The sequence below is a fragment of the Methylobacterium sp. Leaf89 genome, from assembly GCF_001422215.1.
In the GTDB taxonomy this organism is placed as follows: domain Bacteria; phylum Pseudomonadota; class Alphaproteobacteria; order Rhizobiales; family Beijerinckiaceae; genus Methylobacterium.
In genome coordinates, this window is record NZ_LMML01000009.1 from 238,566 (window position 1) to 290,905 (window position 52,340).

Genomic DNA, 52,340 nt, shown 5'->3' on the forward strand with positions numbered 1-52,340 from the left:
TGGGCGCACGACGCGCGTGCACGGGCCGTTCTGCTCGGATGCGGAGGTCGAGAGCGTGGTCGCCCACCTCAAGCGCCAGGGCCGACCCTCCTACCTCGAGGCCGTCACGGCCGACGACGGCAGCGGCGACGAGAAGCCCGCCAAGGGCGCGAAGGCGGACAAGGCCGACCGCGCCGAGAAGGCCCAGGCGGCCGAGATCGAGGACAGCGACGCCCCGATCTTCGACGCCGGCGCCTATGCGGGCAGCGGCGGCATCGATCCCGGCGCCGAGCTCTACGACCAGGCGGTGCAGGTGGTGATGCGCGACCGCAAGGCCTCGACGAGCTACATCCAGCGCCGCCTGCAGATCGGCTACAACCGCGCCGCCTCCATCATGGAGCGGATGGAGATCGAGGGCATCGTCGGCCCGGCCAACCATGCCGGCAAGCGCGAGATCCTGATGGAGGGCGGCCACGCCGCCTCCGGCATGATGGATTACGACGACTGAGCCGGATGGCGCGGGTGGGGCGGTGGCCGTCCCACCCGTCGCATATTCGCCACAGGGCGGGCTTCTAAGCGGGCACCACCCGCACTCGATCCGCACGCCTACGCATCGCCTCAAGGGAGCGTCCCGATGATCGGCCGCCGTCACCGCCTCGCCGCCGGTCCGCTGCTCGTCCTGGCGGCGGGCCTCGCCCTGCCGCAGCCGGCCTCCGCCCAGGTCTCCTCGTTCCTCGACGGCCTGTTCGGCCGCAAGGAGCAGCCGGCCCCGGCCCCCGAGCCGGAGCCCGAGCCCGCCCCGGCGGCCCCCGCCGCCGCGCCGAAGAAGCCCGTGGCCCAGGCGCCGAAGCCGGCCAAGCCGGCGGACAAGGTGGCGGCCGACAAGGCGGCTGCGGCCAAGGCCGCCAGGGCGGAGCCCAAGACCATCGATCCGAAGGCCGTCGATCCGAAGGCTGGCGCCAAGGTCGCGGCCGTGGGCGCGCCCGCCGCAGCCGCCGTCGCGGCGGAGGCGGACGACGCCACGGTGATCGCCCAGGCCAACGCCTACTTCAACGGCATGACCACGCTCACCGGCAGCTTCGTCCAGATCGGCCCGGACGGGCGCCGCATCGGCGGCAAGCTGACGCTGGCCAAGCCCGGCCGCCTGCGCTTCGACTACGACCAGCCCTCCCCTCTCGAGATCGTGGCCGACGGGACCTCGGTGGCGGTCAAGGACCGCAAGCTCGGCACCCAGGACCTCTACTTCATCTCGCAGACGCCCCTGAAATTCCTGCTGCGCGACAAGATCGACCTCGCCCGCGATCTCTCCGTCACCGACGTGGCCAACGATCCGGGCGGCCTGCGCATCGCCCTGGAGGACCGCTCGACGCTGGGCGGCACCTCGAAGATCCAGCTCTTCTTCGACGCCGAGGTGAAGACCCTCAGCCAGTGGCGGATCACCGATCCGCAGGGCTACCAGACCACGGTGCAGCTCACGAACCTGCAGAAGGGGCGCCCCGTGGAGGGGAACCTGTTCTTCATCAATTACGGGCGCGCCGAGGACAAGGCGGCCGAGCGCCAGATCCGGGCGCAGTAGCGGGGGGATCACCCGGCCGCGCTTGTCGGGCCGGGGCCGATGCGGCTAAGCGTCGGGCTCGCATCGTACGAGCCGAGCCCATGCACGACATCCGCGCCATCCGCGACAATCCGGACGCCTTCGACGAGGCCCTGCGCCGCCGCGGGCTGGCGCCGCTCGCCGCCGAGCTGATCGCCCTGGACGACGCGCGCAAGTCCGCGATCTCGGCCGCGCAAGGCAACCAGGAGCGCCGCAACGCCCTGGCCAAGGAGATCGGCGGCGCCAAGAAGGCCAAGGACGAGGCCCGGGCGCAAGCGCTCATGGCCGAGGTCGCCCGCCTGAAGGACGAGGCCCCGGCCCTGGAAGCCGCGCAGGCGGAGGCGGCGGCGACCCTCGACGCGCGCCTCGCCGCGATCCCGAACCGCCCGAACCCGGAGGTGCCCGAGGGCGCCGACGAGCACGGCAACGTGGAGTACCGCCGCTTCGAGGCCCAGCGCCCACAGCTCGCCACGGGCAAGCAGCATTTCGAGATCGGCGAGGCCTCGGGCCTGATGGATTTCGAGGCCGCGTCCCGGATGTCCGGCGCTCGCTTCGTGGTGCTCAAGGGCCAGCTCGCCCGCCTGGAGCGGGCGCTCGGGCAGTTCATGCTCGATCTGCATACCGGCGAGCACGGCTACACCGAGGTGGCGCCGCCCATCCTGGTCCGCGACGAGGCGATGTTCGGCACGGCGCAGCTGCCGAAGTTCCGGGACGACCAGTTCCAGGCGGGCGAGCACTGGCTCATCCCCACGGCGGAAGTCCCCCTCACCAACCTCGTGCGCGAGAGCATCCTGCGCGAGGAAGAGCTTCCCCTGCGCTTCACCGCCCTCACCCCGTGCTTCCGGGCCGAGGCCGGCTCGGCGGGGCGGGACACCCGCGGCATGCTGCGCCAGCACCAGTTCAACAAGGTCGAGCTCGTCTCGATCACCCATCCGGAGCAGTCGGCCGCGGAGCACGAGCGCATGCTGGGCTCGGCCGAGGCGGTCTTGAAGAAGCTCGACCTGCCCTACCGGATCATGACGCTGTGTACCGGCGACATGGGCTTCGCCTCCCAGAAGACCTACGACATCGAGGTCTGGATGCCGGGCCAGGAGACGTTCCGCGAGATCTCGTCCTGCTCGGTCTGCGGCGACTTCCAGGCGCGGCGGATGAACGCGCGCGTCCGCGCCCGGGATGGCAAGGCGGTGAATTTCGTCCACACCCTCAACGGGTCCGGCGTGGCCGTGGGCCGCGCGCTCATCGCCGTCATGGAGAACTACCAGAACCCGGATGGCAGCGTCACGGTGCCGTCGGTGCTGAAGGCCTATATGGGCGGGATCGACCGGATCGAGGGGTTCAAGAGCTGATGCGCATTCTCGTCACCAACGACGACGGCATCCACGCGCCGGGGCTCGAGACCCTGGAGGGGATCGCCCGGGCCCTCTCGGACGACGTCTGGGTGGTGGCGCCGGAGACCGACCAGTCCGGCGTCTCGCATTCCCTCTCGCTGAACGACCCCCTGCGTCTGCGCCAGGTCGCCGAGAAGCGCTTCGCCGTGAAGGGCACGCCGTCCGATTGCGTGATCATGGGCGTGCGCCACATCCTCAAGGACCACGGGCCCGACCTGGTGCTCTCGGGCGTCAACCGCGGCCAGAACGTCGCCGAGGACGTGACCTATTCGGGCACCATCGCGGCGGCCATGGAGGGGACGATCCTCAACGTGAAATCGATCGCGCTGAGCCAGGCCTACGGGGCCGGCGGGCGCGGCGCCATCAAGTGGCACTGCGCCGCCGAGCACGGCCCCGGGGTCGTCCGCAAGATCCTCGACATCGGCATCGAGCCCGGCATCGTCGTCAACGTGAATTTCCCCGATTGCGAGCCCGGGGAGGTCCTGGGCACGGCAGTGACGGCGCAGGGCTTCCGCAACCAGGCCCTGCTCCAGATCGATGCGCGCCAGGACGGGCGCGGCAATCCCTATTTCTGGCTCGCCTTCGCCAAGGCGACGTTCCAGCCCGGCCACGGCACCGACCTCAAGGCCATCGCGGAGAAGCGCATCTCGGTCACGCCGCTGCGCCTCGACCTCACCGACGAGCCGAGCCTGACGCGCTTCGCGCAGGGTTTTTCGGAGGTTTAGCAATCGTTTTGCTCAGCCCGATGCGGCCCTCCTCCCCCTTATGGGGAGGCGTGGGAGGTGGGGGTGGCTGGGTGACCCGCGACCGACTGAGGCCAGCGGAGCGACCCCCACCCCTGCCCCCTCCCCGCAGGGGGGAGGGGAACGCGTTCCATTCGAATCCGAGCCGCAACTCTGAGCAGCCGCGCCCGGGACAAGCCGTCCCCCCTGCGGCACACACCCAGAGACAATGGGCCTTCTTCGAGAATCAGCCATGATGCACGAGGGCTCGATCGAGGATGCCGCCTTCGTCATGGCCCTGCGGGGCCGCGGCGTGCGCGACACCGACACCCTGCGGGCGATGGAGCGGGTGCCGCGCGAGCGCTTCGCCCCGGCCCGGCACCGCGACCTCGCCCGGCGCGACCTCGCCCTGCCCCTGGCCTGCGGGCAGACCATGACGGCGCCGACCACGGTGGCGGCGATGCTGAAGGCCCTGGGCCTGCGCCCGGGCGCCCGCATCCTCGAGATCGGCACCGGCTCGGGCTACGTCACCGCCCTGCTGCTGCGGCTGGGCGCCGCCCATGTCCGCAGCCTCGAGCGCTACGCCACCCTGGCGGACGAGGCCCGCGACAACCTCGTGCCGGAGGACCGGCCGCTCGCCACGATCACCATCGGGGACGGGCTGCACCCGGCGACCCTGCGGGGGGCGGAGCCCTTCGACCGCATCCTCCTCAACGGGACGGTTCCGGCGATTCCTGGGCACTTCGGCGACCTGCTCGGCCCCGGCGGCCGCCTCGTCGCCCCGGTCGGCCGGCCCGAGGCGGCGGGCCTCGTCACCTGGACGCGGGGACCGGACGGCGCCCTGGACGTGCGCCCCGGCGCGGCCGTCCGGCTGGCGCCGCTCACCCCCGGGCGCGCCGGCATCCTGTAGCGCGAAAGGTTCCGGCGGAGCCCCGTCCGTGCCGCGAACGTGGTGAATCGGAACGGTTGCTTAACCTGAATCGGGTTTGAATGACGTCATCAAGTTGCGTCAGGCAAACAGGTGCGTCGATGCGGGTTCGCGGGACTGGTCGAGGGTTGAGGACGCTGTCGCGTTTCGCGCTCATCGGCGTGATTGGAGGCGGTGCGGCCGCCTGTTCTTCGGATGCGTCCCGGTTGGGCGATCCCTTCGGCAATCCATTTGCCTCGAACCTGTCGAGCGAGCCCGCCGCGACGGGCAGCCTGCCCGACGGCGAGATCGCCCCGGCGCCGGTGGTGCGCACCAGCCGCATCCAGTCCCAGGCCCTCGGGGCCCCGGGCGCGGCTTCCTCGCCGGCGGCCATGTCGCCCCGCCCGATGGCGGCGGCCCCCGCCCCGGCCCGGCCCCAGACCACGCGTCTCGCCTCCACCGAGCCGGTCTCGGGCGGCATGACGGGTTCGGCGGTCTCGGGCATGAATCCCGATGCGGCCCGCATGAGCACCCGCGCGGTGCCCGCCGCGCCGGCCCCGAAGGTGATCGACCGGGCCGCCGAGAAGCGTGCCGCCGACGCCCGCCGCGAGGCGGAGGCCCGCGAGGCCGCCGAGGCCAAGGTCGAGGCCAAGCGCCAGGCCGAGGCCGCCAAGCTCGCCGAAGCCCGCAAGGTCGTGGAGGCTGCGAAGGCCTCCGAGACCCGCAAGGCCTCGGAGAAGGCGGCGGCCGCCGCCAAGCTCGCCGAGACCAAGGCGGCCGAGGCCCGCAAGGCCCATCCCCGTCCCGGTCAGGCCGTCGCCAAGGCCGAGGACAAGGCGGTCCGCAAGATCGAGATCAAGGAAGCCAAGGCCGAGGTGAAGGCCGAGGCGAAGGCGGACGCGGCCAAGGACGCGGCCAAGAAGGCCGAGGCGGCCCGCAAGACGGCCGAGGCCGAGGCGGCCAAGCTGGCCAAGGCCGACGCCGCCAAGGAGGCCGCCCGCAAGGTCGCCGAGGCGAAGGCCGCGGAGGCCGCCGCCAAGGAGGCCGCCAAGGCGCCCGTAAAGGTCGCTGCGGTCGAGGCGCCCAAGGCAGAGCCGGCCAGCACCGGGTCGGTCGCCGCCTCCGAGCAGTCCTTCCGCTGGCCCGCCAAGGGCCGGGTGATCTCGGGCTACGGCACCTCCGGCAACGAGGGCATCAACATCTCGGTGCCCGAGGGCACCGCGGTGAAGGCCGCCGAGGACGGCACCGTGGCCTATGCGGGCTCCGACGTGAAGGGCTACGGCAAGCTCGTCCTGGTGCGCCACTCCAACGGTTACGTCTCGGCCTACGCCCATAACGGCGAGCTCGACGTGCGCCCCGGCGAGAAGGTGAAGCGCGGCCAGACCATCGCGAAGTCCGGCGCCTCCGGCAACGTGACCTCGCCCCAGCTCCACTTCGAGATCCGCAAGGGCGCGACCCCGGTCGACCCGATGCCCCACCTCGCCAGCAACTGATCGTCGGGCGCTCGCGCCGAAACGCGGAACGGCGGTCCCTCGGGGCCGCCGTTCTCGTTTGGGGGTCCGGTCGGCGACGGCCTCAGCGGCCGGTGCGCACCCGGGTCCAGCTCCGGGTGACGAAGCGCTGGGTGCGGTCGTCCCAGGCGGTGTTGCTGGCGAGGCGCTGCATCGTCGCCTCGTCCGGGTAGATGCCGGGATTGGCCAGGATCTCGGGCTTGACGAACTTCCGGGCCGCCGCGTTGCCGCTGGCGTAGGAGACGAAGTTGGTGTTGGCCGCCGCCACCTCGGGCCGCATCAGGTAGTCGAGGAAGCGGTGGGCCTCGGCGGGATGGGGGGCGTCCTTCGGGATCGCGAGGGCGTCGAACCACATCAGCGCGCCCTCGCGGGGGATGACATAGCCGATCTCGACCCCGTTCTTGGCCTCCTCGGCCCGCTTGCGCGCCTGCATGATGTCGCCGGAATAGCCGACCGCCAGGCAGAGGTCGCCGTTGGCCAGCCCGTTGATGTATTCCGAGGAGTGGAACTTGCGCACCGAGCCGCGGACCTTGAACAGGGCGTCGGTGACCTGGGTGATGTCGTCCCAGCGCTTGGAATCCGGCTTGAAGCCATAGAACGGCAGCAGGCTCGGGATCAGGTCCTCGGGGGAATCGAGCAGCATCACCCCGCAATCCTTGAGCTTGGCCATCAGGCCCGGATTGAGGACGAGGCCCCAGCTGTTGAGGGGCTGGTTCGCCCCCAGGCGCTCGCGCACCTGGGTGAGGTTCACGCCGATGCCGGTGGTGCCCCACATGTAGTCCACGGCGTAGGTGTTGCCGGGGTCGTAGGTGGCGAGCCGCGCGGCGATCTCGGGCCAGGCATGGACGAGGTTGGGGATCCGGGCCTTGTCGAGGGGCTGGAACACGCCCGCCCGGATCAGCCGCTGCAGGAACGGCCCGGAAGGGGCCACCACGTCGTAGCCCGAGCGCCCGGCCAGCAGCTTGGTCTCGAGGATCTCGTTGTTGTCGTAGGTGTCGTACACGACCTTGATCCCGGTCTCCCGGGTGAAGGCGTCGAGCACCTTCGGGTCGATGTAGTCCGACCAGTTGTAGATGTTGACCACGCGCTCGCCCTGCGACGCGGGCGTCTGCGCCCGGGCCCCCGGCAGGCCGGGCGCCAGGGCGGCGAGCGCCCCGGCGACCAGCCCCCCGGACAGGAGCGCGCGGCGGGTGCCGGCTCGGCTCATGCCTGTCCTTTCGCGGCCACGACCACGATCTCGACAAGGTATTCGGGGGCGGCGAGCTTGGCCTCCACCGTGGCGCGGGCCGGCGGGTTGTCCTTCGCCACCCAGGCGTCCCAGGCGGCGTTCATCTCCGCGAAGGTGGCGATGTCGGCCAGGTAGATGGTGGCGGTGAGGATGCGGCTCTTGTCGGTGCCGGCGGCCGCCAGCAGGCGGTCGATCTCGCCCAGGATCTCCTGGGTCTGCGCGGTGACGCCGGCGCCCACCACCGTGCCGGCCACCTGGCCCGCGAGGAAGACCATGTCGCCGTAGGTGACGGCCTGGCTCATGCGGGGACCGGATTCGAAGCGCTGGATCGTCATGGCGGGGATACGTGCCTCTCGCGTGTCGGCCGCGGGATGCCGCGGGGCACCCCTGGAATGCCCCCTTGGCATCCCGGCTCGGGGCAAGCGTTGTGCCGCGTCGGGGACCCGAACGTAAAGGCCCCCCGCGCCCGGCGCGCGCGGCGAACCGGCCGCGCCGGATCGGCGTTTCCGTCCACGTGACAAAGTCCCGTCGTGCGGCGCAACTCATCCCGCGGGTGCGGCGTTCTCACCCCATGCGCCAAGGCCAAGGCTCGAAAGCCGGCCCCTGCCGCCAGTGACGTCCGACCCAGAGGGTTCGGCCAAGTTCGAGGATCAGCTCATGGGTATCATCTGGACCATCATCATCGGCTTTCTGGCCGGTGTCATCGCCAAGTTCATCATGCCGGGCAGCAACGAGCCCGGCGGCTTCATCCTGACCACGATCCTCGGCATCGTCGGCGCCTTCGTCGCCACCTTCCTCGGCCAGGCGCTGGGCTGGTACGGTCCGAACCAGGGCGCGGGCCTGATCGGCGCCGTCGTCGGCGCCATCGTCGTGCTGGCGATCTACGGCTTCATCCAGGGCCGCCGCTCGACCACCACGCTGTAAGGCCAGCGACGTCCGAAGCCCGAAACGAGACGGGGCGCCTCACCGAGGCGCCCCTTTTTCGTGTCCGGTCGCGATCCGCCCGATGCCGTGGGCACCGGGCGCGGGGCCTGTCAGGCCTCGGTGGCGGCCTTGACGGCGCAGTGGCCGGTGGCGCCGCGGATGGCGAGGCCGGCGCCGACCACGAGGGCCGCGAGGCTGAGCCACTTGTTCGGGCGCGGCTGCGCGGCGGCGGCGGCGATGCCGAGGCCGAGCACCACCGAGACGGCGCGCTCCGTGGTGGTGAGGTTCGGGGTGCCGCTGAAGATGTCGTGGATCATCGCATTGGCCATGCTGGCGTCTCCTGTGCTGCGTCGCGGGGCGAACGCGGCGGGGGAACGGGCGTTCCACCGCCGGCGTGCGGGGCGGCACGAGGTCGTCGCCGGGCCCGGTCCCAGCCACGCCCGAGCTAGCGGGCGTTGGGCAGCCGCACGGTCACGCCGGGCCTCGCCGCCGGGGCGTCCGGGCCGGCCGGCGGCGCCCCGCCCCAGCGGGTCGCCTCGATGCGCACCGAGCCCCAGCCGGTGGCGACCGTGATCGACAGCGGCAGCAGCAGCGCCCCGTCGAGGATCGGGGCGAAGCGCACCCGCATGTCGTCGTTGGCGGCCATACGGCGGACGCTGCTCCCGCCGGAGCGGTGCCCGGAGATCGGCACCCAGCGCACCCGGCAGTCGAGGGCGGGGCCGCGATAGGCGCCCTCCGTCACCGTGGCCAGGCTGCCCCGCGACAGCACGAGGTCGGCCCGGCTCGCCCCGTCGAAGACCGGGATGCGCCGGTCGCACAAGCCGGGGTCCAGGGGAGCGGTCCCGAGGGGAATCGTCAGCATGGTCAGGGGGTCGACCACGCCGACCCTGTCCTCCGGCGCCACCGGGACCCGGTCGTCGCGCGGGGTCGGGGGCGGCGCGACGCTGGCGCTGCGCACGCGCCCGCCGGCGAGGTCGAGTTCCACCGCGATCGGCTTGCCGCCGTAGCGGCTGTCGATCCGGAAGGTGGCGGTGACCGCGCCGGCGCGATTCGTCGACCCCGCGACGGTGGCCTTGCCGGCCCCGTCGAAGAAGAATCCGGCGAGGCCGCGCAGGCCCGCCTCGAGCTCGAGGGCGTAGCGCGCGTCCGCCCGCTCGACCGCGAGGCTCGCCTCGCCCGCCGGCAGGTTCAGGAAGCTCAGGCCGTAGGCGGCCGTGAAGCGGCGCGTGGGCGCCTCCCCCGCGGCCTGCGCGCCGGCCCCGCCGGCCACCAGCAGGGCGACCGCCACGGCAAGGGAGGGCGGGGTCAGGGTCCGGATCTGTCTGTGCCTGCGCGCGGACACGGCCATCGCCTCATCGCGCCTCGGACGGCGCCCAGCCGGTCATATCGGCGTCGGGCGCCCGTGGTATGCGCGCTTCGGCACCTCGCGCGCGGGCACACCCCGTGCGGCCCACCCCGCCCCTCGCGTGCCGCCAGGACACGACCCCGTTGGACCGACCCGCCCGATACGCCCTGTACTTCACGCCCGCCCCCGGCTCGGCCCTGGCCGCCTTCGGCGAGGCGATCCTCGGTCCCGGCCCGGCGCCCGGCCCGGAGGCGCTCCGGGCGATCCTGGCCGCCCACACCGCCGAGCCGCGCACCTACGGCTTCCACGCCACCCTGAAGGCGCCGATGCGCCTCGCCCCCGGCGCCACCGAGGCCGATCTCCTCGCGGCGGCCGAGGCCCTGGCCGCGCACCGGAGCCCCCTGCCCGTCGGCCCCCTGCGGGTCGCCGCCCTCGGGGCCTTCGCCGCCCTGGTGCCGGTTGCCCCCCCGGCCGCCCTCGGCCTCCTCGCCGCCGAGTGCGTCGCGGCCCTCGATCCCCTGCGCGCGCCCCTCACGCCCGCCGAGCGGGCCCGCCGCCGCCCCGAGCGCCTCGATCCCCGCGGCCGGGCGCTGCTGGAGCGCTGGGGCTACCCGCACGTCTTCGAGGCCTTCCGCTTCCACATGACGCTCACCGGCCCCCTCGGGCCGGAGGACGGGGCGACCGCCCTGCCCCTGCTGGCCGCCGCCGCCGCGGGCCTGCCCGACCTGACGGTCGATGCGGTGAGCGTGGTCGTCCAGGACGGCGCGGGCCCGTTCCGCCTCCTGCGCCGCCTCCCCTTCCCCGCCTGACAGGATCGCCCGATGGTCTCCGATCGCCTCGGCCTCGAACCGGCCGTCCACCCGACCGCCGAGCTCTCGGCGTGCCGCCTCGGGCGCTACACCGAGGTCGGCGCGCGCACGCGCCTCAGCGAGACGCATCTCGACGATTACACGTACATCGTCGAGGACGGGCAGGCGAACCACACCACCATCGGCAAGTTCTGCTCCATCGCCTCCCACGTGCGGATCAACCCCGGCAACCACCCGATGGAGCGGGCCTCGCAATCCCACTTCACCTACCGGGCCGGCGCCTACTGGCCGGGGGAGGAGCGGGACGAGCCCGCCTTCTTCGCCCGGCGCCGGGCCCGGCCCGTCCGCATCGGCCACGACGTCTGGATCGGCCACGGCGCCGTCATCCTGGCCGGGCGCACCATCGGCACCGGGGCGGTGGTGGGCGCCGGCACGATCGTGACGCGGGATGTCGCGCCCTACACCGTCGTGGTCGGCAATCCGGGCCGGGTCGTGCGCCGCCGCTTCCCCGAGGCGATCGCCGAGCGCCTGCTGGCCCTGGCCTGGTGGTATTGGGACCACGCCCGCCTGCGCCGCGCCCTGCCGGACTTCCGCGCCCTGTCGATCGACGCGTTCCTGGAGCGCTACGAAGCAGAGGCCTGAGACTTCCGGCTCTCGATTAGCCGAACAACTGTCATGATCCTGTCGTGCCCCGCGGGTTTACCGGCGTTCATCGTGAAGCGCCGGATACCCGCATGCTGATCCTCGAAGATCTGACGCGCCGTTACGGCGACCGCCGCGCCGTGGAGCGCGTCTCCCTCGCCATCCCCCGCGGCCGCTTCGTCGGCGTGATCGGGCGCTCGGGCGCCGGCAAGTCGACCCTGCTGCGGATGATCAACCGCCTCGCCGAGCCGACGGGCGGCCGCATCCTGTTCGACGGCCTCGACGTCACGGCCCTGCGCGGGCGGGACCTGCGGCGCTGGCGGGCGCGCTGCGCCATGATCTTCCAGCAGTTCCACCTCGTCGGCCGCCTCGACGTGCTCAGCAACGTCCTGATGGGCCGGCTCTCGGAGGTGCCCCGGCACCGCGCGCTGCTCAAGCTCTGGTCCGAGCGCGAGCGCGCCCTGGCCCTGGCCGCCCTCGACGGCTTCGGCATGGGCGACTTCGCCGGGCACCGGGCCGACCAGCTCTCCGGCGGCCAGCAGCAGCGCGTCGCCATCGCGCGGGCGATGATGCAGGCCCCCGACCTGATCCTGGCCGACGAGCCCGTGGCCTCCCTCGACCCGCGCAACACCCGCATCGTCATGGACGCCCTGGCCGAGGCCAACCGGCGCCACGGCATCACGGTCCTGTGCAACCTGCATTCCCTGGATCTGGCCCGCACCTATTGCGACCGCCTCGTCGGCCTCGCCGACGGCCGCCTCGTGTTCGACGGCGCCCCCGCCGACCTCACCGAGGACGTCGCCCGCCAGCTCTACGGGCTGGAGGCGGGCGAGGTCATGGACGCGCCCGCGCGCCGCGCGCCCTACCCCGCCGCCCTCGTCGCCTGAGTCCTGAAACCCTCCATCCGGGAGTTTCCCATGCTGACCCGCCGATCCCTCGCCGGAGCCCTCGCGCTCGCCCTCCTCGCCGCGCCCGCCGCCGCCCAGGACTGGAGTGCGGCCTATCCGGAGCTGACCCTGGCGGTGATCCCGGCCGAGAACGCGTCGGGCACCACCGATCGCTACGCGCCGATGACCGCCTACCTGTCGAAGGCCCTCGGGGTGCCGGTCAAGCTGCGCATCGCCAACGACTACGCCGCCGTGATCGAGAGCCAGCGCGCCGGCAACGCCCAGCTCGCCTTCTACGGCCCCGCCTCCTTCGCCCGCGCGGTGATGACCGGCGTCAAGGTCGAGCCCATCGTCAACCAGCGCCACAACACCGGCGCCTCGGGCTACTATTCGGTGGTCTACGTGCGCGCCGACAGCCCCTACAAGACGATCGAGGACCTCAAGGGCAAGAACCTGGCCCTGGTCGACCCGAACTCCACCTCCGGCAACCAGGCGCCGCGCTTCTTCCTGAACAAGGCCGGCTACCCGGTCGACACGGTCTTCGGCAAGACCGTCTATGCCGGCAGCCACGAGAACGCGGTCCTCGCCCTGGTGCAGGGCACCGTGGACGCGGCGGCCAACCTCTACAACACCGACACCGACACCATGGTCACCCGCATGGCCGCCAAGGGCATGCTGAAGAAGCCCGACGGCACGCCGATGAGCCAGGCCGATTTCCGCGTGGTGTTCAAGTCCGACTTCCTGCCCGAGGGCCCCTTCGCCATGCTGTCGAGCCTGCCCGACGCCCTCAAGGCGAAGATCCGCGAGGCCCTGGTGGCGATGCCCACGGCCGACAAGGCGGCCTTCGACCGGCTCTCGGACGGCAAGGACCAGGGCCTCACCCCCGTGACCCTGAAGGACTACCAGCCGATCATCGAGATGCTGAAGTTCAACGACGACCAGCGCCGCAAATCTTGACCGGACCCGTCACGAGCCGTGGGCGCGGGGGCGCGCCGGGGACGACCGATGCCTGAGCGGATCGCGCCCCTGCCCCCGGACCGGGCCGCCGCCCTGGCGGGGGCCTACGACGCCGCCGTCGCCGCGACCCGGCGCCGGACCTGGGCGGGCCTCGCCGGGCTCGTCGTCCTCACCGGGCTCGCTGCCTGGGCCGCGGAGGTGCGCCCCTGGGTGCTGGCGACCCATCTCGGCCGCTTCACCGACTACATCGTCCAGATCCTGCCACCCCTGACCTGGGCGAACCTGCCGGGGGACCTGGCCGAATGGTACTGGGGCGGGCCGAAATGGCTCGGGCTCCTGGGGGAGACCCTGCTGATGGCCTATCTCGGCACCCTCCTGGGGGCGATCGGCGGCGTCCTCCTGTGCTTCTCCGCCGCCGCCAACGTGACGGGCAGCCGGACGGTCTGCATCCTGGTGCGGCGCGGGCTCGAATTCTGCCGCACCGTGCCCGAGATCGTGTTCGCGCTGCTCTTCGTCATCGCCTTCGGCCTCGGGCCGATGGTGGGCGTGCTGGCCCTGGCGATCCACAGCACGGGGGCGCTCGGCAAGCTGTTCTCGGAGGTCGTCGAGAACATCGACATGCGGCCGGTGGAAAGCCTCACCGCCGCCGGGGCCGGGCGGATCGAGACCCTGCGCTTCGCCGTGCTGCCGCAGGTGCTGTCGAACTTCGTCTCCTACGGGCTGCTGCGCTTCGAGATCAACGTGCGGGGTGCCGGCGTCATGGGCTTCGTCGGCGCCGGCGGCATCGGGCAGGAGCTCCTCGTGGCGATCCGCAACTTCTACTACGCCGACGTCAGCGCCATCCTGGTCCTGATCATCCTCACCGTGATGGCGATCGACCTCGGCACCGAGCGCCTGCGCCACGGGCTGCTCGGGGGCCTGCGATGACCGGCCCCGACCCGACCCCGGCCGAGATCGCCGCCCTGCGCCGGCGCTTTCCCGACAGCTTCCGACCGGCCTGGCGGGGGCGCCTCCTGGCGGTCCTGGCGCTGGCCGGCCTCGCCGCCCTGGCGGCCTACGCCCTGGTGCGCCTCGATGTCTCCGGCGCGCGCCTGCTGGCCGGCCTCGGCCGCCTCGGCGAGTTCAGCCTGCTGATGTGGCCGCCCGAGACCGGCGGCCGGGCCTTCGCCTTCCTCCAGGCGCTGGCCGAGACCCTCGGCATCGCCTTCATCGGCACGCTGACGGCCGCGCTCGTGGCCTTTCCGGTGGCGTTCCTGGCCGCCCGCACCGTGGTGCCGAACCCCTTCGTGCACTTCACCGTCCGGCGCGGCCTCGACGTGATGCGCTCCGTCGACGTGCTGATCTGGGCCCTGATCTGGATCAACGTCGTCGGGCTCGGCCCCTTCGCCGGGGCGCTCGCCATCGCGTGCGCGGATGTCGGGGCGCTGGGCAAGCTGTTCTCCGAGGCGGTGGAGACCGCCGACGCCAAGGCCGGCGAGGGCGTCTCCGCCTCCGGCGGCACCGCGCTGCACCGCATCCGCTTCGGGCTGATCCCGGCGGTGCTGCCGGTGCTCGGCAGCCAGGTGCTGTACTTCTTCGAATCGAACACCCGCTCGGCCACCATCATCGGCATCGTCGGCGCGGGCGGCATCGGCCAGTATCTCAGCGAGCTGATCCGCGTCCTCGAACTGCGCCAGGTCGCCTTCCTGATCCTGATGATCCTGGTGACCGTGGCCCTCATCGACGCCGTCTCGGGACGCCTGCGCCGGGCCCTGATCGGCGGGGCCGCGCGCTAGGCGGTCGGTCCCGCGGCGAGATGGGGCGGATCGGGTCTGACGCGGCCCGGATCGTCCGCCCCGGGCCGGCCGGTCGCCGCATGGGGGATCGAGCCGCCGGGCGAACGTCCGAGGCATCGGCGCATCTCGCCGAGGGCGGGCGCCGTCGGGGACGTCCTGCCGGAAAGCTCCCGGGTCGGGACGTCATCGCAGGGGCGGGCTGTCCCGCGCATCCCAGGCCTTCCTGGGTCCGTGGTGGTGCGTCTCGTCTTCGCGGCACGCAGTGGAAATCCCGCCCGGCCGCGTTCGCCGGGATCGGGCCTGCGCGATGACTTGAGGTGGATCAAGGCGGATCGTTCGAAACCGGCCGAGGCTGAGGGCGGCTCAATCGGGAGACGAACGATGTCCCAGGCCGTTCCTTCGCCGCTCTCTGCCATCCGCGACATCCTCGTCGGGACCGCCATCGAATCCGACCGCCCGGAGGCCTCCGCCGCCATCGGCTACGGGCTGACCCTCGCGAGAGCCGCGGGCGCCCACCTGACGGTCCAGTCGGCCTCGTGGCGGCTGACCGGCGACGATGCCTGGCTCGGCGCGTTCGACCTCGACGGCGTGGCCGCCATCGACCGGCGCCTCGATGCGCTGGCTCGCTCCGTCGCGGACCGCGTGGCCGGGGATGCGGCGCAGGCGGGCGTGATCTGCACGGTCGAGACGCCGAGCCTGCCCTTCCCGGAGATCGTGGGCCGGCTCGCGAGGCAGGCGCGCCTGCACGACCTGACGGTCCTCGACGCGGGCTCCCGGACCTACGACATCGATCGCGAGATCGTCGAGAAGGCCCTGTTCATCAGCGGACGCCCCGTCATCGCCGTGCCGCCGGGCATCGAGGCCTTCTCCGCGCAGCGGATCGTCGTGGCCTGGGACGGCAGCGCGCAGGCGGCGCGGGCGGCCAACGACGCGCTGCCGTTCCTGCGCGCGGCTGAGGTGGTGGAGATCGTCTGCGTCGCCGACCCGGAGGACCTCCATGCCGCCGTGCCGGGCGCCGAGTTCGCCCCCCATCTGGCGCGCCACGGCGTGGCCGTCACGGTCGTCGACCTGCCGGTGGCGGACGGCATCGCGGAGACGCTGTGCGACCGGGCGCGGATGCTCCGGGCCGACCTGATCGTGGCCGGCGCCTACCGGCATTCCCCCATCCGGGAGTTCTTCTTCGGCGGCGTCACCCGGGCGCTCCTTCGGGGCAGCCCGGCGGCGCTGTTCCTGGCCCATTGAGATTCCTGGCCCATTGAGGAGGGCTTCCATGACGATTCCAAGACGACACGTCGGCGGTCGGACCCCGGGACGGGGAGCGCGGGCGGGCGATCCGCCCCGGCCCGGCCCGCGCCGCGCGGGGGAACCGGCATCCCCGGTCCGGCCCGCGCCGCCCGCCGCACCGGCGGTCGCCGGGGATGCCTGCCGAGATCCGTGCCGAACTCCTTGCCCGGATGATTGGATGCGCCCGATGGACGAGGACGACCGGCGCGCGCGGGACGCCGCCTGGGGCTTCGTCGAGTGAGTTCGGGACGTCGTCGGCCCGCCCGCATCCCATCCTCTGCCCGGGGGCAATCGGTCCCCGGGCCGGGACATCCTGGCTCGTCCCGCGCGCGCCCGCCTTGATCCGGCCCGGCCGTCACGATCCGGGTCCTGCCGGGGGGCGGATCGGCCGCCACGGCGTCCACCGGCAGGCCGGCGACGAGCGCCCGGTCTCGGGTTTCGGGCGCCTGGCGCGCCTACTTCGTCGTGGGGAGGGTCGGCGGGCCGAGATGCTGGAGGTAGTCGATCTTGCCGAGGCCCACCCCGGCGCTGCGGAGGATGCCGTAGGCGGTGGTGACGTGGAAGAAGAAGTTCGGAAGCGCGAAGCCGGTGAGATACGCCTGCCCGCTGAAGCGGTATCCCATGCCGTTCGGGAATTTCAGCTCCACCTCGCGCTCGGCGCTCAAGGCGGCCGGATCGACGCCCTCGACGAAGGCGATCGTCCTGGCACAGCGCGCCTGGAGTTCGGCGAAGGTCGTCTCGACGTCGGGCATCGCGGGCGCCTCGATCCCGGCGAGCCGGGCCACCGCGTTCTTCGCGCTGTCGGAGGCCATCTGATACTGGGCCGGCAGGGGCTTCATGTCCGGCGCCAGCCGCCGGTCGATCAACGCGGCCTCCGGCTGTTCCGATGCCGCCTTGTCGAGCCACGCGCTCATGCTGCGCAGGGCGTTGACGAAGATCGGGACGCTGACGTCGCGGATGGGGATGCTCATCCGGGGGACGTAGGGCACCTGTCGCCCCGGATGCGGTGAGACCGCGCACATGGCGCGCGGGACCGTCACTTCCGCAGCGGCACGCCCTTCGTGGTGAAGCGCGGCGCGCCCGGATGGCGCGCAGGCTGCGGCTGGCCCCGCCCCTTGCCCGCCCCGGAGCCCGTTCCCGGCGGCTGCGAGACCGGAACCAGCTGGTCCGGCCGCGGCCCGATGAGATCCGCCCGGCCCATCGCCCGCAGCGCCTCGCGCAGCAGGGGCCAGTTCTCGGGGTCGTGATAGCGCAGGAACGCCTTGTGCAGCCGGCGCTGCCGCAGCCCCTTGATCGCGTCGACCGGTTCGCTGCCGCCGCGCCGCACGCCCTGCAGGGGGTTGATCTCGGTGTGGTACATGGTCGTCGCCGTCGCCATGGGCGAGGGCAGGAAGGTCTGGACCTGATCGGCGCGGTAGTCGTTCTTCTTGAGCCAGAGGGCGAGGTTGAGCATGTCCGCGTCGGTCGTGCCCGGATGGGCCGCGATGAAGTACGGGATCAGGTAGTACTTCTTCCCGGCCTTCTGGGCGGCGGCGTCGAACATCTCCTTGAAGCGGTCGTAGGTGCCGATGCCCGGCTTCATCATCAGGTCGAGGGGGCCGCGCTCGGTGTGCTCGGGAGCGATCTTGAGACGGCCGCCGACGTGGTGGGTCACGAGCTCCTCGACGTATTCGGGGCTCCTAACCGCGAGGTCGTAGCGCACGCCGGAGGCGACCATCACCTTCTTGACGCCCTCCACCTCGCGGACCTTGCGGTAGAGCCGGATCAGGTCGTCGTGCGAGGTGTTCAGGTTCGGGCAGATGTCGGGGAAGACGCAGGACGGCAGCCGGCAGGCCGCCTCGATCTTCGGGTCCTTGCAGGCCATCCGGTACATGTTCGCCGTCGGCCCGCCGACATCCGAGATCACGCCCGTGAAGCCCGGCGTCTTGTCGCGAATGTGCTCGATCTCGCGCAGGATCGAACCCTCCGAGCGGTTCTGGATGACGCGGCCCTCGTGCTCGGTGATGGAGCAGAAGGTGCAGCCGCCGAAGCAGCCGCGCATGATCGTCACCGAGAACTTGATCATGTCCCAGGCGGGGATCTTGGCGTCGCCGTAGGACGGATGGGGCGCGCGGGCGTAGGGCAGGTCGTAGACCGCATCCATCTCGTCGCTGGAGAGCGGGATCGGCGGCGGGTTCAGCCACAGGTCGCGGTCGCCGTGGCGCTGGACGAGGGGGCGCGCGTTGCCGGGATTGGCCTCCCGGTGCAGCACCCGCGAGGCGCGGGCATAGGCCTCCTTGTCGTCCTTGACCTCGTCGTAGGCGGGGAGCCGGATCACGGTCTCGCCGGGGCGGCGGCTGGCGGCCTCGTCGGCCGAATCGAGGTCGTCGGCGGGCAACTCGGTGTAGGGCTCGGGCACCCGGCGGAACAGGGCGACGCCCCGGACGGAGTGGAGATCCTGCGGGGCCTCGCCGGCCGCGAGGCGGTTGGCCACCTCGACCACGGCGCGCTCGGCATTGCCGTAGAGGAGCAGGTCGGCCTTGGCATCCGCCAGGATCGAGCGGCGCACCTTGTCGGACCAGTAATCGTAATGGGCGATGCGGCGCAGCGAGGCCTCGATGCCGCCGAGGATGATCGGCACGTCCTTGTAGGCCTCGCGGCAGCGCTGCGTGTAGACGATGGTGCAGCGGTCCGGCCGGGCGCCGCCTTCGCCTCCGGCCGTATAGGCGTCGTCGCTGCGCAGGCGCCGGTCCGCCGTGTAGCGGTTCACCATCGAATCGAGGTTGCCGCCGGTGACGCCGAAGAACAGCGTCGGCCGGCCCAGGGCCTTGAACGGCTCCGCCGATTGCCAGTCCGGCTGCGCGATGATGCCGACCCGGAAGCCCTGCGCCTCGAGCAGCCGGCCGATGATGGCCATGCCGAAGCTCGGGTGGTCCACGTAGGCGTCCCCCGTCACCAGGACGATGTCGCAGGCGTCCCACCCGAGCCGGTCCATCTCGGCGCGGCTCATGGGCAGGAACGGCGCCGCCGTCCGGTTCAGCGGCGGCGTGCAGGCGAGGGGAGCCACGGAGCGACTCACGGGAGCTTGGAGGTCCATGGGGCCCGTGCATAGCCCGCCCGGGCCGCGATCTCAACGAAGCCCGCGGCGGCCGGGTGCCGCGACCACATCGGACCGGCCGCGAAGCCGTGCCCGTCCGCCTCGTCCGTCTCCTGGCCTTTCCTGTACTGCCAGCACGTCGCCCGCCCCGGCCGAATCGGAGCCCGCCTCACTCCACCACCAGCTCCACCCGGTCGGCGGCGAAGAGGCTGCGGGTGGCCTGGATGCGGGTGCCCGCGCCGTCCACGTTCACGCTGGACAGGGCGATCAGGGTGCGGCCGGGGGCGATGTCCAGGCGCTCCGCCTCCTCGGGGCTGGCCGGGCGGGCACCGATCCGGGTGGAGAGCCGGGTGTAGTCGGCCACCCCGAAGCCCGCATAGGCGCGGGTGAGCGAGCCGCTGGCGGCGTAGGCGGCGTCGAAGCCGGTAAAGCGCGGCAGGGGCAGGCAGGTCCGGGCCGTCGAGATCGGGGCGCCGTCGGCACGGTGCACGGTGAGGAGTTCGAGGATCGGCGCGCCCGGGGCGATCCCCAGGGCCTCGGCCCAGTCCGCATCCGCCGGGTTGGTGGCGGCCGCGATCAGGTCGCCCCAGGCCTCGCGCCCGGTGCGCGAGACGATCTCGGAGAAGCGGGTGCGCGGGCCGATCGGGTAGGCGATCGGGCCCTGCTCCACGAAGCTGCCCCGCCCCTGCGTGGTCCGCACCAGCCCGCCCTCGGCGAGCACGCCGAGCGCCCGGCGCACCGTGTGCCGGTTCACGCCGAAGCGCGCGGCGAGCGCCGATTCGGCCGGCAGCTGCGCCCCGGCCGCCAGGGTCCCGCCGCGGATCTCGTCCGCCAGGGCGTCCGCGATCTGCCGCCAGGCGGCGAGGCCGCCCCCGCGCTGGAGCGCCGTCACGCGGCTGTCGCCCGCCTCGGTCATGGGTGGCTCGCGTGCGTCGTCTGCATGGTGTCCTCGAAAGGCATGGTGTCCTCGAAATGCACGGCGTCCTCGAAAGCCCTTGCGCCCGATCATCCACTTGTCTACACATATAGACAGGTTTGGAGACCGACCGATGCCGAGCGCCAGCCAAACACCACCCGGGCCCGGGATGCCAGACCTTGCCCCGCGCCAACGGGCGATGGCGCGGGCCGGCCAGGCCTCCGCGGACGAGTTGCTGGCCGCCCTGGCGCGGGCCGGCGCCGCCCCCGAGGCGGAGGACCTGCGGGCGCCCGAGACGGGCCTCGTCATGGTCCGCGGGCGGATCGGCGGCGACGGCCGGCCCTTCAACGCCGGCGAGACCACGGTGACCCGGGCGGCGGTGCGCCTGCCCGGGGGCGAGACCGGCTTCGCCTACCATCTCGGCCGCGACCGGGCCCGCGCCCGCCTCGCCGCCATCCTGGATGCCCACTGGCAGCGCCCGGAGGCGCGGCCCGCTCTCGAGGCGGCGCTGGCGGAGATCGCCGGCCGCCGGGCGGAGGCGGCGCAACGGGCCGCCCGGAAGGCGGCGGCCACCCGGGTCACCTTCTTCACCCTGGCGCGGGGCGAGGATTGATGGCCCACAGGCTCGCCCCCGGCTTCGCCGATCCCGTCCACGAAGGCCAGGTCGTCTTCCGCGCCGCGATGGAGGCCCTGAGCCGGCCCGGGCGGATCCGCCCCCTGGTCACCGCCCTGGCGCCTCCCGGCCCCCTCACTCCCGAGCTCGCGGCCCTGGCCCTGGCCCTCACCGACGCCGACACGCCGGTCTGGCTCGATGCGCCGCTCCGGGCGGACCCGGCGGTCGCCGGCTTCCTGCGCTTCCACACCGGGGCGCCCCTGGTCGCGGCCCCCGGAGATGCCGCCTTCGCGCTGATCGCCGATCCGGCCCATTGCCCGCCCTTCACGGATTTCGCCCAAGGCACCCCCGCCTACCCGGATGCCTCCGCCACGCTGATCCTGGCCGTCGACACCCTCTCCGACGAGGCAGGGCCGGGTTTCACGGGGCCGGGTTTCGCGGGGCAGGTTTTCGCGGGACCCGGCATCCGCGGCACGGCGCGGCTCGACGCCGGCCCCCTGCCCGCCGACTGGGCCGCGCGCTGGGCCGCGAACCATGCGGGCTTCCCGCTCGGGATCGACTGTCTGTTCGTGGCGCCGGGCCGCCTCGCCGGGCTGCCGCGCTCGGCCCGGCCCGTCGGCGCCGAAGCTTTGCCGGGTTCGGAGGCTCTGCCATGTACGTAGCGGTCAAGGGCGGCGAGGCCGCCATCGACAACGCCCACCGCCTCCTGGCCGAGGTCCGGCGCGGCGACCCGGCCGTGCCCGAGCTCACCGTGGCGCAGATCCGCGAGCAGATGCGCCTCCTCGTCGACCGGGTGATGACCGAGGGCTCCCTCTACGATCCCGATCTGGCCGCCCTCGCCCTGAAGCAGGCCCGGGGCGACGTGGTCGAAGCGGTGTTCCTGGTGCGGGCCTACCGCACCACCCTGCCGCGCTTCGGCGCCACCGAGCCGGTCGACACCGGCGCGATGACCCTGGCGCGGCGCATCTCCGCCACCTTCAAGGACCTGCCCGGCGGGCAGGTGCTCGGCCCGACCTTCGACTACACCCACCGCCTCGTGGATTTCGGCCTGGCCGACGGGGATTCGCGAGACCGCTCCCCCGATCCCGCCGCCGAGGCGGAGCCGGAGGCCGATGCCGCCGCCTGCCCGCGGGTCACCGACCTCCTGGGGCAGGCCGGCCTGCTCGAACCTTCGCCCCCGGACGCGGGCGCCCCCGTGGGCGACCTCACCCGCGAGCCGGTGGACTACCCCGTCGACCGGGCGGTGCGGCTCCAGGCGCTGGCCCGGGGCGACGAGGGCTTCCTCCTCGCCCTCGGCTACTCGACGCAGCGCGGCTACGGCCGCACCCACCCCTTCGTCGGCGAGATCCGGGTCGGGGCGGTGGACCTCGAATTCACCCCGGAGGAACTCGGCTTTCCGGTCGGCCTCGGCACGGTGGACCTGACCGAGTGCCAGATGATCAACCAGTTCCACGGCCACGGGGCGGTGCCGCCGCAATTCACCCGGGGCTACGGCCTCGTCTTCGGCCAGGGCGAGCGCAAGTCCATGGCCATGGCCCTGGTGGACCGCTCGCTCCGGGCCGCCGAACTCGGCGAGGCCGTGGCGGTGCCGGCCCAGGACCAGGAATTCGTGCTGGCCCATTGCGACAGCCTGCAGGCCACGGGCTTCGTCGAGCACATGAAGCTGCCGCACTACGTGGATTTCCAGGCCGAGCTCGAACTGGTGCGGCGCCTGCGCGCCGAGCACGCCGCCCGGGCGGCGGCGCCTCCGCCCGAATCCGACGAATCGCCGCTGCGGGAGGCCGCCGAATGAACCCGTCCAATCCCGCCGCGGCGCCCGCCGCCGTCACCGTCTCGGCCGGCCCCGGCTACAGCTTCGCCTATCTCGACGCGGGCACGAAGCGGATGATCCGCCGGGCCATCCTCAAGGCCATCGCGATCCCGGGCTACCAGGTGCCCTTCGCCGCCCGCGAGATGCCGATGCCCTACGGCTGGGGCACCGGCGGCGTGCAGGTCACCGCCGCGATCCTCGGCGCCGCCGACGTCCTCAAGGTGATCGACCAGGGCGCCGACGACACCACCAACGCGGTCTCGATCCGGCGCTTCTTCACCGCCACCGCGGGAATCGCCACGACGACGCGCACGGCCGAGGCCAGCGTGATCCAGACCCGCCACCGCATCCCGGAGGCGCCGCTCGTCGAGGGGCAGGTCCTCGTCTACCAGGTGCCGATCCCCGAGCCCCTGCGCTTCCTCGAACCGCGCGAGACCGAGACGCGCCAGCTCCACGCGCTGGCCGAGTACGGCCTCATGCACGTGAAGCTCTACGAGGACATCGCCCGCCACGGCCACATCGCCACCACCTACGCCTATCCGGTGGAGGTGGCCGGCCGCTACGTGATGGACCCCTCCCCGACCCCGAAATTCGACAACCCCAAGATGGACGACTGCCCCGCCCTCCAGCTCTTCGGCGCTGGGCGCGAGAAGCGCATCTACGCGATCCCGCCCTACACGCGGGTGCGCAGCCTCGACTTCGAGGACCACCCCTTCCGGGTCCAGAGCTTCGACCGCCCCTGCGCCCTCTGCGGCGCCGAGGGCGTCTATCTCGACGAGGTCGTCCTCGACGATGCCGGCGGGCGGATGTTCGTCTGCTCGGACACCGACCATTGCGAGAGCCGGCTTGGCGAGAGCCGGCTTGGCGAGAGCTGCCTTGGCGAGACCCGCCGCGCCGACGGCCAGACCGGGGAGGCCGCGTGATGGACCCGCTCCTGAGCGTCGAGGGCCTGACCAAGCGCTACGGCCGGCGCCTCGCCTGCGACGGCATCGGCTTCACCCTCTACCCCGGCGAGGTCCTGGCGGTGGTCGGCGAATCCGGCTCCGGCAAGTCGACCCTGCTCTCGCTCGTCGCCGGCGAGGTCGCGGCCGATGCCGGATCGGTCGCCTACCGCATGCGCGACGGCGCGACGCGCGACCTCGATACGCTGAGCGCGGTCGAGCGCCGCGCGCTCATGCGCACGGATTGGGGGTTCGTGCGCCAGGACGCGACGCAGGGCCTGCGCATGGCGGTCTCGGCCGGGGGCAATGTCGGCGAGCGCCTGATGGGCATCGGCGACCGCCATTACGGCCGCATCCGCGCCACCGCCCTCGACTGGCTCGCCCGGGTCGAGATCGCCCCCGACCGGGTCGACGACCCGCCGACGCGCTTCTCCGGCGGCATGCGCCAGCGCCTGCAGATCGCCCGCAACCTCGTCACCGCCCCCCGCCTCGTCCTCATGGACGAGCCGACCTCGGGCCTCGACGTCTCGGTCCAGGCCCGTCTCCTCGACCTGATCCGGGGCCTGGTGGCCGAGCTCGGCCTCGCCGTCATCATCGTCACCCACGACCTGGCCGTGGCGCGCCTGCTCTCGCACCGCGTCCTCGTCATGCGGGCGGGCCGGGTGATCGAGACCGGCCTGACCGACCAGGTCCTCGACGATCCGCAGGCCGCCTACACCCAGCTCCTCGTCTCCTCGGTACTCGCCGCATGACGCCCCCCCTCCTCGCCTTCGAAGACGTGGCCAAGAGCTTCACCCTGCACCTGCGCGGCGGCGCCGTGCTGCCCGTCATCGCCGGCGCCACCCTGGCGGTCCATCCGGGCGAGTGCGTCGTGCTCGGCGGTGCCTCCGGCGCGGGCAAGTCCTCCCTGCTGAAGATGGCCTACGGCAACTATCGCTGCGCCGCCGGGGCGATCCGGGTCCGCGACGGGGCCCGCATCGTCGACCTCGCCACGGCCGCGCCGCGCGAGATCCTGGGGCTGCGCCGCACCACGCTGTCCTACGTCTCGCAGTTCCTGCGGGTGATTCCCCGGGTCGGCGCCCGCGCCGTGGTGGAGGCCGCCGGCCTCGAGGGCGGCCTCGCCCCCGCGGCGGCCCGGACCCGGGCGGGCGACCTCCTGGCCTGCCTCAACCTGCCCGAGCGCCTCTGGGCCCTCCCGCCCGCCACCTTCTCGGGGGGCGAGCAGCAGCGGGTGAACATCGCCCGCGGCCTCATCGCCGACCGGCCCATCCTGCTCCTGGACGAGCCCACCGCCTCCCTCGACGCGCGGAACCGCGCCGTGGTGGTGGACCTCATCACCGAGAAGCGGGCCGCCGGCACCGCCATCCTCGGCATCTTCCACGATGCGGACGTGCGCCAGGCGGTGGCGACGCGCATCGTTGACGTCTCGGCCTTCCACGGGGCGCTGGCGGCATGATTCGGGATCGGGAACAGGCAAGCATGACGGACCGGGTCCAGATCCTCGAGAACGCCCGCCTGGTCCTGCCCGACCGGGTCGAGGACGGCTGGCTCGCCGTGGCCGACGGGCGCATCGCCGAGATCGGCACCGGTCGCGCCCCCGAGCGCGGCCTCGACTGCGCCGGCGACACCCTCATTCCGGGCCTCGTCGAGCTCCACACCGACCACCTGGAGAGCCACTACGCCCCGCGCCCCGGTGTGCGCTGGCATCCCCTCGGGGCGGTGCTGGCCTACGATGCGCAGATCGCGGCGTCGGGCATCACCACGGTGTTCGACTCGCTGCGCGCCGGCACCGACCCGGACGGCAGCGGCCTCGGCACCGAGCTGGACCTGCTCGCCGCCGCCCTGGCGGAGGCCGGGGAGGCCGGCCTGTTCCGGGCCGAGCACCGCACGCACCTGCGCTGCGAGATCCCCTCCCCCGACGTGGTCGAGACCGTGCGCGCCTTCGCGGGGCGCTACCCCATCGGCCTGCTGTCGCTGATGGACCACACGCCGGGCCAGCGCCAGTTCCGTGACGTCGACAAGTACTACGTGTATGCCGGGCGCGGCGGCCGCTCCCTCGAGGAGATAAAACGCAGCACCGCCCGCAAGATGCGCGACGGCCGCGCCCTCAACGCCGTGAACCGGCCCGCCCTGGTGGCCCTCGCCCACGCGCACGGCATCCCCCTCGCCAGCCACGACGACACCACCCTGGCCGATGTCGCGCTGTCGCGGGAGGAATCGGTGGTCCTCGCCGAGTTCCCCACCACCCTGGAGGCGGCGGAGGCTTCGCACGCGGCCGGCATCACCGTGATGATGGGGGCGCCCAACCTGATCCGGGGCGGCTCGCATTCCGGCAACGTCGCGGCCCATACCCTGGCGGAGGCCGGCACCCTCAGCATCCTGTCCTCGGACTACGTGCCGGCGAGCCTGCTGATGGCGGCCTTCGGGCTGCCCGAGCGCGTCCCCGGGATCACCCTGCCGGACGCCATCGCCACCGTGACGGCGAACCCCGCCCGCGCCACCGGCCTGACCGATCGCGGCCGGCTGGCGCCGGGCCTGCGCGCCGACCTCGTCCGCGTCCGCCTCGCCCGGGGCGTGCCGGTGGTGCGCCAGGTGTGGCGCGCCGGCGAGCGGGTGGTGTGATGGCGGGCGGCTTCACCCTCGTGGTCGGCCCGAGCGGTGCCGGCAAGGACACCCTGCTGCGGCTGGCGCGGGACGCGCTGGGCGGTGATCCCCGTTTCGTCTTCCCGCGCCGCCTCATCACCCGCGCACCCTCGGCCCACGAGGACAACGTCGCCCTCACGGAGGAGGCCTTCACCGAAGGCGCCGCCGCCGGCGCCTTCGCCCTGCACTGGCGGGCGCACGGTCTCGGCTACGCGATTCCCGGCAACGCCGTGGAGCTGGCGCGGGCCGGACGGCTGGTGGTCTGCAACGTTTCCCGCCGGATCGTCGAGGAGGCGCGGCGGACCCTGCCACAGGTCGGCGTCGTCGCCATCACGGCGGCCCCCGAGGTGCTGGCCCGGCGCCTCGCCGCCCGCGCCCGGCCCGAGGACGGCGACCTGCGCACCCGCCTCGACCGCGTCGTCCCGATCGCGGCCGAGTGCACGATCTGGAACGATCGCGATCCGGACAGCGCCGCCGCCGTGCTGGTCGCGCACTTGCGGGAGCGGGCGCCCTGAGCCGCGGCCGATCGCGGGTCAAGGCGCTGTCCAAACGAGAAGAGCGCGGCCCCGGCGGGACCGCGCTCTTCTCGTTCTGACCGTGCGGCCGGGCGCTCGCGCACCCGGCCGGATCGGATGGCCTACGCCTCCTGGCGAGGTCCGCGGGCGCGGTCCTGCTCGGCGTTGCGCTCGGCCTTGAGCTTCTCGGTGAGGTCCTCGCCGGTCTCCTGGTCGACGACCTTCATGGACAGGCGGATCTTGCCGCGGTCGTCCTGGCCGAGGAACTTCACCTTGACCTTCTGGCCCTCCTTGACGACGTCCGTCACCTTGGCGACCCGCTGGGCGGCGAGCTCCGAGATGTGGACGAGGCCGTCCTTGGCGCCGAAGAAGTTCACGAAAGCGCCGAACTCCATCGTCTTCACGACGGTGCCGTCATAGATCATGCCCGGCTCGGCCTCCGCCACGATGGACCGGATCCAGTTGTAGGCGGCCTTGATGGCCTTGCCGTCGCTGGAGGCGATCTTCACCGTGCCGGTGTCGTCGATGTTGATCTTGGCGCCGGTCTTCTCGACGATCTCGCGGATCACCTTGCCGCCGGTGCCGATCACTTCCCGGATCTTGTCGGTGGGGATCTGCATGGTCTCGATGCGCGGCGCGTACTCGCCGAGCTCGGGACGGGCATCGGTCAGGGCCTTCGCCATCTCGCCGAGGATGTGGACGCGGCCTTCCTGCGCCTGATGCAGGGCGACCTTCATGATCTCCTCGGTGATGCCCGCGATCTTGATGTCCATCTGCAGCGAGGTGATGCCGGCTTCCGTGCCCGCCACCTTGAAGTCCATGTCGCCGAGGTGATCCTCGTCGCCGAGGATGTCGGACAGCACGGCGTAGCGCTCACCCTCGAGGATGAGGCCCATGGCGATGCCCGCCACCGGACGGCGCAGGGGCACGCCCGCATCCATCAGCGACAGCGAGGCGCCGCAGACGGAGGCCATCGAGGAGGAGCCGTTGGACTCGGTGATCTCGGACACGACGCGGATCGTGTACGGGAACTCGTGGGCCGGCGGCAGCACGGGGTGCACGGCGCGCCAGGCGAGCTTGCCGTGGCCGATCTCGCGACGGCCCGGGGAGCCCATGCGGCCGGTCTCGCCCACCGAGTAGGGGGGGAAGTTGTAGTGCAGCAGGAAGGTCTCCTTGTAGGTGCCTTCCAGCGCGTCGATGAACTGCTCGTCCTCGCCGGTGCCGAGGGTGGCGACCACGAGGGCCTGGGTCTCGCCGCGGGTGAACAGCGAGGAACCGTGGGCGCGGGGCAGCACGCCGACCTGGGACTCGATCGGGCGCACGGTGCGCACGTCGCGTCCGTCGATTCGGGACCCCGTGTCGAGGATGTTCCAGCGCACGACCTTCGACTGCGCTTCCTTGAACGCGGCCTTGACCTTCTCCGCCGGGAAACGGGCCTCGCCCTCGGCGGGGCAGAGCGCGGCCACCACCTTCGCCTTCACGGCGTCGACGGCGGCGTAGCGCTCCTGCTTGACGGTGTTCTTGTAGGCGGCGCGCAGGTCGGCCTCGCACACGTCGAGGACGGCCTGCTCCACGTCGCCGTTCTCCGGCGCCTGGAAGTTGCGGGGCTCCTTGGCGGCCTTCTCGGCGAGGCGGATGATCGCCTCGATGACCGGCTGGAAGTGCTTGTGGCCGAACATCACGGCGCCGAGCATGACCTCCTCGCCGAGTTCCTTGGCCTCGGACTCGACCATCAGGACGGCGTCCTGGGTGCCGGCGACGACGAGGTCGAGGGTCGAAGCCTCGAGGTCGGCCACGTGCGGGTTCAGGGTGTACTGGCCGTTGACGTAGCCGACGCGGGCGGCGCCGATCGGGCCCATGAAGGGCACGCCCGACAGGGTCAGGGCGGCGGAGGCCGCGACCATCGCGAGGATGTCGGGGTCGTTCTCGAGGTCGTGGGTCAGGACGGTGACGACCACCTGGGTGTCGTTGCGCCAGCCCTCGACGAAGAGGGGGCGGATCGGGCGGTCGATCAGGCGGGAGACCAGGGTCTCCTTCTCGGACGGACGGCCTTCGCGCTTGAAGTACCCGCCGGGGATTCGGCCGGCGGCGTAGGCGCGCTCCTGGTAGTTCACCGTGAGGGGCAGGAAATCGATGCCGGCCTTGGGCTCCTTGCCGGACACGACGGTGGCGAGCACCGAGGTCTCGCCGTAGGTCGCCATGACGGAACCGTCGGCCTGGCGGGCGACCTTGCCCGTCTCGAGGACGAGCTTGCGGTCGCCCCACATCAGCTCTTCGCGTTGGATATCGAACATATGTCTAGCCTTCCTGCGGTCGGGCGAACCCGGCGCCGTCAGGGGCAAGATGGCGGGGGGCGCCGCGCGCCGCGCCCCCCGCGATCCTGTCCCCGACGCATCCGCCTTCAAGTCGCCCGGGTCTTCGGGTGGCCGGACCCATTCCGGCAGCCCGAACTGTCAAAACGCGGTCCCGGGCCGGGCCCGGAACCGCGTGAACGCCGTGTTTAGCGGCGGATGCCGAGACGCTCGATGAGGCTGCGGTAGCGGGCCTCGTCCTTGCGCTTGACGTAGTCGAGCAGCGAGCGGCGCTGCGAGACCATCTTCAGGAGTCCGCGGCGGGAATGGTTGTCCTTGCCATGGGTCTTGAAGTGGCCGGTGAGGTTGGTGATCCGCTCGGTGAGGATCGCCACCTGGACCTCCGGAGAACCGGTGTCCTTGCCGCCGGTCGCGTATTCCTTGATGAGCGCGGTCTTGCGCTCTGCCGTGATCGACATCGCAGTGCCTTTCGGTCCGGGTTTTCGGAAACGGGCGGCCTCGTCAGGAGGGCCGCGCCACGCTCGCGGAAGGCCGGTGCCGGGATGTCGTCCAGCACGGTCAGGCCCACAAGCAGCTTGTGCCCCGGCCCCGTTCATACGGGTCGGAGCGGCGCGGACCATACACGAAACCGGCCCTGACGCCAGCCCTCCGTCCGTCGCAGGGAGAAATCGACGTCTCAGGCCGCCACGGAGACCGAGGCGCCCACGGCGCGGATGTCCGCCGCCAGGGCCTCGATCCGGGCCGGGTCCGAATCCCAGGCGAACATGAAACGGGCACCGCCGCCGATGAAGGTGTAGAAGCGCCAGCCCCGGGCGCGCAGGGCCTCGAGGTGCTCGGGCGCGGCGCGCAGGAACACGGCGTTGGCCTCCACCGGGAACATCAGGTCGAAGGCCGCCACATCGGCCACGGCGGCGGCGAGGCTCTGCGCGCAGGCATTGGCGTGGGTCGCGTGACGCAGCCAGGCCCCGTCCTCCAGCACCCCGACCCAGGGAGCGGAGAGGAAGCGCATCTTCGAGGCGAGCTGCCCCGCCTGCTTGCAGCGGTAGCCGAAATCCTCCGCCAGGGCGGCGTCGAAGAACAGGATCGCCTCGCCCGCCGCCATGCCGTTCTTGGTGCCGCCGAAGCAAAGGAGGTCGACGCCGGCCTTCCAGGTCATGTCGGCGGGGCTGCAGCCGAGGCTGGCACAGGCATTGGCGAAGCGCGCCCCGTCCATGTGGAGGTGCAGGCCGAGATCCCGGCAGGTGGCGGCGATCGCCCGGATCTCGGCGAGGCTGTAGAGCTGCCCCGTCTCGGTGGGCTGGGTGATCGTGACCACGCGGGGCTTGGGGAAATGGATGTCCGAGCGCCCCGTGGCGACGCCCCGGATCAGGGCCGGGTCGAGCTTGCCGTCGGGGCTCGCCACCACGAGCAGCTTCGAGCCGTTGGAGAAGAACTCGGGCGCGCCGCACTCGTCCGTTTCGACATGGGCCGAGGCCGAGCAGATGACGCTGTGGTAGGATTGGCAGAGAGAGGCCAGGGCCAGGGCGTTGGCGGCGGTGCCGTTAAAGGCGAAGAAGACGTCGGCGGCGTCCGTCTCGAACAGGGTCCTGAAGGCGTCGGCCGCCCGCTTCGTCCACGGGTCCTCGCCGTAGGCCGGTACCGAGCCGCGATTGGCCGCGTCCATGGCGGCCCAGGCCTCGGGGCAGATGCCGGCGTAGTTGTCGCTCGCGAATTGCTGGGGCTCGGGGGGCATGGGTCGCTCTCGTCTGGCCAAGGTCCGCATCGGGAGTGCAGCGACCGGCCGAACAGAGATATGGCGAAGCCCGTTTGGTTGCCGGTCCGGCCACATCCCCGCCGATTGCCGGAGGGTGCCACCTTGCCCGGGAGAGCAGGTTGGCGTCAGGGATCGCCCCGACTCTTGATGCGGCCCATGATTTACCAGAGGGGGCCGGCTCTGACAACACGGACAGGTTGCCGCCTGGTGCGGGAACTAGATCGTGGCGTGAAATCCGGGGCGAGTGCTCGGCACCCCCTGCCTGGCCCGGGACTTGCGCCGACTGGCCCGCGATCCACCGTCATGCGAAGGTCCTGGCGATGACGGGCAACAGCCTCACCGCGCGCAAATCCGTCGCCGACATCCTGGCGGCCGACGCCGAGGGCAAGGAATCCTCGCGCCTGCCGCGCTCGCTCTCGGCGTTCGACCTCGTCGCCCTCGGCGTGGGTGCTACCATCGGGGCGGGCATCTTCGTCCTCACCGGCACGGCGGCGGCGAACTATGCCGGCCCCGGCCTGACCCTGTCCTTCGTGCTCGGCGGCATCGCCTGCGGATTCGTCGCGCTCTGCTATGCCGAGCTCGCCGCGATGGTGCCGGCCCCGGGCAGCACCTACACCTATGCCTACGCAACCCTCGGCGAGGCCTGCGCCTGGATCATCGGTTGGGATCTCGTTCTCGAATACGCGATGAGCGCTGCGACCGTGGCGGTGGGCTGGTCGGGCTACGCTCGCTCCCTCCTCGCCGATGCCGGCCTGCACCTGCCTGCGTTTCTGTCGGCGGCTCCCTTCACCCCCCTGCCCGGCGGGGGCGCCGCATGGTTCGACCTGCCGGCGGCGGCCGTCATCGGCCTGCTGACCCTGCTCCTCGTGCGTGGCAACCGCGAATCGACCCGGGTGAACGCCGTGATGGTGGCGATCAAGGTCGCGATCATCCTGTCCTTCGTCGGCATCGGTGCCGCCCATGTGGATGTGGGCCTGTGGTCTCCCCTGGTGCCGGAGAACACCGGCCCCTTCGGCACGTTCGGCTGGAGCGGCGTGCTGCGCGGGGCCGGCGTGGTGTTCTTCGCCTTCATCGGCTTCGAGACGATCTCGACGGCGGCGGGCGAGACGCGCCGCCCCCAGCGCGACGCGCCGATCGGGCTCCTGGGGTCGCTGGCGATCAGCACAGTGCTCTACGTGGCGGTGGCCGCGGTGCTCACCGGCCTCGTCCCCTACCGGGCCCTCGACGTGCCCGACCCCATCGCCAAGGCGGTGGAGGCGATCGGCTTCGGGGCCTTCGCGGTGGCGATCAAGATCGGGGCGATCCTCGGCCTGACCACGGCGGCGCTCGCCGCCCTCTACGGGCAGGCCCGGATCTTCTACGCCATGGCGCGCGACGGTCTGTTGCCGCCGGCCTTCTCACGGGTGCATCCGCGCTTTCGCACGCCGGCCGCCAGCCAAGTCACCATCGGCGCGGTGACGGCCCTGGTGGCGGGGCTGGTTCCGATGGATCTCCTCGGCGAACTGGTGAGCATCGGCACCCTTTTCGCCTTTCTGGTGATCTGCACCGCCGTCCTGGTGCTGCGCCGGACGGATCCGGGGCGCCCCCGCCCCTTCCGGGTGCCGGGCATGCCGGTGGTGCCGATCCTCGGCATCCTGTCTTGCCTCGCACTGATGCTCGGCCTGCCCGGAGACACCTGGTTGCGGCTCGCCGTGTGGCTCGTCGTGGGGCTGGCGATCTACCTCGGCTACGGTCGACGGGCGGCGCGGCTGCGCGCGCCGGGCCTCGGGGCGGGCGCGGCGCGCTGAACCTCAGGAGTAGTGGCGCGGGCTCGGACGGCCGGAATAGCGCCGGCGCAGATAGGAGACGAGCTTCGGGAGCAGGAAGGCGACGAGGAGCTTGCGCATGGGAAAACCTCCGGTTGGGGTGGGCGGCCTGGAAGCCGCCGCGTCGGAAACCCAATGCGGGGTCGGGCCCGGGCGTTCCGGAGACGGCTGAATCAATCTCTGCGATCGTCGGTCGCCGGGAGGGTCCTGCACCGCCTCAGCGCGTGATCACCGCGTGCACGCAGTAGCCGCGGAAGCGCTGCTGCACCCGCGCCTCGGCGTCCAGAGCGAAGGCCACGGCCGCGACCGCCCGCGGCAGATCTGCGCGCGGCGTCACCGCGAAAGCCGCGAGCCATCGGTTGAGGAGGCTGCGGGCGGGCCGCGGCAGGCCCGCCTGATCGCCGAAATCCACCACGTGGAGCTGGCCGCCTGGCGCGAGGTGTCCGGCGGCCTGGGCCAGCACCCGCTCCCACGGCGGGATCATCGACAGGGCGTAGGAGATCACGATCCGGTCGAAGCGGGCCCGCCCGAAGAGGGCCTCCGGGTCGAAGGCCGTGGCGTCCCCGCGCGCGAGGCGAATGCGGGGCTGGAGCCCGGCACGTGCGACGCTGCGGGCGGCCGTGGCGAGCATTGCCGCCGAGACGTCGAGGCCGTGGCAGGCGGCCTCCGGGTAGCTTCGGGCGATGCGCACGAGGTTGCGTCCGGTGCCGCAGCCGATCTCCAGCACCGAACCGCCCGCCGGCACGGCGAGGTCCGCGATCGCCCGGTCACGCCCGAGGAGATAGAACTTGCGGCTGGCGTCGTACAAATGGCGCTGGCGCCGGTACATCCGGTCCATCGCCCGCGCGGCGTCGCTCACGCCGCCCGCCGACGGTAGAGATGGAAGCCGCCGTAGATGGCCGAGCGGTCGCGGGCCTGTCCCGCGCGGCTCTCGGCCTCGGCATAGTCCCAGGCGTCCAGGATCCCGTCCGGCACCCGGCCCGGCAGGCAGCGCTCGTCGGCGGCCGTGCGGAAGATGACCCGTGCGCCCGGCCGGGCGGTGCGGGTGATCTCGGTCCACAGGGCGGTCAGGTCGGCGTCGCTCATCCAGTCCTGCGCATCGAGGAGCACGTAGGCATCCGCACTCCGGTCGGGGCTGGCGGCCAGGAACGCCGTCATCGACTGCTGGCGGTAGCTCACGCGTCCGGCCCGGGCCCGCAGGGTCTCGAAATGGCGCGGCTGCAGGTAGGGCGGCAGGGCGGCGTCGGGACCGGGGGCGTAGCCCCGGCCGAAGGCCTGCCAGGCGAAGTAGTTGTCGGCGAGCTCGAAGTCGCAGGCGAGGCGCTCCAGGCGGTGGCGCAGGACGTCGACCATGCCGCCCGGGTGGTCCTGGGCGAGGGCGCGGTACTGGGCCGGGGGAATCCCGAGGCCGTAGAGGGAGGCCGGGCGCCGGATCAGCCAGCGCACGAGGCGCTTCTCGAACAGGGGGGCCACGTGCGCCGCGAACAGGCTGCGCTGTTCGGCGCGGTCGCGGGCCTTGAGGACGGCGGAGAGGTCGCAGCCGTAGAGCCGGGCCAGCCGATGCCCGGTCCCGATGAAGCGCCCGAGCAGGCCGTGGCCGAAGACGTTCTCCGAGAAGGCGGCGATGCGCCGGCGCCCGTCGAGGCGATGGGCCTCCCAGTAGGCGCGCGCGGTGGCGTCGAGGTGGGGCGCGATCCATGCATCGTAGGCGGCGATGTTGTCGGCCCTGTCGGCCCGCCCGAAGAAGCGCAGGTAGGCTGCCGAATCCGGCAGCCGCGTCAGGGCCGCGAGCTTGAGGCGCCCCAGGGCGATGTGCGCGCCGTTAAGATCGACCGCGCTGATCCGCGCCGGATCGGCGGTGAGGTAGGACAGGACGTTGCAGCTGCCCGACGCGATGGCGACGACGTGGTCCTCCGGCCCCAGCGCCAGGGCCTCCAGATCGACCGCCGGATCCTCCCAGATCTGGGGATAGACCAGCCCGCTGAAGGCCAGGGTGAACAGCCGTTCGGACAGGCCGGCGCGGGACAGGGCGCGGCTGCGATGCACGGCCTGGGTCAGGCCGAGGCTGGTTTCGCGGCGGACCGCCCGTGCTGCGGGATTCATGCGGGCTCTCGGGCTGTCCATCGGGGATGATGGACGCCGCCCCTACGCCTCGCGCATGACCGGCCGGTGACAGCCCTCAGAGTTCCAGGGTCAGCGTCACCGGCGCATGGTCGGAGGGGCGGTCCCAGCCCCGGACATGGCGGGCAACCGTCATGTCGCGCACCGTGCCGGCGAGGTCGGGAGAGACCCAGGCATGGTCGAGGCGCCGGCCCTTGTCGGCCGCCGACCAGTCGGGGGAGCGGTAGCTCCACCACGTGTAGATCTTCGTCGGCTCCGGCACGAGCAGGCGGGCGGCATCGACCCAACCGGCCTCGCCCCTCAGGGTCTCGAGCCGCTCGGTCTCGATGGGGGTGTGGCTCACCACGTCGAGGAGCTGCTTGTGCGACCAGACGTCGTGCTCCAGGGGCGCCACGTTGAGGTCGCCGACCAGGATCGCGGGGCCCGTGACCCGACGGCCGCCCCAGGCGCGCAGTTCGTCGAGGAAGTCGAGCTTGTGCGCGAATTTCGGGTTGAGGCCGCGGTCGGGCACGTCGCCGCCGGCCGGCACGTAGAAATCGTGCAGGACGATCCCGGCCGCCGTCCCGGCTTCGGGGCCGAGGACCGCCGAGATGTGACGCGCGTCCTGGCGCTCGCAGAACGCCATCACGTCGCGCGTGAGGAGGGGAAAGCGCGACAGGATCGCGACGCCGTTGTAGCCCTTCTGGCCGGCGAACACGACGTGCTCGTAGCCGGAGCCCCGCAGGGCCTTCAGCGGAAACGCGTCGTCCGGGCACTTCGTCTCCTGCAGGCAGAGCACGTCCGGCTGGGCCTCGGCGAGGAAGCGCAGGACCGAATCGATGCGCAAGCGCACCGAGTTGATGTTCCAGGTGGTGACGGTGAGGCGCACGGCGTTCGGCTCGCGTGAGACTGGAAAATGTTTAAAGGATCGTGCGCGCGTCGGCGCGGCGGGCCGGCATAGACCGGATCGCCGCCGCCGTCGCCGGGGAAATGCCGCGCCTGGGGCTCCTGATCCGCGAGGGATCGCGCCCGGGGCGAGATCGAGGGATCGTCACGTGTCGCGCATCCGTTCCGCGCTCTTCAACGCCTACTGGGCCGGCTGGACCGCCCTGTTCATCGTGCCGCTGGCGGTGCTCGCCCTGCTGGGCGCGCCGGCGCGGCCCATCCGCGCCTTCACCCGCCTGTGGTCGCGGGGCATCCTGTTCGGCCTCGCCCGCATCGTCGGGCTCACCTATGTCGAGGAGGGCCGCGACCGCATCCCGGCCGAGCCCTGTCTCATCGTGGCCAACCACCAGTCGGCCTGGGAGACCCTGGCCTTCCTCGTGCTGGTGCCCAACGTCGCCATCGTGGCCAAGCGCGAGCTGGTGGCGATCCCCATCGTCGGCTGGTTCCTGCGCCGCTCGCCGATGATCATCATCGACCGGGCCAACGGCACCCAGGCCCTGCGGGTGATGATCGACGAGAGCCGCGCGGCGATCGCGCAGGGACGCTCGGTGCTGATGTTTCCGGAAGGCACCCGCGGCGGCATCGCCGAGCCGGTCCAGTTCAAGCGCGGGGTCGAGCTGCTCTACGCCAAGCTCGGCCTGCCGGTGCTGCCGGTGGCGGTGAATTCCGGCCTGTACTGGCCCCACGGGGGCGCCCGCCACAGCCCCGGCGCCGTGACGGTGAGCTACCTTCCGCCCCTGCCCCCGGGCCTGAGCGGCGCCGAGTTCATGCGCGGGACGCAAGGGGCGATCGATGCCGAGCTGAACCGCTGGCGTGATCCTGCCGCCCCCGTCGCCTCGCCCCTGCCGGTCGAGGCCCCGTAGGACCGAAAGCCTTACGGGTCGAGCCCCTCGGCCTTGCGCTTGGCGGCCCGGCGGCGCTCGACGCGGGCCACCGAGAAGATCGAGGCCTCGTAGAGCAGCAGCATCGGAATGGCGAGGGAGAGCTGCGAGATCACGTCCGGCGGCGTCAGCACGGCGGCGGCCACGAAGACCAGGACGATGGCATAGCGGCGCTTCTCGCGCAGGAACGCCGTGTCGATCACGCCGATCTGACCGAGCAGGGTCAGGATCACCGGCAGCTGGAAGGCGATGCCGAAGGCGAAGATCAGCGTCATGATGAGCGAGAGGTACTCGTCCACCTTCGGCAGGAGCGCGATCGTCGCCTCGCCGGGCTGCCCGATCTGCTGCAGCGAGACCGAGAACTGGATCAGCAGCGGCATCGCCAGGAAGAACACCACCAGGGCGCCGAGGATGAAGAAGATCGGCGTGGCGACGAGGTACGGCAGGAAGGCTTGACGCTCGTTACGATAGAGGCCCGGGGCCACGAAGGCGTAAATCTGCGTGGCGATGACCGGGAAGGCCAGGAAGCCGGCCCCGAACACGCTGAGCTTGATGTTGGTGAACACCTGCTCAAGGAAGTGCGTCGCGATCAGCTTCGCGTTCTCGACACCCACCACGGAGACGTAGGGGTAGACAAGGATGTTGTAGATGTGCCGCGAGAAGAAGAAGCACCCGAAGAACATCACCACGAAGGCGGCCAGCGACTTGATCAGCCGCGACCGCAATTCGATGAGATGGTCGAGGAGCGGGGCCCGCGAGGCTTCGATCTCGGCTTCGTCGGTCTCGTTGATCATCGGCCGGAATCAAGCTGGGGTTTGGCCGGCGTCTCGAAGCGAGGCGACGCGCTGGGAGTCGGGTCGGGGAAGGCGGCCGGGGGTTCGGCGGTCCAGGCGTGGGGCGTGGCCGGAGCGGGCGTTTCCGAGGCGGAGCGCGGCGGCAGATCGGGCAGCGCTTCCACGGGGCCGGGCGCGTGTCGGACGGGCTCGGCCGGCAAGGCCTCGGGTGGCATCGGCGCAGGCGGGGCCGGCATCGTCGTCTCGCGCTCGGCCAGCTGGTCGGCGACGTTGGCAAGGCCCTGGGTCGGCGAAGGGGTCGTCTTGGTCTCGGTTCGGCCGTCGACAGCGCCCTTCAGCTCGTCGCGGATGGTCTGCACCGGGTTGAAGGTCGGCCCCATCGTGCTCGCCGAGCGCTTGACCCCATCCACCTCGCGGCGGATCTCGTCGAACTCCGCCTCGCGGATCGCCTCGTTGAATTGCGACTGGAACTCGCCGGCCATGCGGCGCATCTTGCCGGTGATCTGGCCGACCGTGCGCAGGGCCTTCGGCAGATCCTTCGGGCCGATGACGATGAGGGCGACGCCGCCGATCAGCATCACCTCGCCCCAACTCATGTCAAACATGGTGTCGACTGTCCCGCGACCCTGCGCCGCCCATCCACGGCGTGCTGCCCATGGCAGGTCGCGGCGCCGTGCGCCAGACCCGCGATCGGCCGCAGCGCCCCATTCTCGCGTGGCGGATCAGACGACCTTGCGGTCGGCCGACACCGTGTTGGCGGTGGCGGGCTCCCCCTGGTGGGGCAGCGTCCGCACCGGCTCGCCCGCGCTCGGCGGCGGCACGGCCGTGGTGGTCGGCGTCTCGTCCTCGGCCATGCCCTTCTTGAAGGCCTTGATGCCCTTGGCGACGTCGCCCATCAGGTCCGAGATCTTCCCGCGGCCGAACAGCAGCATCACGATGCCGGCGACGATGATCCAGTGCCAGATACTCATGCTGCCCATGGCAACCTCCCGCGCCACAGCCCGAACACTGCGCGGCGCCGTCTCGTGTGTCGATTGATGGCGAACCTAAGGATCGGGCACCCCGAGCACAAGAAGTGCGGGTGACGCGCGCTCCGTTCCGATCGCCGCATCGCGGGCATGCAAGTTTCCGGCCCACCGCCGGGTCATAGACCAGCCGCGCGCCGTTGTCGCCTCGTCCGGCCATCGGCGCGCGGGACGTCAGGTGGCCGAGCGTCCAGGCGACCCGGACCTCAGGCGGCCATCGACAGGGCTGCCGCGAAGCGAGCCCGGGCCTCGTGCACGTCGAAGGCGTCGGGGCCGGCGGGCAGGCGGGCCAGGGCGGCCTCGGCCCGGCGCAGGGCCGCGCCGGCCAGGGCGGGGGCACCCTCGGCGACGCCCTGCATCTCGTCCGGATCGCCGTTGCAGTGCAGGCCGACATCGATTCCGGCGGCGAAGCAGGCCTCGGTCCGGGTCCGGAACGTGCCCTGGAGGGCGTGCATCGAGAGGTCGTCGGTCATCAGCAGGCCGTCGAAGCCGATGGCGCCGCGGATGATGTCGCGAATCACGATAGCCGATTGCGTCGCCGGATGGGCGGGATCGAGGGCCGTGAGCACCACATGGGCGCTCATGGCCATCGGCAGGTCGGCGAGGGCTCGGAAGGGCACGAAATCCTGGGCGCTGAGGGTGGCGAGGTCCGCCTCCACCACCGGCAGGCCCTTGTGGCTGTCGCAGCCGGCGCGGCCGTGGCCGGGGATGTGCTTCATCACCGGCAGCACGCCGCCCTTCATCAGGCCCTCGGCCACGGCCCGGCCGATCTCGGCCACGCGGTCGGGGGTGGTGTCGTAGGCGCGGTCGCCGATCACATCGTGGGCGCCGGCCACCGGCACATCGAGGACCGGGGCGCAGTCGACGTTGATGCCGACGCTGGCGAGATCATGGGCCATCAGCCGGGCGCCCAGATGCGCGATCGTCGCGGCCGATCCGTTGAGCCCGGCGAAGCGACGCCCCGCCGGATAGGCCGGCCAGTGCGGCGGTCCCATGCGCTGCACCCGGCCGCCTTCCTGGTCGATGAGGATCGGGGCGTCGGCGCGGCCGACCGTGTCCCGCAGGGCGTCGGTCAGCGCCCGGACCTCGTCAGGCGTGCCGATGTTGCGCTTGAACAGAATGAAACCCCAGGGCGCCACGTCCCGGAAGAAGGCGGCCTCCTCCACCGAGATGGTCTTGCCGGCGCAACCAAGGATCAGGGCACGGGAGGTCATGATCGGGGACGCATCCTCGGTGGATCGGCGCGGTGGATTGGGCCGGCGGGGTGGGACGACGCTCGGAGGGGTTCGGCGACGAATCGACACCACGCCAATCGGGGCAGGATGCGGCCGGACAACGTCGAACGGAATGGGGGGGCTCACGGGAGGGGGCGAGCGTGGTACGGTGGCCACAGGACGAGCGGCGCCTTGAAGGCACCGCGCCCGCTGGCCGGTCGACCGACCGGGCGCGCGCCGGCGCCCGGTTCGTCCAGCGTCCGGGAGCGGACCTCAGTTCTTGGCCACGAAGCACTGGCCGCCGGCACCCTGGAGCTGGGTGCACAGGCTGGTCGCCTCGGTCTTGCCGAGGGGCCCGACCCGGACGCGGTAGATCGTCTTGCCGTTGACCTCGGCCTGACGGATCACGGCCGGCTGGCCGGAGAGCTGGCTGTATTTGCCCTGCATCTGGCGGAAGGCGGCCTGGGCCTCGCTCTCGCTGGTGCGGACGCCGAGCTGGACGGCGTAGCCGCCCCCGCCCGCGGAGGCTGCGGCGGATGCCGCCGCGACGGGCGGCGGGGCGGAGATGGCGGAGGTCGCCTCCGGGGCCACGGCGGCTACGCGCTGGGGCGCTTTGACGCGCGGGGCCGGTGCCGGCTCCGGCGGAGTCGCGGTGGGCGCTTCGGCCACCGGGGTCGTCGCCACCGGCGGCGGCAGCCGGGTCGCGCGCTGGCGCAGGGACGGGCTGGCGGCGCCGTCGCCGGTGGCGCCCGGCAGGGTCATGGTCGGGATCACCGACGGTGTCGTCGCTTCGGCGGAGGCCTCGCGCTGCGGCGGCGGCGGGGGCGTATCGGGCTTCACCGAGACCGTGCGGACCCGACGGGGTTCGCCAAGGGACTCGCCGAGGCCGCCCTGCTGGGCCGGCTGGGGCGCCGCTGCCGGAGCGGCGCTGCCGGGGGTCGCTCCCCCTTCGCCGGTCCCGAGAGCCGCCCGGGCGGCCTGGGCCACGTCGAGGGGCTGCTCCTCGCGGTTGACGATACGGATCTGGCCGTCCTTGGCGGTGCGCTCGTAGATCTGCTTGTTCTGGTCCGGAATCTCGACCCCATCGGACTTCTGCGGCGCGATCTTCAGGGGCGCGGTGTCGGCCAGGATGGTGGGGACGCCGCCGCTGCCGCCGGACTGGCCGTGCAGGCCGCGCCAGGCCAGGGCGCCGGTGACGCAGAGGGCGAGAACGCTGAGGCCGGCACCTACCGACACGAGGCGGCTGCGCTTGCGCGGACGCTCCAGGGAGCGGACCCGGTCGTCTGCGTCGTTGGGGGCGAATTCGGCCGCGTTGGGATCCGGATAGGCGCCCTGCGAATCGGCATAGGCGCCGTGATCGACGGAGGCGAGATACTGGTCGAAGGCGTCGGTCGGCGAGACCGGCTGCTGAGCGGCCTGGTGCACGGGGGCCGGGGCGTGAACGGGCGTGTGAGCCTCGACCTGGGCGGGGCGGCCCTGGACCGGGCCGTCGCCGAAGCTCGGCTCGATGCGGCCGCGCGCGGCCGCATCGGCGCGGGAATCGCGGGCCTGGAGCAGGGCGCGGAAGGGATCGTCCTGCCCGACGATGCGGGCGAGTTCGGCCAGGGGGTCGGCCTTGGCCGCAGCCGGGGCCTGAGCCTGGACGGGCGCGACACCCTGGACGGGCGCCTGGGCCGGCGCCGGAGGCTGCTGCAGATCTCGCGCAAAGGCGTCGAAATCGACCGTCGCCCGCGAAGCGTTCGTCGTCATGGCAGCATCCCTCTTCACGCCGAGATCACCTCACCGCATTTCGTCCGGCGCGGTGACGCCCAACACCGCGAGGCCGGAGGCGACAACGCCCCGCAACGCCTCAACGAGGGCCAATCGAGCCCGAGTGGAGTTTCGGTCGTCAGGATTAATAAACCGTAATTGCGGCAAGTCTTTGCCTTTGTTCCATAAACCGTGCAGCGACGAGGCCAGTTCGTAGAGGTAGAACGCCACGCGATGCGGTTCATGGGCGCCGGCCGCCGCCTCGAGGACGCGCGGGTACTGCGCGATCAACCGCATGATCTCCCCTTCGCCCGGATCGGTGAGACAGGCGAGGTCGGCCTCGCCCAGCAGCCCGGCCCGCGAAAAATCCTCACCCGGCATCGCCTGCGCGGCCTGGCGGAACACCGAGACGCAGCGCGCATGGGCGTACTGCACGTAGAAGACCGGGTTCTCCTTCGACTGCTCCACCACCTTGGCGAGGTCGAAGTCGAGGGTGGCGTCGTTCTTCCGGTAGAGCATCATGAAGCGCACCGGATCGCGCCCGACCTCGTCGACGACCTCGCGCAGGGTGACGAACTCGCCAGCGCGCTTCGACATCTTCACGGGCTCGCCCGCGCGCAGCAGCCGCACGAGCTGGCACAGCTTCACGTCGAGGGTGGCGCGGCCGTCGCTGACCGCCTTCACGGCGGCCTGCATGCGCTTGACGTAGCCGCCATGGTCGGCACCGAGCACGTCGATGAGATCGGTGGCGCCCCGGGCGATCTTGGTCCGGTGATAGGCGATGTCGGAGGCGAAGTAGGTGAAAGAGCCGTCCGACTTCAGCAGCGGCCGGTCGACGTCGTCACCGAACTCCACGGTGCGGAACAGGGTCTGCTCGCGATCCTCCCAGTCCTCGGGCAGCTGCCCCTTGGGCGGCGGCAGGCGACCCTCGTAGACGAGGCCCTTCTGGCGAAGCTCCGCCAGCAGGACGGGCACCTCCTCCTTGAGGGTGGCTTCGGAGAAGAACACGTCGTGATGGATGCCGAGGCGGGCGAGGTCCTCCCGGATCAGGTCCATCATCGCCGCGATGGCGAAGGCCCGCACCGTCGGCAGCCAGTCCGCCTCCGGCTGGTCGAGGAGAGCACGGCCATGGATCTCGGCCAGCCGGGCGCCCACCGGTACGAGGTAGTCCCCCGGATAGAGCCCCTCCGGCACCGGGCCGACGGCCTCGCCCAGGGCCTCGCGGTAGCGCAGGAAGGCCGAGCGGGCGAGCACCTCGACCTGCGCGCCGGCATCGTTGATGTAGTATTCGCGCGTCACGTCGCGCCCGGCCGCCACCAGGAGGTTGGCCAGGGCATCGCCGAACACCGCCCCGCGCCCGTGGCCCACATGCATCGGGCCGGTGGGATTGGCCGAGACGTACTCGATGTTGACCGGGCCCCCGGGCATGGTGCCGCGCCCGTAGGCCTCGGCCTCCGTGAGGGCGGCCCGGACGACGGCGTGGAAGGTGCCCGGGGCCAGCCGGAGGTTGATGAAGCCGGGGCCGGCGACACTGGCCTCCGTCACGTCCGGGTCGGCGCGCAGGGCCGCGGCCAGGGTCTCGCCCAGGGCCTTGGGGTTGGTCTTCGCCTCCTTGGCCAGCACCAGCGCGGCGTTGGTGGCCAGGTCGCCGTGGCTCGCATCGCGCGGCGGCTCCACCACCACGCGGGCGAGGTCGAGCCCCTCGGGCAGCTGCCCGGATTGGATGAGGGCCTGCACGGCGCCGCGCACGCGGGCCTCGAAGGTGGCGAAGATGTTCATGGTGCCGTAAAATTCCGTGTCCGGGGCTCGGCGGGGACGTCCGTCCCGCGGGGAACGCTCCGCCCCCTCGCCCAGGCCGCGGCATAGCAAGGGCGCTCCCGGGTGTCACGGCGGGCCCGCCCGCTCCGCTTCCGGTAAGCCCCATCTCCGAGCACGGTTACCGACCCGTTGGCGGAATCGCGCCGTTTCGCGCCATCGCCGAGACGGCGCATTCGGTCTGTCGCACGAGAGCCGCAATCGCGCCCGCGAATCGATAAAATTGCGCGGATCGGCTTCAGCGCGGAACAGGCGCCGCGGCGGCACCCTGGCGGCATAGGACGTGAGGACGCCGCCATGGACCGGACGAAGACGATTGCGCTGATCCTGCTCGCGGTGCTGGCCGCGACGACCGGTGCGTCAACGGCCCAGACCCTGGCGGCCCTGCCCACGCCCTCCCCCGCCGCCCCGACCCTGGCCGCGGCCCGTCCGCTGCCGGCCTGGGCCGCCTTCTGCCAGCGCTATGCCGCCGAATGCGCGATCGACGCGAACGAGCCCAACCGCATCACGCTCACCCCGGCCATCTGGAACACCGTGGTCTCGGTCAACCGTCGCGTGAACAAGTCCCTGCACGCCGTGACGGACCAGGAGCACTGGGGCGTGCCGGATCGCTGGGACCTCGCCGAGGACGGTTCGGGCGATTGCGAGGATTACCAGCTGCTCAAGCGCAAGCTCCTGGCCGAGGGCGGCCTGCCGCGCCGGGCGATGCGGATGACAGTCGTCATCGACGAGAAGGGCGAGGGGCACGCCGTGCTGACCCTGGTCACCGACCGCGGCGACTTCATCCTCGACAACAAGACCAGCGAGGTCCTGACTTGGTACCGGACGGGCTACGTCTTCATCAAACGCGAGTCTGCGGATACGGTGGCATGGGTCTCGCTAGGCGGGGTGACCTCGCCCGTCACCACCGCCAACCGCTGAGCGTCCCGGCGGAGGCCGAACGGGCTCGCGGGCACCAGCCGTCCCGACGGCGTGGCGCGATCCGGAAGCATCCTCTCGTCGCACGAACCTGTAGGGAACCAACGCGCCCCGGTGCGCGTTAACGCGGGTTTAACTTTCCGATTGAGCCTGGATCGTTCCCGTGTAAACCTTGTCGCTCCACCAGCGGGATGGCAGGGCGACCGGCATGCGGCACGCGATACTGCGAAGCGTCGAGGGACTGCCGCACGGGCCGCGTGGGAGACTTCGGCGACGCCTCGCCCGCACGGTGCAGTTCGGCCTCGTCGGGACCATCCTGCTCATCGGCGGTGCCAGCACCGAGGCCCAGACCGTCGCGGCCCTGCCCGATGCCTCGGCCCTGGAGGAAGGCGCCCCCGCTCGCCCCGTCGCCGCCTGGACCGCCTTCTGCGCCCGGATGCCCGCCGAATGCACCGTCGACACGACGCAGCCGGGCGTCATCGCCCTCACGCCGCGCATCCGCGACCTGCTGAACCGCGTCAATCGGCGGGTGAACGCCCGGATCAAGCCGATCACCGACCTCGCCCATTGGGGGGTCGTCGACCGCTGGGATTATCCCGACGACGGCTTCGGCGACTGCGAGGACTACCAGCTCCTCAAGCGCCGGATGCTGGTGGAGCGCGGCCTGCCGCGCCGGGCCCTGCGCATGACCGTGGTCATCGACGAGATCGGCGAGGGCCACGCGGTCCTGATGGTCCGCACCGATCGCGGCGACCTGATCCTCGACAACAAGACCAATGCGGTCCTGTCCGGCCCGCGCACCGGCTACACCTTCATCAAACGCGAGGGGCAGGACGGTCTGGCCTGGGTCACCCTGAACGGCGGGGCGTCCCCGGTGGCCACCGCCAACCGCTGAGGGCGGCTCCCGTCGGCACGCGAAAGGCCGCCTCCGGGGGGGCGCCCTTTCTGCGTCGGTGGTTCCAGATGTTGGCCGGGACCCGTCCGGAATCCGCGGGACTGCGGGGCCGGCGGCGGGCGCTCAGACGCCCGCGATCAGGTGCGCAAGGTCGAGGGCGACGCGGCCCGACATCAGGCTCCAGCCGCAGGCGATCATCGTGGCGATCATCACGAAGGGAATCGGGCGGCGCTCCAGCCGGCGGCCACGCACGGTGTTGCGCAGGATGATGAAGGGTGCGCCGAAGGCCAGCATCGGCAGGGCCGCCACGGCTGTGACGCCGCCGCGCTCCAGCAGGCTGAAGCTCGCGCGACGCTCCGTGAACAGCTCGAAGGCGCTGGCGAGGAGGCCCGAGAGGGCGAGACCGACGCAGAGGGTCTGCAGGGAATCGAGGGCCGAGGGGCTGAGGGTCATGACGCGAACGCTCCACCATCGAGAGGCGATGTGGCGCGCACTGTGCCGCGTCGTTTACGAAACGTTAAGGGTTTCCTGCCGTCAGGGTTAAATCCACGCACAGGCCGGTGCGGCCTGTCGGGGCCCCGCGGCAGGCAGGGGACCTCAATCCTCGAGATCGATGTCCAGGATCGCCATGGCGAAGTTGAACGAGCGGTCGCCGTCCTCGTCGTCCACCGAGACCACGCCGAGGAATTCCTCGCCGATATAGACCTCGGCCGAATCGTCCTTCTTGGGACGAGGAACGAGGCGGATGTTGGTGTTGGCGAAGGTCCGGCGGAGGTAGTCCTGCACCTTCACAATGTCGGTCTTGTTCACGCTGATCGCCTCTCGCGTTCGGGTCGTCTCCGGCTCATGGCCGGTCGCGCGCGGCGGCCCCGAGGGCCTGCCGGCGGCCGGGGCCGGGCTGGCCTCCGCTTGCCACGCCATCGGAGGATGGGCAAGCCGGGCTTCGGATCGATCCCGGCGTGCCGGGCGCGCCGTCAGATGCCCTCGGCCATGTGAATGAACTGGTCCATGGCGACGAGCTGGTCCATGGCCCGCGACGGCTCGGCGCAACCGGCGGTGCCGACCACGCGGGCGGGCACGCCGACCACGGTGGTGTTGGCCGGCACCGGGCGCAGCACCACCGAGCCGGCGGCGATGCGGGCGCAGGCCCCGACCTCGATGTTGCCCAGGATCTTGGCACCCGCGCCGATCATCACGCCGTGGCGGATCTTGGGGTGACGGTCGCTGCCCTGCTTGCCGGTGCCCCCCAGGGTGACGGCGTGGAGGATCGAGACATCGTCCTCGATCACCGCCGTGGAGCCGACCACGAGGCCGGTGGCATGGTCGAGGAAGATGCCGCGCCCGATCCGGGCCTGCGGATGGATGTCCGTCTGGAACACTTCGGAGGACCGGCTTTGGAGGTAGAGGGCAAGGTCGCGCCGCCCGGCCGTCCAGTACCAGTGGGCGAGGCGATGGGCCTGGATGGCGTGGAAGCCCTTGAAGTACAGCACCGGCTCGATGGCCCGGCTGGTGGCCGGGTCACGATCGAGCACGGCGGCGATGTCGGCGCGAAAATCCTGGCCGAGGCTCGGCTCGGCGGTGATCGCCTCGAAGAAGCCGTGGGCGATGAGCTCGGCCGGCAGCGAGGCATGTCCGAGCCGGGCCGCCACGCGGTGCGCCACGGCGCCCTCCAGCGAGGTATGGTTGAGGACGGTCGCCACGATGAACGAGGCGAGCTGCGGCTCCTCGCGCACGATCGCCTCGGCCTCGGCCCGCAGGCGCGCCCAGATCGGATCGCAGACCGCCAGCGGCTCGGCGCCTTTCGGGGCGATGGGGAAGGGGCTGGCGGACATCGGGGCCTCCTCTGGGCCGGGCGCGTCGCGTCGGGCCGAAGCGCGCCGCCACCCGACGCGCGGATCATGCCGCGTCAGTGGGTTTCTGCTCCCGCCGCGCGGCGTTCCGGAATGGTCGTGTCTGTCGTCACGGGGTCCGGCAGAGGAAACCGGTGCCGGACCGCGCATCCCATAGCTTGGTGTGCATCGCACGCCCGATCAAGAGCGCACGCTGTCCCGGTCCGATCGGTCGGGCCCGAGCCGTCAGGCGCTGCGGCGGTGGTCGAGGGTGCCGAAGCGCGCCTCGATGGCCTCGGCCAGGCGGTCGACCATCACGTCGACCGGCACGTCGGAGGTGTCGACGACGGACGAGGCGCGGGCATAGAGCGGCTCGCGGCTGGCCAGGACGGCGCGCAGTTCCTGCATGGCCGAGGGGTGGTCGCCGGTGGTGGTGAGTTCGCCCTGGTCGCGCACGCGCTGCATGTGCTCCTCGGGCCGGGCCCGCAGCCAGATCGTGAAGAAGGCCTGGAGGAGCAGGTCGTAGGTCAGAGGCTCCGCGACGATGCCGCCGCTGGTGGCGAGCACGAGGGGACCGGGATGCTCGGTGAGGCGGCGCAGGGCCGCCTGCTCCAGGCGGCGGTAGCCCTCCTGTCCGTAGATCGCGAAGATCTCCTTCACCGAGAGCGCGTTCTCGCGCTCGATCTCGGCGTTGAGTTCGACGAAGGTCCAGCCCAGGCGATCGGCGACCCGGCGGCCGAGGGTCGACTTGCCGGCGCCCCGCAGGCCGATCACCGCGACGCGCGGCTGCGGAGCCTCGCCGCTGGCCGAGGACTGGCCCGACAGGATGCCCTTGGCCAGGGCGATCTGCTCCGGCGACGCGTTGCCGAGGAGATCGCGGATCACGTGCCAGTCCGGCAGGGTCTCCTGCCCGGCGATCAGGTCGTCCAGGCGCACGCCCATCGCGTTGGCGACCCGGCGCAGCAGGATGATCGAGACGTTGCCCTGCCCGCTCTCGAGCTGCGCGATGTAGCGCTCCGACAGACCGGAGGTCTGCGAGAGGAGCTTGCGCGACAGGCCCCGCACGGTCCGGGCATGACGAACCCGCCGGCCGAGATCAGCCAGGAAGGTCGATTCTTGTTCTACCGCGCCGGCCATGCCGTCGTCCGTTTCCTCGGTTCGCGGTCAGGCCGAAGCCCGCACGCAGGGTGCCACAACAGGGGGTCGATACCGGGACTATGCTCCCGGATATGGAAATATTATGCCCAGCTTCGGCGTTTCGAATCTGTCAAAATGCAACAACGCGGAACTTCGATGGCGGAACAGTGCCCTTGGATCGTTGCCGCGAGGGGGCCGAACCGAGCCCAAGCACGCTGCTTCGCATTGCACCATGTGAGGCGAGGCGCGGTCCGACGCAAGCGGTCAGGGGCACCAGAAAGGGGGAAACCCGGAGAATCGCTTCGGTGCCGTCTCCGTCGGAGCCGTGACGGTCAGGCCGGTCTGGGACTGCCCTTGCGCGCAAACGCCGCGCGGGCGGAGCGAGGGCGGGACGGCCTACTGCGCTGCGGCCGGCAGGGCCGAGGCCTCGAGCACGGTGCCGGCCACCGGGGCCTTCTTCGCCACCCCCGGCCGGCCGACCGCGGCCAGGGCCGGCGCCGACGGACGGCGGGGCGGCAGCGGAACTTCGATCGACTCCGTAAAGACGGCCTCGACCTGGGTCATGCCCGGGACGACGCCGGGATGGGGGCTGATGGCCGCCGCGGATGCCGGGGGGGCGGCGTCGGCCGGCGCCAGGGCCGCGACCGCGACCGTGCCGAGACCGGCGAGGGATGCGGGCCTGCGGGGCGGCAGCGGCACCGCGACCGTCTCGGTGGGAACGCCATTGGCGGCGGGGCTCGGGGCGTAGGCGAGAGCGGTGTTGGCGGCGATGACGGCGGGGCTGTCGGCGCGGGCGAAGGCGTTGGAGAAGGCCTCGCCGGATTTCGGCGTCTCGAGATCCTCGGGGACGCTGGTCTCGATGCCGAGGCGCTTGGCGGCGTAGTAGTAGCCCCGATTGTAGAAGTTGTAGGCCTGGGCGATGTCGCCCTTGGCGGCCCGGTAGGCGCCGGCGAGGTAGGCGATGCCGTAGCGGAGGTTCACCCGCGGGTCGAACAGGCCCGCCGCATCCCCCTGGTAGCCGAGGCCCCGGGCGGTCGCATGCTTGATCTGCATGAGCCCGAGGGCGCTGCCGCCCTTCGCGTTCGGGTTGTAGTTACTCTCGCGCTTGACGACCTGGTGGACGAAGCTCGACGGCACCCCGTTGGCCTTGGCCTGCTGCTCGATCAGGGCATCGATGTTGTCCCGCGCCGCCGCACCCTGGGCCAGGGCCGCGCCGGGCGGGAGCATCCCGCACGGGAGGGCGACCGCGGCGATGGCGAGGAGCAGGAAGCGCTGGTTCATCGGAGACCCGGATCGTCCTTGTTCTTGGACGGTCAAGGTCCGGGCGAATTGAGGCCGGAAAGCGGCTCCGGCGGGCCGAGCGTGACCGTTTCCCCATGTGCTGTGTCGCACATGGCACAGTCGCCGCCGCCGTGTCCGGATTGTATCCAAAGCGATTCGCCAATGTTGCCAAGGGCCTCGCAGCATCGGAAGAGCGACGGCGCGCGGACCGCCTCAGCGCCGCAAAATGAATTCGTCGATGGCTTTCGCGAACCCGTCCGCATCGTTCGTGGCCGTGACGGCCCGCGCCGCGGCCTGGACGGCCGGCTCGGCGTTGCCCATCGCAACGGAAAATCCGCTCCGGGCGAACATCGGTACGTCGTTGGCCGCGTCGCCGAGGGTCGCGATCCGGGCGTGGTCGAGGCCGAGATGCCGGCTCATGGCATCCACGAAGGCGGCCTTGCCGGAGCCGGGCGGCGTCACGTCGAGATAGTAGGCCTGCGAGCGATGGACGTCGGCTCGCCCCGTCAGCGCCGCGGCGGTTTCCGCCTCGCAGGCCTCCAGGTGCGCCGCATCGGCGCTGACGCCGACGATTTTGGCGGCTTGGTCCAGGAGCGGTTCGAGGTCCGCGACCACGTTCGGCTCGGCCTGCAGGGTCCGGCGCTCGAGGTCGGTGTAGGGCCCGTGCGGATCGGTGAGGTTCCACTGCCCGCGGGCGAACACCCAGGTGGCGAGACCGGCCTCGGCGAAGCGCCGCACGGCCTCGCGGGCGGTCTCGGCCGGGATCAGCGTCTCCGACAGGAGGGTGAGATCGGGGGCGACCAGGGTGCTGCCGTTATAGGCCCCCATCGGCAGGGTGAGGCCGAGCTCGGCCACCAGCGCCCTCAGACCCACGGGCGGCCGGCTCGACGCGATGGTGAAGGCGATGCCCGCCGCCTCCAGCCGCCGCACGGCCGCGCGGGTCGCGGGCGTCAGCCGCTTGTCGGTGGTCACCAGGGTGCCGTCCACGTCCGAGATCACCAGGGCGATCGCGGCGGGCAGCGGTTCGGAGGACGGGGGCATGGAATCCGGGGGGCTCACGGTTGCGGGGCGCCCTCCCCCAATCCCAACCGGGCCACGATCGTTGCGACGATGGTCTCGGGGGCTGCATCGATGCCCACCGCCACGGCGTTCTCCTCGGGGGCCGGCGGCTCCAGGATCGCGAACTGGGTGTCGAGGAGGCCTGCCGGCATGAAGTGCCCTTGCCGGCGCGCGAGGCGCCCCTCGATCAGGGGGCGGTCGCCCGCCAGATAGACGATCCGCACCTCCTCCCGGCCGCGCACCAGCACGTCGCGATAGGCCCGGCGCAGGGCCGAGCAGACCACCACGCCGGGAGTCCGCTGCTGCAGCTGCGTGTCGATCCAGGCGCCGATCGCCGCGAGCCAGGGCGCGCGGTCGTCGTCGTCGAGGGGGTGCCCGGCCCGCATCTTGGCCACGTGCCCGGGGCTATGGAAGCTGTCGCCGTCGACGAAGGTCCAGCCGAGGCGCTCGGCGAGCCGGGACGCCACCGTGCTCTTGCCCGAGCCCGAGACGCCCATCACCACGAGGACCCTGGGCCTGCCGCCCGACGCCGGAATCTGACCTGATGACATCGTGCGCCCCGTCCTGGCAGCCGCCCCGGACGGGCCGGCCGCGGCCTCTTAGCAGGCCGCGGCGCCCGGAGGCTGTGCGGAAACATGCCGGACGAAGGCGGGTTTCCCCGGCCTCAGGAGGCGAGCGGCGTCCCCGGACAGGCGCCCGGCGACGCGGACCGCGCCGAGGCGGGATCGGGCGATACGGGGTCGGGCAGGATGGGCGCGAGCGCCCGCTCGCGCAGTCGCTGCGGGCCCAGGGTCATCGCGAAGAAGTCGTAGTACCCGCGCCGGTCGTTGGCCAGCAGGAACTGGAAGTGCATCCGGAACGGACGCCAGCGCACCTTCCGGTAGGTCTCCGTGCTGATGATCTCGCGGAACCGGGCCGAGCGCACCAGGGGGTTGGCGACCGCCCGGCCCTGAAGGTCGAGCTCCAGATGCACCACCGGGTTGAAGCCGGGGAAGTTCATCCAGTCCTGGGGCGCCTGGAAGTCGGCCCAGACGAGGCGCTGCGAGGTCACGAGACTGGCGATCTCGCCGCGCAGCCCCTTGGCCCCGCCCTGCATCGCCACCAGGGGCAGGCCGGACCCCAGGGTGACGAGGGCGAGCGTGGTCGTTCCGGTGCCGAGATGCGGATCGTGGGCGAGCACCCGGGCGGTTACCTCCACGGCGCTCAGGGCTCCCGAGGAATGACCGAGGATCAGGATCTCGTCGGGCGGGTCGCCGACCGCCAGGGCGGTGCAGCCGGCGAGGACATGCGCGGTGAAGGCCTCGAGCCGGCGCTCGTAATCCGGCCGCCGGCCCTGGCCGTGCTGCCAGTTGAAGACCCAGTCGTTCAGGAGCTGCCAGAAGAAGATCCGGTTGAGGACGGCTTCCATCGCCTTGATCCAGGCGAGGCCGATGAGGAGGCCTGCCGGCAGCGTCACCCAGAGCGGCCACCCGAGGCTGTGCCCGAAGGCCGTTCCCAGATGGGCATGCACGAAGGCGGCGATGGCCAGGGTGCACAGGGCGAGGAGCAGGACCATCACCAGCGGGTAGAGGATGACGTTGCCGTACTTCCAGTTCAGCCGGTAGAATCGCAGCATCAGGCCGGAGACGATGGTCTGGAGCGTGCCGAGGACCAGGAGGGCGACGCTGACCGGACGCCGGCGCCGGAAGTCCGCACGGACGATGTCGTCCCAGAGGAGCACGTCGTAGGTGGTCTCGGCCCCCTGCGTGGTAGGCTGGCCGGCCACGCGCCAGCTCTGAACCAGCCCGTCGGCGCTGAGATGCGCAGCGGTTACCGTGCGTTTCGGCTCTCCGAACCGCTTGGCGTAGCGGGCCAGCTCTCGGACGAACAGCATACGGTAGCGGCTGCTGCCCTCAGGATCGTAACCCGGAATGTAAAAGACGTGCCGTCGTCGGACCGATCCCGGAACACCCTGGGCTAGCCCAGGAGGTGTGTAGTCAAACGACGCTGTCATCGAATCCGGTTCTGCCGAAACCCAGGTCAGGCAAATTCACTGCTGCCTCCCCGACGAGAACGCACATCGCGTTGCTTCTTTCAAGTATCGTCTCGGACACGATTTTTTGGGAAAGACGTGGGTAGTGGGGACGGCTGGCGGCCGACGGGTGCTCACCGCGAGACTGTGTCCCGGCCGCCACGGACAGGGACCCGGCGATGGTCTAGGCAGCCCATGAGAGAAACCGACAGGCGATCCCGCATGCGCGCACTGCCTTTGGCCCTCTGCACCGTTCTGGGCACTGCCCTGACGGTGTCGGGCTGCTCGTCGCTTCTGCCTGCGGCCGGCCCGACGACGGGGGCGGTTGTGGAGGGGGCGGACGTGTCCACG

At 71.9% G+C, this 52,340-nt stretch carries 52 protein-coding genes, 2 pseudogenes and 1 riboswitch; of the genes and pseudogenes, 27 read left to right on the plus strand and 27 right to left on the minus strand.

Going from position 1 to position 52,340, the window contains the following annotated elements; genetic code table 11:
* The 6 genes from ASF18_RS24540 to ASF18_RS04890 all read left to right on the plus strand — a co-directional run.
* Positions 1-487: DNA translocase FtsK (locus ASF18_RS24540; protein ID WP_280138923.1), on the plus strand; the 487-nt coding region annotated here is incomplete at its 5' end.
* 126 nt (positions 488-613) lie between these two features.
* Positions 614-1,555, plus strand: coding sequence for an outer-membrane lipoprotein carrier protein LolA (locus ASF18_RS04870; RefSeq protein ID WP_056349876.1), 942 nt, complete (start codon positions 614-616; stop codon positions 1,553-1,555).
* A gap of 80 nt (positions 1,556-1,635) precedes the next feature.
* Positions 1,636-2,919 (plus strand): serine--tRNA ligase, encoded by a 1,284-nt coding sequence (gene serS, locus ASF18_RS04875; protein ID WP_056349878.1) that lies wholly within the window; start codon positions 1,636-1,638, stop codon positions 2,917-2,919.
* Entirely contained in the window at positions 2,919-3,686 is a 768-nt protein-coding gene (gene surE / locus ASF18_RS04880; protein ID WP_056216447.1) for a 5'/3'-nucleotidase SurE, read from the plus strand. The genes serS and surE overlap by 1 nt, the downstream gene beginning before the upstream one ends.
* Before the next feature lie 250 nt (positions 3,687-3,936).
* Positions 3,937-4,593 (plus strand): protein-L-isoaspartate O-methyltransferase, encoded by a 657-nt coding sequence (locus ASF18_RS04885; RefSeq protein ID WP_156649646.1) that lies wholly within the window; start codon positions 3,937-3,939, stop codon positions 4,591-4,593.
* A gap of 119 nt (positions 4,594-4,712) precedes the next feature.
* Positions 4,713-6,083 carry a M23 family metallopeptidase gene (locus ASF18_RS04890; RefSeq protein WP_056216446.1) on the plus strand — a complete coding sequence of 457 codons (1,371 nt, stop codon included), beginning with the start codon at positions 4,713-4,715 and terminating at the stop codon, positions 6,081-6,083.
* A gap of 82 nt (positions 6,084-6,165) precedes the next feature.
* Here the strand turns inward: ASF18_RS04890 and ASF18_RS04895 are convergent, their stop codons facing one another.
* Together ASF18_RS04895 and ASF18_RS04900 are read right to left on the minus strand one after the other, a co-directional pair.
* Positions 6,166-7,308: a polyamine ABC transporter substrate-binding protein gene (locus tag ASF18_RS04895; RefSeq protein ID WP_056349880.1), complete on the minus strand. Its 1,143-nt coding sequence runs from the start codon at positions 7,306-7,308 to the stop codon at positions 6,166-6,168.
* Positions 7,305-7,664: a RidA family protein gene (locus ASF18_RS04900; RefSeq protein WP_056216442.1), complete on the minus strand. Its 360-nt coding sequence runs from the start codon at positions 7,662-7,664 to the stop codon at positions 7,305-7,307. Before ASF18_RS04900 ends, ASF18_RS04895 begins: the two co-directional genes overlap by 4 nt.
* Positions 7,665-7,986: 322 nt before the next feature.
* Between ASF18_RS04900 and ASF18_RS04905 the strand changes: the two genes are divergently transcribed.
* Positions 7,987-8,253 (plus strand): GlsB/YeaQ/YmgE family stress response membrane protein, encoded by a 267-nt coding sequence (locus tag ASF18_RS04905; RefSeq protein ID WP_056185315.1) that lies wholly within the window; start codon positions 7,987-7,989, stop codon positions 8,251-8,253.
* Between the two features lie 110 nt (positions 8,254-8,363).
* On the opposite strand, the gene ASF18_RS04910 is transcribed toward ASF18_RS04905, so the two are convergent.
* Together ASF18_RS04910 and ASF18_RS04915 are read right to left on the minus strand one after the other, a co-directional pair.
* Complete coding sequence (locus ASF18_RS04910) at positions 8,364-8,582, minus strand: DUF2892 domain-containing protein (RefSeq protein ID WP_056216439.1); 219 nt, start codon at positions 8,580-8,582, stop codon at positions 8,364-8,366.
* Positions 8,583-8,698: 116 nt separating this feature from the next.
* Complete coding sequence (locus tag ASF18_RS04915) at positions 8,699-9,601, minus strand: DUF3108 domain-containing protein (protein ID WP_082487071.1); 903 nt, start codon at positions 9,599-9,601, stop codon at positions 8,699-8,701.
* A 140-nt stretch (positions 9,602-9,741) separates the two neighbouring features.
* On the opposite strand from ASF18_RS04915, the gene ASF18_RS04920 reads away from it, so the two are divergent.
* The 7 genes from ASF18_RS04920 to ASF18_RS04950 all read left to right on the plus strand — a co-directional run bounded on the left by ASF18_RS04920 (position 9,742) and on the right by ASF18_RS04950 (position 15,910).
* Positions 9,742-10,407 (plus strand): DUF1045 domain-containing protein, encoded by a 666-nt coding sequence (locus ASF18_RS04920; RefSeq protein ID WP_056349882.1) that lies wholly within the window; start codon positions 9,742-9,744, stop codon positions 10,405-10,407.
* A gap of 12 nt (positions 10,408-10,419) precedes the next feature.
* Entirely contained in the window at positions 10,420-11,049 is a 630-nt protein-coding gene (locus ASF18_RS04925) for a DapH/DapD/GlmU-related protein (protein WP_056349883.1), read from the plus strand.
* 92 nt (positions 11,050-11,141) lie between these two features.
* Positions 11,142-11,936, plus strand: coding sequence for a phosphonate ABC transporter ATP-binding protein (gene phnC, locus ASF18_RS04930; protein ID WP_056277779.1), 795 nt, complete (start codon positions 11,142-11,144; stop codon positions 11,934-11,936).
* Positions 11,937-11,966: 30 nt separating this feature from the next.
* Positions 11,967-12,893, plus strand: coding sequence for a phosphonate ABC transporter substrate-binding protein (gene phnD, locus ASF18_RS04935; RefSeq protein ID WP_056216431.1), 927 nt, complete (start codon positions 11,967-11,969; stop codon positions 12,891-12,893).
* Between the two features lie 48 nt (positions 12,894-12,941).
* On the plus strand, positions 12,942-13,820 hold the full coding sequence (gene phnE, locus ASF18_RS04940) for a phosphonate ABC transporter, permease protein PhnE (RefSeq protein ID WP_056349884.1): 879 nt from the start codon (positions 12,942-12,944) through the stop codon (positions 13,818-13,820).
* Complete coding sequence (phnE, locus tag ASF18_RS04945; RefSeq protein ID WP_056349885.1) at positions 13,817-14,668, plus strand: phosphonate ABC transporter, permease protein PhnE; 852 nt, start codon at positions 13,817-13,819, stop codon at positions 14,666-14,668. Before phnE (ASF18_RS04940) ends, phnE (ASF18_RS04945) begins: the two co-directional genes overlap by 4 nt.
* Before the next feature lie 381 nt (positions 14,669-15,049).
* Positions 15,050-15,910, plus strand: coding sequence for a universal stress protein (locus ASF18_RS04950; protein WP_056277787.1), 861 nt, complete (start codon positions 15,050-15,052; stop codon positions 15,908-15,910).
* A 497-nt stretch (positions 15,911-16,407) separates the two neighbouring features.
* On the opposite strand, the gene ASF18_RS04955 is transcribed toward ASF18_RS04950, so the two are convergent.
* The 3 genes from ASF18_RS04955 to phnF all read right to left on the minus strand — a co-directional run bounded on the left by ASF18_RS04955 (position 16,408) and on the right by phnF (position 19,944).
* Positions 16,408-16,923 (minus strand): DUF1993 domain-containing protein, encoded by a 516-nt coding sequence (locus ASF18_RS04955; protein WP_056349886.1) that lies wholly within the window; start codon positions 16,921-16,923, stop codon positions 16,408-16,410.
* A 65-nt stretch (positions 16,924-16,988) separates the two neighbouring features.
* Complete coding sequence (locus tag ASF18_RS04960) at positions 16,989-18,941, minus strand: YgiQ family radical SAM protein (RefSeq protein ID WP_156649652.1); 1,953 nt, start codon at positions 18,939-18,941, stop codon at positions 16,989-16,991.
* A gap of 256 nt (positions 18,942-19,197) precedes the next feature.
* Positions 19,198-19,944, minus strand: coding sequence for a phosphonate metabolism transcriptional regulator PhnF (gene phnF, locus ASF18_RS04965; RefSeq protein ID WP_056277797.1), 747 nt, complete (start codon positions 19,942-19,944; stop codon positions 19,198-19,200).
* A gap of 169 nt (positions 19,945-20,113) precedes the next feature.
* Here phnF and phnG point away from each other — a divergent pair, with 169 nt between their 5' ends.
* Genes phnG through phnN form a run of 8 tightly spaced genes read left to right on the plus strand, consistent with a single transcriptional unit; the run spans position 20,114 to position 26,466 of the window.
* Positions 20,114-20,557 carry a phosphonate C-P lyase system protein PhnG gene (gene phnG / locus ASF18_RS04970; protein WP_280138924.1) on the plus strand — a complete coding sequence of 148 codons (444 nt, stop codon included), beginning with the start codon at positions 20,114-20,116 and terminating at the stop codon, positions 20,555-20,557.
* Complete coding sequence (gene phnH / locus ASF18_RS04975; RefSeq protein ID WP_056349895.1) at positions 20,557-21,219, plus strand: phosphonate C-P lyase system protein PhnH; 663 nt, start codon at positions 20,557-20,559, stop codon at positions 21,217-21,219. Before phnG ends, phnH begins: the two co-directional genes overlap by 1 nt.
* Complete coding sequence (locus ASF18_RS04980; protein ID WP_056349897.1) at positions 21,210-22,349, plus strand: carbon-phosphorus lyase complex subunit PhnI; 1,140 nt, start codon at positions 21,210-21,212, stop codon at positions 22,347-22,349. The genes phnH and ASF18_RS04980 overlap by 10 nt, the downstream gene beginning before the upstream one ends.
* Positions 22,346-23,290 carry an alpha-D-ribose 1-methylphosphonate 5-phosphate C-P-lyase PhnJ gene (locus ASF18_RS04985; protein WP_056349899.1) on the plus strand — a complete coding sequence of 315 codons (945 nt, stop codon included), beginning with the start codon at positions 22,346-22,348 and terminating at the stop codon, positions 23,288-23,290. Before ASF18_RS04980 ends, ASF18_RS04985 begins: the two co-directional genes overlap by 4 nt.
* Complete coding sequence (gene phnK / locus ASF18_RS04990) at positions 23,290-24,060, plus strand: phosphonate C-P lyase system protein PhnK (RefSeq protein WP_056349903.1); 771 nt, start codon at positions 23,290-23,292, stop codon at positions 24,058-24,060. Before ASF18_RS04985 ends, phnK begins: the two co-directional genes overlap by 1 nt.
* Positions 24,057-24,764 (plus strand): phosphonate C-P lyase system protein PhnL, encoded by a 708-nt coding sequence (phnL, locus tag ASF18_RS04995; protein WP_056349905.1) that lies wholly within the window; start codon positions 24,057-24,059, stop codon positions 24,762-24,764. Before phnK ends, phnL begins: the two co-directional genes overlap by 4 nt.
* Positions 24,765-24,787: 23 nt before the next feature.
* Positions 24,788-25,930 carry an alpha-D-ribose 1-methylphosphonate 5-triphosphate diphosphatase gene (locus ASF18_RS05000; protein WP_056349907.1) on the plus strand — a complete coding sequence of 381 codons (1,143 nt, stop codon included), beginning with the start codon at positions 24,788-24,790 and terminating at the stop codon, positions 25,928-25,930.
* Positions 25,930-26,466 carry a phosphonate metabolism protein/1,5-bisphosphokinase (PRPP-forming) PhnN gene (phnN, locus tag ASF18_RS05005; RefSeq protein ID WP_056349909.1) on the plus strand — a complete coding sequence of 179 codons (537 nt, stop codon included), beginning with the start codon at positions 25,930-25,932 and terminating at the stop codon, positions 26,464-26,466. The genes ASF18_RS05000 and phnN overlap by 1 nt, the downstream gene beginning before the upstream one ends.
* A gap of 122 nt (positions 26,467-26,588) precedes the next feature.
* Here the strand turns inward: phnN and pnp are convergent, their stop codons facing one another.
* From pnp to ASF18_RS05020, 3 genes are all read right to left on the minus strand, one after another.
* Positions 26,589-28,760, minus strand: a complete 2,172-nt coding sequence (gene pnp / locus ASF18_RS05010) for a polyribonucleotide nucleotidyltransferase (protein ID WP_056349910.1) — start codon at positions 28,758-28,760, stop codon at positions 26,589-26,591.
* A 206-nt stretch (positions 28,761-28,966) separates the two neighbouring features.
* Entirely contained in the window at positions 28,967-29,236 is a 270-nt protein-coding gene (gene rpsO, locus ASF18_RS05015; RefSeq protein WP_055950756.1) for a 30S ribosomal protein S15, read from the minus strand.
* Between the two features lie 218 nt (positions 29,237-29,454).
* Positions 29,455-30,510 carry a low specificity L-threonine aldolase gene (locus ASF18_RS05020; RefSeq protein ID WP_056349912.1) on the minus strand — a complete coding sequence of 352 codons (1,056 nt, stop codon included), beginning with the start codon at positions 30,508-30,510 and terminating at the stop codon, positions 29,455-29,457.
* A gap of 64 nt (positions 30,511-30,574) precedes the next feature.
* A riboswitch (SAM-I-IV-variant riboswitch) is annotated at positions 30,575-30,687 on the minus strand.
* Positions 30,688-30,851: 164 nt separating this feature from the next.
* Between ASF18_RS05020 and ASF18_RS05025 the strand changes: the two genes are divergently transcribed.
* On the plus strand, positions 30,852-32,318 hold the full coding sequence (locus tag ASF18_RS05025; RefSeq protein ID WP_082487077.1) for an amino acid permease: 1,467 nt from the start codon (positions 30,852-30,854) through the stop codon (positions 32,316-32,318).
* A 235-nt stretch (positions 32,319-32,553) separates the two neighbouring features.
* Here the strand turns inward: ASF18_RS05025 and ASF18_RS05030 are convergent, their stop codons facing one another.
* The 3 genes from ASF18_RS05030 to ASF18_RS05040 form a co-directional block, all read right to left on the minus strand.
* The gene (locus tag ASF18_RS05030; protein WP_056349913.1) at positions 32,554-33,165 is read right to left on the minus strand and encodes a class I SAM-dependent methyltransferase; all 612 of its coding nucleotides are present in this window, start codon (positions 33,163-33,165) and stop codon (positions 32,554-32,556) included.
* A gap of 26 nt (positions 33,166-33,191) precedes the next feature.
* A complete protein-coding gene (locus tag ASF18_RS05035) occupies positions 33,192-34,439 on the minus strand; it encodes a DUF3419 family protein (protein WP_056349914.1) in 1,248 nt (415 codons plus the stop codon).
* A gap of 76 nt (positions 34,440-34,515) precedes the next feature.
* A complete protein-coding gene (locus ASF18_RS05040) occupies positions 34,516-35,325 on the minus strand; it encodes an exodeoxyribonuclease III (RefSeq protein ID WP_056349915.1) in 810 nt (269 codons plus the stop codon).
* Positions 35,326-35,491: 166 nt separating this feature from the next.
* Here ASF18_RS05040 and ASF18_RS05045 point away from each other — a divergent pair, with 166 nt between their 5' ends.
* Positions 35,492-36,244 (plus strand): lysophospholipid acyltransferase family protein, encoded by a 753-nt coding sequence (locus tag ASF18_RS05045; RefSeq protein WP_056349917.1) that lies wholly within the window; start codon positions 35,492-35,494, stop codon positions 36,242-36,244.
* Positions 36,245-36,255: 11 nt separating this feature from the next.
* Here the strand turns inward: ASF18_RS05045 and tatC are convergent, their stop codons facing one another.
* The 6 genes from tatC to argS all read right to left on the minus strand — a co-directional run bounded on the left by tatC (position 36,256) and on the right by argS (position 42,823).
* On the minus strand, positions 36,256-37,056 hold the full coding sequence (gene tatC, locus ASF18_RS05050; protein WP_056216387.1) for a twin-arginine translocase subunit TatC: 801 nt from the start codon (positions 37,054-37,056) through the stop codon (positions 36,256-36,258).
* A complete protein-coding gene (gene tatB / locus ASF18_RS22805; RefSeq protein ID WP_082487079.1) occupies positions 37,053-37,661 on the minus strand; it encodes a Sec-independent protein translocase protein TatB in 609 nt (202 codons plus the stop codon). The genes tatC and tatB overlap by 4 nt, the downstream gene beginning before the upstream one ends.
* Positions 37,662-37,778: 117 nt before the next feature.
* Positions 37,779-38,036 carry a twin-arginine translocase TatA/TatE family subunit gene (locus ASF18_RS05060; RefSeq protein WP_055950728.1) on the minus strand — a complete coding sequence of 86 codons (258 nt, stop codon included), beginning with the start codon at positions 38,034-38,036 and terminating at the stop codon, positions 37,779-37,781.
* A 251-nt stretch (positions 38,037-38,287) separates the two neighbouring features.
* Positions 38,288-39,295, minus strand: a complete 1,008-nt coding sequence (gene nagZ, locus ASF18_RS05065; RefSeq protein WP_056349923.1) for a beta-N-acetylhexosaminidase — start codon at positions 39,293-39,295, stop codon at positions 38,288-38,290.
* Between the two features lie 273 nt (positions 39,296-39,568).
* Positions 39,569-41,044, minus strand: coding sequence for an SPOR domain-containing protein (locus ASF18_RS05070; RefSeq protein WP_056349925.1), 1,476 nt, complete (start codon positions 41,042-41,044; stop codon positions 39,569-39,571).
* A gap of 30 nt (positions 41,045-41,074) precedes the next feature.
* Positions 41,075-42,823, minus strand: coding sequence for an arginine--tRNA ligase (argS, locus tag ASF18_RS05075; RefSeq protein ID WP_056349926.1), 1,749 nt, complete (start codon positions 42,821-42,823; stop codon positions 41,075-41,077).
* 333 nt (positions 42,824-43,156) lie between these two features.
* Between argS and ASF18_RS05080 the strand changes: the two genes are divergently transcribed.
* Positions 43,157-43,780 (plus strand): transglutaminase-like cysteine peptidase, encoded by a 624-nt coding sequence (locus tag ASF18_RS05080; protein ID WP_056216378.1) that lies wholly within the window; start codon positions 43,157-43,159, stop codon positions 43,778-43,780.
* 205 nt (positions 43,781-43,985) lie between these two features.
* Entirely contained in the window at positions 43,986-44,672 is a 687-nt protein-coding gene (locus ASF18_RS05085) for a transglutaminase-like cysteine peptidase (protein WP_056349927.1), read from the plus strand.
* A gap of 123 nt (positions 44,673-44,795) precedes the next feature.
* Here ASF18_RS05085 and ASF18_RS05090 read toward each other — a convergent pair whose 3' ends face one another.
* From ASF18_RS05090 to ASF18_RS05125, 8 genes and pseudogenes are all read right to left on the minus strand, one after another.
* Positions 44,796-45,125: a hypothetical protein gene (locus ASF18_RS05090; protein ID WP_055950713.1), complete on the minus strand. Its 330-nt coding sequence runs from the start codon at positions 45,123-45,125 to the stop codon at positions 44,796-44,798.
* Between the two features lie 144 nt (positions 45,126-45,269).
* On the minus strand, positions 45,270-45,482 hold the full coding sequence (locus ASF18_RS05095; RefSeq protein WP_055950709.1) for a DUF3126 family protein: 213 nt from the start codon (positions 45,480-45,482) through the stop codon (positions 45,270-45,272).
* Between the two features lie 164 nt (positions 45,483-45,646).
* On the minus strand, positions 45,647-46,504 hold the full coding sequence (cysE, locus tag ASF18_RS05100; RefSeq protein WP_056349928.1) for a serine O-acetyltransferase: 858 nt from the start codon (positions 46,502-46,504) through the stop codon (positions 45,647-45,649).
* Between the two features lie 243 nt (positions 46,505-46,747).
* A pseudogene (locus tag ASF18_RS05105) lies at positions 46,748-47,641 on the minus strand (helix-turn-helix transcriptional regulator); the annotation flags it as partial.
* Between the two features lie 393 nt (positions 47,642-48,034).
* Positions 48,035-48,919, minus strand: a complete 885-nt coding sequence (locus ASF18_RS05110) for a transglycosylase SLT domain-containing protein (protein ID WP_056349929.1) — start codon at positions 48,917-48,919, stop codon at positions 48,035-48,037.
* Between the two features lie 213 nt (positions 48,920-49,132).
* Positions 49,133-49,960, minus strand: a complete 828-nt coding sequence (locus ASF18_RS05115; RefSeq protein ID WP_056349930.1) for a Cof-type HAD-IIB family hydrolase — start codon at positions 49,958-49,960, stop codon at positions 49,133-49,135.
* Positions 49,961-49,974: 14 nt separating this feature from the next.
* Positions 49,975-50,529: a gluconokinase gene (locus tag ASF18_RS05120; protein WP_056349932.1), complete on the minus strand. Its 555-nt coding sequence runs from the start codon at positions 50,527-50,529 to the stop codon at positions 49,975-49,977.
* 113 nt (positions 50,530-50,642) lie between these two features.
* Complete coding sequence (locus tag ASF18_RS05125; RefSeq protein WP_056349934.1) at positions 50,643-51,971, minus strand: hypothetical protein; 1,329 nt, start codon at positions 51,969-51,971, stop codon at positions 50,643-50,645.
* A 240-nt stretch (positions 51,972-52,211) separates the two neighbouring features.
* Between ASF18_RS05125 and ASF18_RS24550 the strand changes: the two are divergent.
* A pseudogene (locus tag ASF18_RS24550) lies at positions 52,212-52,340 on the plus strand (sugar transporter); the annotation flags it as partial.

Coding starts and splice junctions, on each gene's coding strand:
- ASF18_RS04870 (WP_056349876.1), top strand. CDS start 614: ATGATCGGCCGCCGTCACCGCCTCGCCGCCGGTCCGCTGCTCGTCCTG.
- serS (WP_056349878.1), top strand. CDS start 1,636: ATGCACGACATCCGCGCCATCCGCGACAATCCGGACGCCTTCGACGAG.
- surE (WP_056216447.1), top strand. CDS start 2,919: ATGCGCATTCTCGTCACCAACGACGACGGCATCCACGCGCCGGGGCTC.
- ASF18_RS04885 (WP_156649646.1), top strand. CDS start 3,937: ATGATGCACGAGGGCTCGATCGAGGATGCCGCCTTCGTCATGGCCCTG.
- ASF18_RS04890 (WP_056216446.1), top strand. CDS start 4,713: ATGCGGGTTCGCGGGACTGGTCGAGGGTTGAGGACGCTGTCGCGTTTC.
- ASF18_RS04895 (WP_056349880.1), bottom strand. CDS start 7,308: ATGAGCCGAGCCGGCACCCGCCGCGCGCTCCTGTCCGGGGGGCTGGTC.
- ASF18_RS04900 (WP_056216442.1), bottom strand. CDS start 7,664: ATGACGATCCAGCGCTTCGAATCCGGTCCCCGCATGAGCCAGGCCGTC.
- ASF18_RS04905 (WP_056185315.1), top strand. CDS start 7,987: ATGGGTATCATCTGGACCATCATCATCGGCTTTCTGGCCGGTGTCATC.
- ASF18_RS04910 (WP_056216439.1), bottom strand. CDS start 8,582: ATGGCCAATGCGATGATCCACGACATCTTCAGCGGCACCCCGAACCTC.
- ASF18_RS04915 (WP_082487071.1), bottom strand. CDS start 9,601: ATGGCCGTGTCCGCGCGCAGGCACAGACAGATCCGGACCCTGACCCCG.
- ASF18_RS04925 (WP_056349883.1), top strand. CDS start 10,420: ATGGTCTCCGATCGCCTCGGCCTCGAACCGGCCGTCCACCCGACCGCC.
- phnC (WP_056277779.1), top strand. CDS start 11,142: ATGCTGATCCTCGAAGATCTGACGCGCCGTTACGGCGACCGCCGCGCC.
- phnD (WP_056216431.1), top strand. CDS start 11,967: ATGCTGACCCGCCGATCCCTCGCCGGAGCCCTCGCGCTCGCCCTCCTC.
- phnE (WP_056349884.1), top strand. CDS start 12,942: ATGCCTGAGCGGATCGCGCCCCTGCCCCCGGACCGGGCCGCCGCCCTG.
- phnE (WP_056349885.1), top strand. CDS start 13,817: ATGACCGGCCCCGACCCGACCCCGGCCGAGATCGCCGCCCTGCGCCGG.
- ASF18_RS04950 (WP_056277787.1), top strand. CDS start 15,050: ATGTCCCAGGCCGTTCCTTCGCCGCTCTCTGCCATCCGCGACATCCTC.
- ASF18_RS04955 (WP_056349886.1), bottom strand. CDS start 16,923: ATGAGCATCCCCATCCGCGACGTCAGCGTCCCGATCTTCGTCAACGCC.
- ASF18_RS04960 (WP_156649652.1), bottom strand. CDS start 18,941: ATGAGCCGCGCCGAGATGGACCGGCTCGGGTGGGACGCCTGCGACATC.
- phnF (WP_056277797.1), bottom strand. CDS start 19,944: ATGACCGAGGCGGGCGACAGCCGCGTGACGGCGCTCCAGCGCGGGGGC.
- phnG (WP_280138924.1), top strand. CDS start 20,114: ATGCCAGACCTTGCCCCGCGCCAACGGGCGATGGCGCGGGCCGGCCAG.
- phnH (WP_056349895.1), top strand. CDS start 20,557: ATGGCCCACAGGCTCGCCCCCGGCTTCGCCGATCCCGTCCACGAAGGC.
- ASF18_RS04980 (WP_056349897.1), top strand. CDS start 21,210: ATGTACGTAGCGGTCAAGGGCGGCGAGGCCGCCATCGACAACGCCCAC.
- ASF18_RS04985 (WP_056349899.1), top strand. CDS start 22,346: ATGAACCCGTCCAATCCCGCCGCGGCGCCCGCCGCCGTCACCGTCTCG.
- phnK (WP_056349903.1), top strand. CDS start 23,290: ATGGACCCGCTCCTGAGCGTCGAGGGCCTGACCAAGCGCTACGGCCGG.
- phnL (WP_056349905.1), top strand. CDS start 24,057: ATGACGCCCCCCCTCCTCGCCTTCGAAGACGTGGCCAAGAGCTTCACC.
- ASF18_RS05000 (WP_056349907.1), top strand. CDS start 24,788: ATGACGGACCGGGTCCAGATCCTCGAGAACGCCCGCCTGGTCCTGCCC.
- phnN (WP_056349909.1), top strand. CDS start 25,930: ATGGCGGGCGGCTTCACCCTCGTGGTCGGCCCGAGCGGTGCCGGCAAG.
- pnp (WP_056349910.1), bottom strand. CDS start 28,760: ATGTTCGATATCCAACGCGAAGAGCTGATGTGGGGCGACCGCAAGCTC.
- rpsO (WP_055950756.1), bottom strand. CDS start 29,236: ATGTCGATCACGGCAGAGCGCAAGACCGCGCTCATCAAGGAATACGCG.
- ASF18_RS05020 (WP_056349912.1), bottom strand. CDS start 30,510: ATGCCCCCCGAGCCCCAGCAATTCGCGAGCGACAACTACGCCGGCATC.
- ASF18_RS05025 (WP_082487077.1), top strand. CDS start 30,852: ATGACGGGCAACAGCCTCACCGCGCGCAAATCCGTCGCCGACATCCTG.
- ASF18_RS05030 (WP_056349913.1), bottom strand. CDS start 33,165: ATGTACCGGCGCCAGCGCCATTTGTACGACGCCAGCCGCAAGTTCTAT.
- ASF18_RS05035 (WP_056349914.1), bottom strand. CDS start 34,439: ATGAATCCCGCAGCACGGGCGGTCCGCCGCGAAACCAGCCTCGGCCTG.
- tatC (WP_056216387.1), bottom strand. CDS start 37,056: ATGATCAACGAGACCGACGAAGCCGAGATCGAAGCCTCGCGGGCCCCG.
- tatB (WP_082487079.1), bottom strand. CDS start 37,661: ATGTTTGACATGAGTTGGGGCGAGGTGATGCTGATCGGCGGCGTCGCC.
- ASF18_RS05060 (WP_055950728.1), bottom strand. CDS start 38,036: ATGGGCAGCATGAGTATCTGGCACTGGATCATCGTCGCCGGCATCGTG.
- nagZ (WP_056349923.1), bottom strand. CDS start 39,295: ATGACCTCCCGTGCCCTGATCCTTGGTTGCGCCGGCAAGACCATCTCG.
- ASF18_RS05070 (WP_056349925.1), bottom strand. CDS start 41,044: ATGACGACGAACGCTTCGCGGGCGACGGTCGATTTCGACGCCTTTGCG.
- argS (WP_056349926.1), bottom strand. CDS start 42,823: ATGAACATCTTCGCCACCTTCGAGGCCCGCGTGCGCGGCGCCGTGCAG.
- ASF18_RS05080 (WP_056216378.1), top strand. CDS start 43,157: ATGGACCGGACGAAGACGATTGCGCTGATCCTGCTCGCGGTGCTGGCC.
- ASF18_RS05085 (WP_056349927.1), top strand. CDS start 43,986: ATGCGGCACGCGATACTGCGAAGCGTCGAGGGACTGCCGCACGGGCCG.
- ASF18_RS05090 (WP_055950713.1), bottom strand. CDS start 45,125: ATGACCCTCAGCCCCTCGGCCCTCGATTCCCTGCAGACCCTCTGCGTC.
- cysE (WP_056349928.1), bottom strand. CDS start 46,504: ATGTCCGCCAGCCCCTTCCCCATCGCCCCGAAAGGCGCCGAGCCGCTG.
- ASF18_RS05110 (WP_056349929.1), bottom strand. CDS start 48,919: ATGAACCAGCGCTTCCTGCTCCTCGCCATCGCCGCGGTCGCCCTCCCG.
- ASF18_RS05115 (WP_056349930.1), bottom strand. CDS start 49,960: ATGCCCCCGTCCTCCGAACCGCTGCCCGCCGCGATCGCCCTGGTGATC.
- ASF18_RS05120 (WP_056349932.1), bottom strand. CDS start 50,529: ATGTCATCAGGTCAGATTCCGGCGTCGGGCGGCAGGCCCAGGGTCCTC.
- ASF18_RS05125 (WP_056349934.1), bottom strand. CDS start 51,971: ATGACAGCGTCGTTTGACTACACACCTCCTGGGCTAGCCCAGGGTGTT.